We start from the raw sequence: 54483 nt of genomic DNA on the forward strand, positions 1-54483 counted from the left end.
AGCGCATGGCCACGCCCGACTTGTGCCGGGTCGAGCGCTGCACGCCCTCGAAGGCGATCTCAAGGACGAGCCCGGCCTCGCGGCCGTGGGCGACCTCGCGCACCGGACCGAAGCGCTTGGTGGTGTTGTTGCGGACGTAGCGGTCGAGCTTGGCGAGCTCGACGTCGGTGAAGCCGTGATAGGCCTTGCCCACCGGCACCAGCTCGTCGCCGCCCTCGGGGGCCTCCCGCCAGACGCCGAACGTGTAGTCCGAGTAGAAGGAGGAGCGCTTCCCGTGCCCGCGCTGGGCGTACATCATCACGGCGTCGACGATGTGCGGCTCGCGCTTCCACTTCCACCAGGGTCCCTTGGGGCGTCCCGGCAGGTAGGGGCTGTTGAGGCGCTTGAGCATCACGCCCTCGATGGCGTCGGCATCCGCGCCGGCGCCCACCGAGGCCGGGTCCGCCCGGGCGGCCGCCAGAGCCTCCCAGTCCGCGAAGGGCACGAGCGGCGAGATGTCGATCCGCGCGTGGTCGAGGCGCGTGACCAGCGCCTCCAGCTTCCGCCGCCGCTCCGCGAAGGGCTCTGCCCGAAGGTCGTCGCCCTCCAGGGTGAGGAGGTCGTAGGCCCGCACGTGGGCCGGGAACTCCTCCAGGAGCTTGCCCGTCACGGCCTTCCGGTTCAGGCGCTGCTGCAGCACGTTGAAGCTCTGCACCCGCCGCTCGCGGAGGATCAGCAGCTCGCCGTCGAGGGCGCCCGCGAAGGTGATGGCCTCGGCGAGGTCCGGGAACGCCCCGGTGATGTCCTCGCCGGTGCGCGAATAGACCTTCCCGACCTGCTGGCCGGCCCGGTCGAGACCGCCGACGAGCTGGACGCGGATGCCGTCCCACTTCCACTCTGCGGAGAACGCCCCGGCCTCCAGCTTCTCGAGGTCGGCCTCCTCCTCGATCGGGTGCGACAGCATCGGCGGCCGGAACGGCGCGGGGTTCAGGGTCTCGGGCCGCTCGGCCCGGCCCTCGACCCAGGCGAACAGGGTCTCGAAGGGTGGGGTCAGCCCGTGCCAGACCTCCTCGACGGCGTCGGCGTCGTGGTTGCCCAGCGCGCCCACCGCCGTCTTGGCGAGCCGCGCCGAGACGCCGACCCGCAGGTTGCCGGTGACCAGCTTCAGGAGCGCCCAGCGCCCGGTCTCGTCGAGGGCGTCGAGCCAGTCGGCAAGATGGCGGGGCAGATCGCGCTTGGGGATGGTCGCGAGGGTTTCCACGACCTCGGCCAGGGTCGGGACGTGCGGCGGCGGGTTGTTGTGGCCGGGGCCCGGTTCCCGCGGCGCCTCCGCCGGTCCCGGCCAGATCAGCGCCGTCGTCTCCGCGAGGTCGCCCACGTAATTGTGCGACAGCCGGAACAGCACCGGGTCGATCCGCTCCTCGACCAGTCCCCGGATCAGGGCCGGCTTGGCCTCGCGGAAGCTCAGCGTGCCGGTCATGGCACCGAGCGCGTAACCGCGCTCGGGATCGGGCGTGCGCGCGAAGTAGTCCTGGAGCATGCGCAGCTTGGCGTTGCGGCGCGGCTCGTAGGCGAGGCGGTCGAGCAGGTGGGCGAAGTCGTTCACGCCGCCGCCTCCGCCCCGGAGCCCGCCTCCGAGGTCCCCTCGACCTCGCCGTCATCGCCGTAGCCGAGCAGGTGGAGCGGCTTCGCCCGGATCCCCTGGGTCCCGCACCAGTGGACCAACGCGTCCTCCTGGCCGTGGGTCACCCAGACCTCCCCGGCGCCGGTGTCGCGGATGGTGCGGCCCAGGTCCGGCCAGTCGGAATGGTCGGAGATCACCAGCGGCAGCTCGACGCCCTTCTGGCGGGCGCGGGCGCGCACCCGCATCCAGCCCGAGGCGAAGCAGGTCACCGGGTCGGGAAACCTGCGGGACCACAAGTCCTGGATCGACGAGGGCGGGCAGAGCACGATCGCCCCGTGCAGGTCCTTCCGCTCGGCGGCCACGACCTTGGGCGTGTCGCCGAGCGGCACGCCCTCCTCCTTGTAGAGCGTCGTCAGCTTCTCCATGGCGCCGTGCAGGTGGATCGGGCGGTCCCAGCCCTCCTCGCGCAGGAGCGCCATCACCCGCTGCGCCTTGCCGAGCGCGTAGGCGCCCACGATGTGGGCGCGCTCCGGGAACAGCCGGACCGATTCGAGGAGCTTGCGGACCTCGCCCCGCGTGTCGGGATGGGTGAAGACCGGCAGTCCGAAGGTCGCCTCGGTGATGAACACGTCGCAGGGCACGACCTCGAAGGGCAGGCACGTCGGGTCCGGCGCGCGCTTGTAGTCGCCCGACACCACGACGCGGACGCCGTCCCGCTCGATGGCGATCTGCGCCGACCCGAGGACGTGGCCGGCCGGGGCGAAGCGCACGGTGACGTCGCCGACGCGGAGCGCCGCGCCGAGCTGCGCCTCCTGCCGCTGGCGGCAGAAATCCGTCCCGTAGCGGACCGCCATGATCCGCAGGGTCTCGGGCGTCGCCAGCACCTGGCCGTGGCCCGCGCGGGCGTGGTCGGCGTGCCCGTGCGTGATCAGCGCGCGCTCCACGGGCCAGGTCGGATCAACGTGGAAGCGTCCGAGGGGGCAGTAGAGACCCTCGCGGGTCAGGGTGAGGAGATCGCTGGCGCGTATCGGCATCGGGTCCGTGCTGCCGGTGGAGTCCGCCGGTGGCCCCGGTATATAGGCGCCCCCGACCCGGCAGACGCATGGCCTCGCAGCTCAGTTCCGGCGACCTCCTCGCCGATCGCCGCTACCGCTACGCCGAGGCCTGCCTCGCCGACGGCGACCACGCGGCCGCCGCCGACCTCGCCGAGCAGGTCCTGGAACGCGCCCCGCGCTACGCGCCGGCCTGGCTCCTGCTGGGCCGGGCGCGCGCGGGCCTGGCCGCCGCCGGCCCCGATCCGGCCCTGCGCGACGCCGCGGCGCAGGCCTTTTCCCGCGCCCTCGACATCGATCCCGAGGACCGGCTGGGCGTGCGCGCGCATCTCGTCCGCCTGGGCGGCGGCGACATTCTCCCGGTCCTGTCGCCGGCCTATGTCCGCACCCTGTTCGACGACTACGCGCCACGGTTCGAGCGCCACCTCGTGGACGGCCTCGGCTATGTCGGCCCGCAACTCGTCCGCGACGCCCTGCCGCGCGTTCCGGAGCGCTTCGCGGTCGCCGTCGATCTCGGCTGTGGCACGGGGCTCATGGGCGAGGTCGTGCGCGACCGGGTCGACCATCTGACCGGGATCGACCTCTCACCCGGGATGCTGGCGCTGGCGCGGGCCAAGACGGCGCGGGGTCGGCCGCTCTACGAGCGCCTCGTCGAGGGCGACATCGGCGCCGCCCTGACCGACCTGCCGGAGGCGTCGGCCGACCTCTGCCTCGCCGCGGACGTCCTGATCTACGTCGCGGACCTCGCGACGTTCCTGGCGCGGGTGGGGCGGGTCCTGCGGCCGGGCGGGCTCGGTGCCGTCACGGTGCAATCCCACGACGGCCCCGGTTCCGTCCTGGGCGAGGACGGCCGCTACGCCCACGCGGAGGCCCACATCGCGGCGACGGCAGCCGCGTCCGGATTGGAGCTGCTGACGACGAGACCGGCGGAAGTCCGTCGCGAGGGCGGACGGCCAGTGCCGGGGCGCGTCGTTGTGTTGCGGCGCACATCGGCATGAAACCGCTCCGCTATTCGTCCATTGTCAGTCGACCGCGACTAGGCGCGGCGGCTCGATCGGGGGATCAGCATGGCGGAATACGGAAGTCGGACAGGTGGTGCAGCACCGGAGCAGAAACCTGAGCCACCGGCCGACAAGTCGTTTCCCGCCGATCCGCGAACCCGCATCCCTTTCGCGATCGCCCTCGCGGCGCTCGCGGGCTGCGCCGACTCCATCGGCTTCCTGGAATTCTCGCAGCTCTTCATGTCGTTCATGTCGGGCAACACCACCCGCTTCGGCGTGGCGGTCGCCAACGCCGACTGGGAGAACGTCAGCCGCGTCGCCAGCACCATCTGCATGTTCTGCTTCGGCGCCTTCCTGGGGACGCTGATCGCCGCCTGGGTCGGGCGCTGGCGCCTCGCCGTGCTGCTGACGCTCCAGGCCCTGCTGCTCGCCGGCGGCCTGCTGATGCCCTGGGGTACCTTCGCGTACCCGCTCCACGCCTATCCGATCGTCCTGGCGCTGGGCCTCCAGAACGCGACGCTGCAGGACGAGGGCGGCCGCTCCCTGGCGCTCACCTACGTCACGGGCGCCGTGGTGCGTTTCGGCACGGGCTGCGCCAACCTGCTGCTCGGCACGGTGGCGCCGTCCTTCTGGATCCAGGCGCCGCTCTGGGCCGGGCTCAGCACCGGCGCCGTCGTCGGCGGCCTGCTCGACATGCGCTACGGCGAATCGGCCTTCCTGTTCCCGGCGGCTCTGGCCGCCATCCTGGCGATGATCGCGATCGTCCTGACCATCGCCAAGCCGGGCAGCACCCTGGTGGCGGGCTCCTCCCCGGCGCCCGACGCCAGCCCGAAGGCCGAGGTCATCGACGCGATCCACTGAGACCCGGCCGCGGCGGCGGGATCGGGGTCAGCCGTCCGAATCCCGGACGCTGCCCCGGCCCTGCTTGATCGCGGCGCGGCTCTTCTTCGCGCCGATTCGCCGCTCCTGCGAGCCCCGGGTGGGCTTCGTGGGCCGGCGGATCGGCGGCGGCGGCTTGGCCGCCTCCGCCACCAGATCGACGAGCCGCTGCAGCACGTCGGCCCGGTTGCGCTCCTGCGTCCGGTGCCGCTGCCCGGCGAGGACGAGCACGCCGTCCTTGGTCATCCGCCGCCCGGCGAGCCGCACCAGGTTGGCCCGCACCCGCTCGTCGATGGCGGGCGAGGCCAGCGCCGCCCAGCGCAGCTGGACCGCGGTCTCGACCTTGTTGACGTTCTGTCCGCCGGCCCCCGAGGCGCGCATGAAGGACAGCTCGATCTCGTCCTCGTCGATGGCGATGCGCGGCGTCACGCGCAGGGCCATGGCGCCCTCCCCGGCCGCGCGACGACGGCGCGCCGCGCCCCCGCGTCGGGTGCGCAGCCCGCGAGCGGGCGGATGCGGATCGGCGGCTCCGTCACCATATCTGTCCCGTGCCTCCCGTCCCGTACCCCGTCGGCGCGATCCCGCCCGCGTCCCCAGCGGGGCCCCGATTCAGGCCGCCTCGGCCGGCGTGCGGGCGCGGAGCGCGAGGGCGTGCAAACCCCGCTTGAACGCGTCGTCGAGCAGCGCGTTCACCAAGCGGTGCCGCTCGACGCGGCTCTTGCCCTCGAACGCCGACGCGACGATGTCGAGCCGGTAATGGGTCTCGCCCCCCGGCCGCGCTCCGGCGTGGCCGGCATGCAGATGCGACTCGTCGATCACGTCGAGCCGCGCCGGCGCGAGTTGCTCCCGCAGCCGCGCCTCCATCCAGTCCCGCAGGGTGCCGCCCGCGCCCGCACCGTCCGTCATCGTGCCCTCGCGTCGTGTCCGTGGGCGCCGTCAAGCCCGATCCCGCGCATGCGTCATCAGGCCCGGTGCCCTTGTGTCTCAGGTCCGCCCCCTCATAATCGGCCCGTCATGGATCTCAACTCGCGCCTGTTCGACAGCATCCGGATCAAGCCGACCTGCGACGAGCCGAAGCCCGCCGCGGAAGCCGGCTGCGAGAGCCCCGGCTGCACCCATCCGGGCCTGTACCGGGCGCCGAAGGGGCGGAAGGCGGAGGGCCAGTACTGGCGCTTCTGCATCGACCATGTCCGCGCCTACAACGCCACCTACAATTACTTCGATGGCATGAACGACGCCGCCGTTCAGGCCTACCAGAAGGACGCGATCATCGGTCATCGCCCAACCTGGGCGATGGGCGTGAACCGGACCGGCGAGGCCAAGCCGGCGGACGAGCCGGTTCGGGACTGGGCCTACGTCGATCCCCTCGGCATCCTGCGCGGCGAGGGCGTCGGCGACGCGCGCCGGCGTGCCCGCCAGCCCGAGGAGCCGCGCAAGCCCAAGCACTCGGCGACGGTGCGCCGCGCCCTCGACGTGATGGGCCTCGAGGAGGGCGCGGACGCGGCCGCCATCAAGGCGCAGTACAAGGTGCTGGTGAAGCGCTTCCACCCGGACGCCAACGGCGGCGACCGCTCCTTCGAGGAGCGCCTGCGCGACATCATCCGCGCCCACGACGTGCTCCGCGCGGCCGGTCTCTGCTGAGCGGCACGAACGATGCACGCCGGTTCGCACCCAGGATAGGGCAAACCGCGCGGGGCGGCCCTATATGGGATCCATGCCGGTCGGTGGCGCGCGAGCGCGCCGCCGTCTAAGGATGGCTCCGCCCCGCCGCGGAGGCCCGGCTCGACGTCCTTCCGCGCGGATGCTTCACTGTTTGGGAGTGGAGCGCCCGCGCCTCACGAGGTTCCGAATGCTCTCTGACGCTACGCCCGCCGCGCTGCCCGACCGCACCGTCTCCGTCCGCGATGTCTTCGGCATCGACCTCGACCTCAAGGTGCCGGCCTTCGCCGAGCCCGAGGAGCACGTGCCGGATGTCGACCCGGACTACATCTTCGACCGGGAGACGACGCTCGCGATCCTGGCCGGCTTCGCCCGCAACCGCCGCGTGATGGTCACCGGCTATCACGGCACCGGCAAGTCGACCCATATCGAGCAGGTCGCCGCCCGGCTGAACTGGCCGTGCATCCGGATCAACCTCGACAGCCACGTCTCGCGCATCGACCTCGTCGGCAAGGACGCCATCGTCCTGCAGGACGGCAAGCAGGTCACCGCCTTCCAGGACGGGATCCTGCCCTGGGCGCTGCAGAACAACGTCGCGCTCGTGTTCGACGAGTACGACGCCGGCCGCCCGGACGTGATGTTCGTGATCCAGCGCGTGCTGGAGCTCTCGGGCCGGCTGACGCTCCTCGACCAGAAGCGCGTGATCCGCCCGCACCCGGCCTTCCGGCTGTTCGCCACCGCCAACACGGTGGGCCTCGGCGACACGTCGGGCCTCTATCACGGCACGCAGCAGATCAATCAGGGCCAGATGGACCGCTGGTCGATCGTCACCACGCTGAACTACCTGCCGCACGACCGCGAGGTCGACATCGTGCTCTCGAAGGCGACGCATTACCGGGGCGACCAGGGCCGCGACATCGTCAACCGGATGGTGCGCGTGGCGGATCTCACCCGCAACGCCTTCATGAACGGCGACCTCTCCACCGTCATGAGCCCGCGCACGGTGATCACCTGGGCCGAGAACGCCGACATCTTCAAGGATATCGGCTTCGCCTTCCGGGTGACGTTCCTCAACAAGTGCGACGAGCTGGAGCGGACGCTGGTGGCCGAGTTCTACCAGCGCGCCTTCGGCAAGGAGCTGCCCGAGAGCGCGGTGAACGTCGCGCTGAGCTGACCCGCATGGAGGACGCGATGGCGCATCCGGCCCCGACGCGCGAGGACGCCCCGGCGACTGCGCACGCGCGGGGACGGACCCGCCACGCGGACGATCTCTACACCTGGGTTCAGGAGCAGGTGGCGCTGCTCCGCGCCGGCCGGGTGGACGCGCTCGACCTCGACAACATCGCCGAGGAGCTGAGCGACGTGGGTTCGGAGCAGTACGATAAGCTCGAGAGCGCGATCGAGGTGCTTCTCGCCCACGCCCTCAAATGGGATCACCAGCCCGAGCGGCGCAGCCGAAGCGGGTCGCTGACGATTGCGGAACAGCGCGTGCGGATCGACAGGCAGGTGCGCAAAAATCCAGGTCTCAAGCCGCGCATCGCCGAAGCCGCCAGCGAAGGCTACCGGGTCGGTCGGATCCGAGCCGCTCGCGAGATGAAGCGATCGCCCGAAACCCTGCCCGCGGACTGTCCCTACAGCTGGGACGAGATCCTGAACCGCCCCTTCGCGTTCGAGGACGACCGGTAGCGCTGATGTCCATCTCCAACCGCAAGCCCGGCGAGCGCCGCGAACCCGTGGCCGAGCCCCTGAAGCGCTCGGTGGCCGGGTGCCTGCGCGCCATCGCCCGGCGCTCCGAGGTCGAGGTCACCTACGCGACCGACCGGCCGGCGCTCACCGGCGACAAGGCCCGCCTCCCTGAGCCCCCGCGCAAGCTCTCGGCGCAGGACGTCGCGGTGCTGCGCGGCAACGCCGACGCCATGGCGCTGCGGCTGGGCTGCCACGACGTGGCCGTCCACCGCCGTCTCGCCCCCGAGAACGCACCCGCGCGCGCCGTGTACGACGCGGTCGAGCAGGCCCGGGTCGAGGCGATCGGGTCGCGCCGGATGGCGGGCGTGGCCAGCAACATCTCGGCGATGCTGGAGGACCGCTACCATCGCGGCGGCAAGTACGAGTCCATCACCGACCGGGCCGACGCTCCGATGGAGGATGCCGTCGCCCTGATGGTGCGCGAGCGCCTGACCGGCCAGAAGCCGCCCGAGGCCGCGACCAAGATCGTCGAGCTGTGGCGCGAGCATATCGAGGCCAAGGCCGGCCCGAACCTCGACGGGCTGCTCGGCTCGATCGAGGATCAGCGCAAGTTCGCCCGCTCGGTGCGCGACCTCCTCACCTCCCTCGACATGTCGGACGAGACGCCGTTCGACGCGGAGGACGACGAGAACGACGACGAGAACGACGCCCAGGACGACGAGCAGAACCCCAGCGAGGGCGATTCGGAGGAGAAGAGCCAGGGCGAGCGCGCCGAGATCGAGACCTCCGAGGAGGCCTCCGACGAGATCGAGGAGGGCGCCCAGGAATCCGCCGACGCACCGTCTGGTGAGTTGCCCGAGGAGGCCGAGGACGCGGAGTCGGAGGAGGCCTCGGAGGCCTCGCGCCCGCCGCAGCGGCAGGGCAACGAGGCGCGCGGGCCCGAGTACAAAGTGTTCAATCCGCGGTTCGACGAGGTCATCCACGCCGAGGAGCTGTGCGACGCCGACGAGCTGTCGCGCCTGCGCTCCTACCTCGACAAGCAGCTCTCGCACCTGCAGGGTGTGGTCGGCCGCCTCGCCAACCGGCTCCAGCGCCGCCTCCTCGCCCAGCAGAACCGCGCCTGGGAGTTCGACCTAGAGGAGGGGCAGCTCGACCCGGCGCGGCTCGTGCGCGTGGTCATCGACCCGTACCAGCCGCTCTCCTTCAAGCAGGAGAAGGACACCAATTTCCGCGACACGGTGGTCACGCTGCTCCTCGACAATTCGGGCTCGATGCGCGGCCGGCCGATCACCGTGGCGGCGACCTGCGCCGATATCCTGGCGCGGACACTGGAGCGCTGCGGCGTGAAGGTGGAGATCCTGGGCTTCACCACCCGCGCCTGGAAGGGCGGCCAGAGCCGCGAGGCGTGGCTCGCCGCCGGCAAGCCGCCGAATCCCGGCCGCCTGAACGACCTGCGCCACATCGTCTACAAGTCGGCCGACGCGCCCTGGCGGCGCGCGCGGAAGAACCTCGGGCTGATGATGCGCGAGGGGCTGCTCAAGGAGAACATCGACGGCGAGGCCCTGGACTGGGCGCACAAGCGCCTGCTCGGACGGCCGGAGCAGCGCAAGATCCTGATGGTGATCTCCGACGGCGCGCCGGTGGACGATTCGACCCTGTCGGTGAATGCCGGCAACTACCTGGAGCGGCACCTGCGCTGGATGATCGAGGAGATCGAGACGCGCTCGCCGGTGGAACTGCTGGCCATCGGCATCGGCCACGACGTGACCCGGTACTATCGCCGCGCCGTGACGATCATCGACGCCGAGGAGCTCGGCGGGGCGATGACCGAGAAGCTCGCCGAGCTGTTCGAGGAGGACGGCGCGGCGCCGACGGGGCGGATGCTGCGCGCAGCGGGCGGGCGGCGGTAATCACGCCGCGCGCTGCCGCGCGCAACAGACGATCCGCGTCGAGGAAGCTGGCAGATCCGAACCTCGACACGGTTCATGTTCGCAACTTGGACGGCGAAGCCCCCTCCGTCATCACGAGCGCAGCGAAGTGACCTAGGGCGGCGCGGGGCTTGTCCACGTGGCGCCGCCTGGATTGCTTCGCTCCGCTCGCAACGACGGCGCAGGGGCATCGGCCGGACATTGACGGCAGCCTGCGGCCGAGCTCTGGATTGCTTGAAGTGGCATGCCAGCCGCAAACAAGCGGAAACCGCCGCGGCCTCGACGGCCACGGCGGTTCAAACCGTCCGATAGGGGCGTGAAGCCCGACGACTCAGGCCGCGGCGGCCGGGGTCTCGGCGAGCTTCTTATGGATCTCGCGCTTCAGGAGGCGGGCAGTCTGCGACAGGTCACCCTCGCCGGCCTTGATCAGGAAGGCGTCGAGGCCGCCGCGGTGCTCCACCGAGCGCAGGGCGTGCGCCGTGACACGCAGGCGGACGCGCTTGCCCAGCGCGTCGGACTGGAGGGTGACGTTGCACAGGTTCGGCAGGAACCGGCACTTGGTCTTGCGGTTCGAGTGGCTCACGAGGTGGCCGACCTGAACGGCCTTGCCGGTGAGTTCGCAGCGGCGCGCCATGATAAAAAACGATCCCGTCTCGTTCCGCCCGGTGAAGACCCGATCGCGGCCGGCGCGATCATCGTCGCAGCGGGCGGCGCCCATTGCGTGTTCCAGGTCCGGCGGAGTCCTGTTGAAGGCGCGAGCCTATAGGCGACGAAGGCGCGGTGCGTCAAGGTGCCGGCGGGGTTCAGCATCGCGCCGGACGACCAACGGTCTGTTAACCACGATGCCGGGATATAGCCTTCTTCCACCTGCAGGAAGGCGCCTCTCCCCGCTCCGTGCGTCGCAGAGGACGTCGGCGAGCGGGTGTGTTCGAGAGGGTGCGTTCGAGCGAGTGTCTTGGCCCGCCCGCCCTGGGATGCGATCCGGATCATGAGCGCCACGCCAATCCGTCGAATGATCAAGCCGTCGAAGAAGCACGCTGCCGGGCGCCTCGCGGGCAGCCTCCTCGCGGTCGCGGTCCTCGCGGCCCCGACCGATGCCGGCGCGCGGACGTCGCGGGCCAAGCGGGCCGCGCCCGCCGCCGCGACCGTGGCGGTCGATTACGGTATCAACCTCGCCGGTCTCCCGATCGGCACGGCCCGCCTGGCCGGCTCCTTCGACCGCGACCGCTACATGATGGACGTGTCGGCCGTGCTCACCGGCCTCGTCGGCGCGATCACCGGCGGCAAGGGCTCCGCCCGGGCCTCGGGAAGCTTCTCGGCCGCGCCGCAGCCCGGCGCCTTCGCCATCGCGACCCAGACGGCGAGTTCCGGCATCGCGGTGCGCATGGCCCTGGCGCGCGGCAACGTCGTCCAGGCCGAGATCACGCCGCCGCTCGTCGACATGCAGGACCGCGTGCCGGTCACCCCGGCCAACAAGCGCGGCATCATCGACCCGGTGAGCGCGCTGCTGATGCCGACCCAGGGGCGCGGCGAGCCCCTCGACCCGGAGAACTGCAACCGGACCCTGCCGGTCTTCGACGGCGCCACCCGCTTCAACGTGGTGCTGAGCTACGCCGAGACCCGCCCGGTGCAGAAGCCCGGCTATGCGGGGCAAGTCCTCGTATGCAACGCCCGCTACCAGGCGGTCGCCGGCCACCGGCCGGACCGGCCGGGCGTCAAGTTCATGGAGGAGAACCGCGAGATGTCGGTCTGGCTCGCCCCCGTCGAGGGGACGCGCGTCCTGATCCCGCTGCGCATCTCGGTGCTCACCACGATCGGCACCAACATCATCGAGGCCACACGCTGGAGCCAGAGCGGCACGCCGACGACCACCGGCACGGCCGGCGCCGCCGGCAACAGTGTCGCGCAGGCGAGCCTGTCCGGGCAGTAGCGGCGCGTCAGGGAGCGTTTGACCGGCGGCCGGTTTCCCGGCACCTCGGCGCGGCGCGGCAGCCGCGCGGGGAGGTCAGCAGTGCCCAAGGGCTACATCATCGTCCGGATGACGGTCACCGACCCGGACACCTACAAGGACTACGCCGCCATGGCCTCCGAGGCGATGCGCAAGTACGGCTGCAAGCCGCTGGTGCGCGGCGGCCGCTGCGAGGCGCTGGAGGGCGAGGGCCGTCCGCGCAACGTCGTGCTGGAATTCGAGTCCTACGAGGCGGCGCGCACCTACTACTTCTCGCCCGAGTACCAGGCTGCCGTAGCCAAGCGCCGGCCCGCGGGCATCGGCGAGGTGGTGCTCGTCGAGGGCGTCGACTGATCGACGTACCGGTCGCAGCCGGGCTCGACGCGGCCCGCGCCATCCGCGCGCGTGCTGCGAGATGACCCAGGGAGGCGCCGGGCCGGTGGGAACCTTCACGGCGGGGACCGCGGCCGCGCGGGTGGAGGGAATCTTCACGTTCCCGGCGATAATGCCCGGATGTGCTCGCCTGCCCTCCGAATCGCCCTCGCCCTGGCCGCGCTCGCGGGGCCGGCCGCGGCGCAGTCCCTCAGTGCCGGGTCCGCCGATCCGGGGTGCGGCGGTGACGCCTTCTCGTCGGCCGAGGTCGTCGAGAACACGCCGCCCCGCCGCGGTCCCCTCGTCGCGACCCCCGACACGCTCTGCGCCGACCTGGCGCCGCAGCCGGGCACGCCGACGACGCAGATCGACGTCTACCCGATGATCACGCCGCAGATTGGACCTGGCGGCGGCGGCATCCCATATGGGGGAGGACCGTACCGGCCCTAGCGTCCCTGACGCGGTCGGCCGGTCGAACCCGCCTCCCCGCCCGCGCCGCGACGGCGCCGCGACGGCCTTCCCGCTCGAAGGAACCGCCGACCATCGACGCGCTGCTCCGCCCCACGCCCAGCCGCTCGCTGTCCCGCGAGGCCCGCGCCCGCGGCGTCACCGCGGTCCTCGGGCCGACCAACACCGGCAAGACGCATCTCGCCATCGAGCGGATGCTCGCCCACCCGACCGGCATGATCGGGCTGCCCCTGCGGCTGCTCGCCCGGGAGGTCTACCTGCGCGTCGTCGCGAAGGTGGGCCCCGAGAAGGTCGCCCTCGTCACGGGCGAGGAGAAGATCAAGCCGGACCGTCCGCGCTACTGGATCTGCACCATCGAGGCGATGCCCCGGGACCTCGACGTGGCGTACGTCGCCATCGACGAGATCCAGCTCGCCGCCGACATGGATCGCGGCCACGTCTTCACCGACCGCCTGCTCTACGTCCGCGGCCGCGAGGAGACGCTCCTGATCGGCTCATCGACCATGCTGCCGCTGGTCCAGAGCCTGATCCCCAACGTCCACACCACCACGCGGCCGCGCCTGTCGCAGCTCACCTTCGCGGGGGAGAAGCGCCTGTCGCGCCTGCCCCGGCGCACCGCGATCGTCGCGTTCTCGGCCGAGGAGGTCTACGCGATCGCCGAGCTGATCCGCCGCCAGCGCGGGGGCGCCGCCGTGGTACTCGGCGCCCTGTCGCCGCGGACCCGCAACGCCCAGGTCGAGATGTACCAAGCGGGGGACGTCGACTACCTCGTGGCCACCGACGCGGTCGGGATGGGCCTCAACCTCGACGTGGATCACGTCGCGTTCGCGGCCAACTGGAAGTACGACGGCACCCGCTTCCGCAAGCTCACCCCCGCCGAGATGGGCCAGATCGCGGGGCGCGCCGGCCGCCACCTCGCGGACGGTACCTTCGGCTCGACCGGACGCTGCCCGCCCTTCGAGGCCGAGCTGGTGGAGCGGCTGGAGAGCCACGACTTCGATCCCCTGCGCATCCTGCAGTGGCGCAATCCGGATCTCAGCTTCGGCAGCCTGGAGGGCCTGCAGGCGAGCCTCGACGAGCACCCGCGCGAATCGGGCCTGACGCGCGCGCCCATGGGGGAGGACCAGCAGGCCCTCGAGATCCTCATGAAGGAGGACGACATCCGCGACATGGCGCGGAGCGCCGCCACGGTGCGCCGCCTGTGGGACGTCTGCGGCGTGCCGGATTACCGCAAGGTCCACCCGCAGGTGCACGCCGATCTCGTAGCGCAGCTCTACCGGTTCCTCATGAAGGGCATGGCGGGCCGCATCCCCGACACGTGGTTCGCCGAGCAGGTCGCGATGATCGACCGGACCGACGGCGACATCGACACGCTGTCCCGCCGGATTGCCCAGGGACGCACCTGGACCTTCGTGGCGAACCGTCCCGACTGGCTGCGCGACCCAGAACATTGGCAGGGCGAGACGCGTCGGGTAGAGGACAGGCTGTCCGACGCCCTGCACGAACGCCTCGCGAGCCGCTTCGTCGACCGGCGCACAAGCGTCCTGATGCGGCGCCTGAGAGAGAACACGATGCTCGAAGCCCAGATCACCGCCGACGGTGACGTCACCGTCGAGGGTCAGCATGTCGGCCACCTTCACGGATTCCTGTTCGTTCCCGATGCCAGCGCCGAGGGGCACGAGGCCAAAACCCTGAGGAGCGCCGCCGAGAAGGCGCTCGCCGGGGAGATCGAGTCCCGGGCCGAGCGGTTTTCGGCAACGGCCGATTCGACCCTCGTGCTCTCGCACGACGGCACGATCCGCTGGACCGGCGCGCCCGTCGCCAAGCTCACCCCCGGCGAGAAGCTGTTCGCCCCGCAGATCCGTCTGCTGGCGGACGACAGCCTGACCGGCGCGCATCGCGAGAAGGTCGAGGCGCGCCTCGACGCGTGGTTGAAGGCCTACATCGTGCGGCTGCTCGGGCCGCTGATGGAGATCGAGACCGCGGCAGACCTCACCGGCCTCGCCAAGGGAATCGGCTACCAAGTCGTCGAGGCGCTCGGCGTGCTGGAGCGCTCGAAGGTGGCGCACGAGATGCGCAGCCTCGATCAGGAGGGCCGCGGCGCCCTCCGCCGCCACGGCGTCCGGTTCGGCGCCTACCACATCTTCCTGCCGGCGCTGCTGAAGCCGGCGCCCCGCACGCTCGCGGCCCAGCTCTGGGCCCTGCGCAACGGCGGCCTCGACCAGCGCGGCCTCGACGAGATCGCGCATCTCGCCGGCTCCGGCCGCACCTCGATCAAGGTCGACCGCGAGATCGCCAAGGGCCTCTACCGCGCGGCCGGCTTCCGGGTCAGCGGCGAGCGGGCGGTGCGGGTCGACATCCTGGAGCGGCTCGCCGACCTGATCCGCCCGGCGATCGCCTACCGGCCCGGCACCACCTCGGGCGCCCCGCCGGACGGCACCGCCGACGGCGACGGCTTCGTGGCCACCGTCGGCATGACCTCGCTGGTCGGCTGCTCGGGCGAGGATTTCGCCTCGATCCTGAAGTCGCTCGGCTACAATTCCGAGGCGCGCCCCGGCCCGGCCATCACGGTGCCGCTCGTCCCCGCTGCCGCCACCGCGCCGGCGGCGCCGACCGCCGCCGAGGCTTCCTCCGAGGAGGCTGTCGCCGCGCAGGCTGATGCCGCCGAGCCGGTCGGCGACGAGGCCCCGGCCGCCGAGGGTGTCGAGACCACCGCCGATCACGCTGACGCGGCCGAGGAAGCCCCGGCCGCCCCCGAGGCGGAGCCCGCCGAGGGCGAGACTGCGGACGAGTTGGCCGGCACGCCGGTCGACGCGGCCACCGAGGCGCTAGCGACCGAGACATCTGCGACCGAGTCGCCCCACGCCGAGGCGGAGCAGCCGGCCGAGGCGGACGCCGCGCCGGCGGCCGAAGCCATCGCCGAGGAGACCGCGCCCGACGCGGTCGCCGAGGCGGAGCCTGACGCGGCCGAGACGGCCGAGGCCGTTGGTGCCGAGGGCGAGGGCGCAGCCGAGATCCCACAGATCGAGGTCTGGCGCCTGCAGCGCCACCAGCGCCCGGCCCACCAGCGCCCGCAGAACCGTCCCCGCGGGGCCGGTCGGGGGCGCGACGGCGGCCAGCAGGGCCAGCATTCGGGACAGGGGCGTCCCGACGGTGGCCGGCCGGAGCAGCGCCGGGCCGAGGGCGACGGTGGCCCGCGCCCCGGCCGGGACCGCGGCCCGCGCCGCGACCGCTTCGAGGGCGGCCGTCCGGAACGCCGCGACGACCAGCGCGGCGCCGAGCAGCGCCATTCCGGCCCGCGGCCCGACCAGCGGCCGCCGCGGCGCGAGCGGGCGCCCGATCCGGACTCGCCCTTCGCCAAGCTCGCGGCCCTGAAGGCGCAGCTCGAGGCCGGCGACGGCGGGAAGCGCTGATCCGCGGCGGATGCGCGAGGACCGGCAGCGCCTCGACAAGTGGCTGTGGTTCGCGCGCTTCGCGCGGACCCGGTCGCTCGCGGCGCGGCTGGCCTCCGACGGCTTCGTGCGGGTGAACGGCAGCCGGACCGAGAACCCCGCGAAGGCCATCGGCATCGGTGACGTGGTCACGGTGGCGGCGCCCCACGCGACCCTGGCCGTGCGGGTCCTCGGTCTCGGCCTGCGTCGCGGCCCGGCGCCGGAGGCGCGGCTGCTCTACGACGACCTCTCTGGCGGTGCCCTGTCGGTCGAGGACGGGCCGGACGGGCCGTCCGAGTGATGAGGTCGCGCCACAGCGGCCGCGCGAGCGACCCGACGCGAACCCTTGCGGCGCCCGCACGCTTGTCAGTCCGGGAGGCAGCGTCTAGAGCCGTGGGCCTCCGGGATCCGTCCCCGTGTCGGGTCTCACCGGCGTTCCCCTCGCAGCACCCTCCGGGCGCGCGGGCCGTCTCCAGGCTCCGCCCGGGCCAAGTCGAGTTTTAGGACGAAGACATCCGATGACCTACGTCGTCACCGACAATTGCATCAAGTGCAAGTACACGGACTGCGTCGAGGTCTGTCCGGTGGACTGCTTCTACGAAGGCGAGAACATGCTCGTCATCCATCCGGACGAGTGCATCGATTGCGGCGTCTGCGAGCCGGAATGCCCCGCCGAGGCGATCAAGCCCGACACCGAGTCGAATCTCGACACGTGGCTGAAGCTGAACGCCGACTACGCCAAGTCCTGGCCCAACATCACGCAGAAGAAGGAAGCGCCGGCCGACGCCAAGGATTGGGACGGCAAGAGCGGGAAGCTCGAGGCGCATTTCTCGCCCAACCCCGGCTCGGGCGACTGACCCCGCGCCGGCCCCGCAGGTTCTGACGCCGGCCCGCGGCCCGCTTCCCAGATTGCGGGAAGATCTGTCGGGCCCCTGCCGCCGCTGAACCCCGCGGCGGGGCTGCGTCATACGAGGGCCTGATACGCGGCCAGGTCATTCCTGTCCCGCCGCACCAGTGTAAAACTCTTTGGCGCCGCGCTTGGTCCGCGCGTGCGTCTTCAGGGATGCTTTGATCTGCGCGCCGGATTGTGGTAGACAATCCGCCTGCCGTCGCTCGCGCCTGACGTGCTCCCTCCGGCTGAAACGCCTTCGCTTTTCGTGGGTTAGGAGTAGTACGCGCTCGACCGCTGGAGGCGACTTCGGCGGGCGGGCTAGGCGTTCGCACGGCCGCGCCGGGGAACGCCCGGATTCGTGCGCTCGGCGCCGGGTCCGGGAGCGGCGAGGCAGACCGGGTGTCCCGCCCGGAAGAACACGGTTTCGCGCGGCGCCGAACGCTGCGCGCCAGTGGAGGCCCTTCTCGCATGACCACAGCCAAGAAGACGACGACCGCAGGCCGGCAGGGCTTCAAGACCGGCGAGGCTGTCGTGTATCCGGCCCACGGCGTCGGTCGCATCACCGCGATCGAGGAGCAGGAGATCGCCGGCTACAAGCTTGAGCTGTTCGTCGTATCGTTCGAGAAGGACAAGATGGTCCTGCGCGTCCCCACCGCGAAGGCCAACAGCGTGGGCATGCGCAAGCTCGCCGAGCCGGAACTGGTCAAGAAGGCGCTCGACCTGCTGACCGGCCGCGCCCGGATCAAGCGCACCATGTGGTCGCGCCGCGCGCAGGAATACGAGGCCAAGATCAACTCGGGCGACCTGCTCGCCGTCACCGAGGTCGTGCGCGACCTCTTCCGGTCCGAGGCTCAGCCGGAGCAGTCCTACTCCGAGCGCCAGCTCTACGAAGCTGCCCTGGACCGGATCGTGCGCGAGATCTCGTCGGTGAACCGCATCACCGAGACCGAGGCCCTGAAGCTGATCGAGCAGAGCCTCGCCAAGTCGCCCCGTCGGGCGAAGAACGAGGCGGAGCCCGAGGCCGAGGCCGACGGTGACAGCGAGGGCGACGACATTCAGGAGGAGGCCGCCTGAGGCGCGCTCCCCCCCCGCGGACGACATCGAACCCGGCCCCTGTGGCCGGGTTTTTTGTGCCCGGACCGGTCCGAACCGGCGCGCCGGCCCGGTCGTTTCGGGACATCCGGGCTGGACGGCGCGCGGCCGGATCCCATCTGATCGGAACAGAACACGATTTCGTGGCCGCCCGGTTGTCGCATTGTGGGGCATCGGGACGGAACTTTCGCGTTTTGCCTTCCGTTGTCGGTTGCCTGGCGTCGCCTCCCGGTGGCGCCTGCGCGTCGGGCTATCGGCTCGACGCCGCAACAGCACTCGACAACAAGAGGCAGGCGGATGGCTGAGATCGCGGGAATTCGACGGCAGTTCATACGGACTGCCATGGAGGCACCCTTCCTGGCCCGGGAAGAAGAGCGCGGCCTCGCCGTCCGCTGGAAGGACGAGCGCGACGAGCGGGCCCTCCACCGTCTGATCTCCGCCCATATGCGCCTCGTCATCGCCCTGGCGGGGCGTTTTCGTCACTACGGCCTGCCCATGGCGGACCTCGTCCAGGAAGGGCATGTCGGCCTGATGGAGGCCGCGGCCCGGTTCGAGCCCGAGCGGGACGTCCGCTTCTCAACCTACGCGACGTGGTGGATCCGCGCGTCGATCCAGGATTACATCCTGCGCAACTGGTCGATCGTGCGCGGCGGCACGTCCTCCGCGCAGAAGGCCCTGTTCTTCAACCTGCGGCGGCTGCGCGCCCGGCTGATGCAATCCACCGAGGAGCATGTCGGCGACGAGATCCACCGCCGCATCGCCAGCGCCATCGGCGTGTCGCGGGACGACGTCGCCCTGATGGACGCGCGCCTGTCCGGTCCCGACATGTCACTCAACGCCCCGGTGGGCGAGGACAGCGACGCCTCCTCGGAGCGGATGGACTTCCTCGTCGACGGCGCCGACCTGCCGGATGAGACCGTGAGCGCCACGGTCGACGGCGAGCGTCGGTTGAGCTGGCTCCAGCAGGCCCTGACCGTGCTGTCGGAGCGCGAGCTGCGCATCCTGCGCGAGCGCCGCCTCGCCGAGGATCAGGCGACCCTGGAAGCCCTGGGCCAGAGGCTCGGCATCTCCAAGGAGCGCGTCCGCCAGATCGAGAACCGGGCCCTGGAGAAGCTGCGCCGCGCCCTGGCCGACCGCTTCCCCGCCGCCACCGGCAGCCCGCATATCGGCTGAGCCCACACGGTAGCGACCCCGACGCGAAGCCCGGCCCCGAGGCCGGGTTTTCGCGTTTCAGAGGGCCCCGCGTCCGGCGGCACCGCAACGCGCGGGGGCGGCCCCGATCGGGTCCTATAGCGGGTCGACGCGGGCTTCGGTCGCGCGGCCGGTTCAGGCTCCCTGAGCGGCGGTGCTCCGCCGCTCCCGCCGGCGACTGCGCCGGCCGGGCTCGGGCGTCGCGTCGAGCCAGATCACCAGCGCGAGGGCGATGAGCGCCGGCAGGCCGAGGGCCAGGAAGGCGCCGGTCCAGCCGAACATCCCGTAGGACAGGCCGCCGTACCAGCCCGACAGGGCGCCGCCGACGCCCTGGACGGCGTTGACGCTGCCGATGGCCGTCTGGGTCCGGCCGGATCCCCAGGTCAGGTCGGCGACGATGACCGGCACCGCCACCCCGACGATGCCGGAGGCGACGCCGTCCAGCACCTCGGCGGCGATCAGCCAGACCGGATCGTCGATGAGGCCGGACAGGAGTGCCCGCACCGGCAGGACCGCGAAGGCGACCATCAGCAGCTGGCGGCGGCCGCGCTTGTCGGCGAGCGATCCGGCGAACAGCGCCACCGGGACCATCACCAGCTGGGCCACCATGACGTAGCGGGCCGTCCAGGTCGTGGCGTCGGCCGCGGTCGCGACCAGCTTCTGGCCGAGCAGCGAGAGCATGCCGCCGTTCCCGAGATTGAACAGGGTCAGCGCCACGGTCAGCACCAGCAGGCGACGGTTCCCCAGGACCTGGCGGAGGCCGCTGCGCTCCGGCTCGTCCGAGTCGTCCTCCTTCCAGCCGACGGCGCGGCGGCGGCTCCACGCCTTGGCCGGCATCGTCGCCGTCGCGACGATCGCCGCCAGCGCCATGCCGCCCAGCACCCAGAAGGCGATCGCCGGGCCGAAATAGCCGGTGCCGAGGCTGATGGCGCCCGCCGCGATCAGGATACCGACGTGATTGAAGGCCTGGTTGCGCCCCTGCTGCGCGGGGAACCGGTCCTTGCCGACGATACCCAGAGTCAGCGCCGCGACGGCCGGCAGCAGCAGGGTGCCGCCGGCCGCCGCGAACAGCTGCGCGCACAGCACCGCCGGGAAGCTGCGGGCCGGCAGGAGCAGCAGCGTTCCCACCAGGATCGCCCCGCAGGCCAGCGCGATCAGCAGGCGCGGGCGCGGGAACCGATCGACCAGGGCACCGAACGGTCCGCTCAGGAACAGCGTGCCGATGCCGACCAGCGTGATGACGAACCCGACCCGCGCGGGGCTCCACGAGGCCGATTCTGCCAGCCAGGTCCCGAGAAAGGGTCCGAGGCCGCCCTGGATGTCCCCGATGAACAGGTTGATCAGGGCGAGGTTTGCGGTGGGGGCCATGCGATCCTGGAGCCGTTTCGGGCCCCGGACCTGTACTCCCCCCCCGGAACGGTCAAGCCCGGATCGCCGCCATCATCGCCGCACCGCTCCCGCGGCGGACTCGCTGCACCGGCCTCACGGCTCCCGCGGGCCGTACTGCATCAGCCCCTCCCCGAATGACCAGTTCTCCGGGTTGACCTCGACGAGGTTGATGAAGACGTCCCCCGGCGCCACGCCGGGATCGCGGGCGAGGTTGCGGGTCACGGCGGCGTAGAGGGCGCGCTTCTGCGCGGTGCCGCGCGTCGCGTTGGCGGTGATCTGGACGATCACGAGGCGGTCGCTGCGCCGGATCCCGAGATAGTCGGGACCGTAGACGAAGTCCGACGCGTCGTGCTGGTGCACCAGGGCGAACAGGTCGCCCTCCGGCACCGCGAAGGTCTCGCGCATGGCGTCGTAGACACCCGCGACGAGAGCGGCCCGGTAGGTCTCGGTCGTCCCGGCACGCAGGGAGATGCGGGTCAGAGGCATGGTCTGGCTCCTCGATGAGTGGGAAATCAGCGGCCGCGCGCCGCGGCGAGGCCCGGCGCGGCGAGATGGGCGATCGCGGTTCCGGACAGTCCGGCGGCCGCCTCGGCACGGAGGGTGAAGCGGGTGAGGCGCCATCCGTCGGGATCGAGCCCGGCCACGGTGGCGAGGACGTCGCGCCCGGCCGCGATGTCGCGCCCGCGTCCCCGCTCGTCGTCGCGCAGGGCGGCGAGATCCTCCGCGGGCCCGACGAGACGCGTCTCCTCCGAGAGGGCGCCCGCCGCGTCCCCCGGCCCGAACGCGGCTGCGACCGCCAGCCACGTCTCGATGCGCGGCCGGCCGAAGCTCGCGATCACGGCGCCGAACCCAGCCCCGGCCAGGAACGCGGCGGCGGCGCCGGCATCCTGCCAGAGATAGAGAGAGCTGTAGGCGTTGGCGGCGGCCCCGCGCGCCCGGTCCTCGACCGTGAAGGCCTTGAAGACGAGGCCGGGCACCGCGTCCCAGGCCGGCGCGCGGGCGGCGACGCGCGCGCGGATCCTGTCCATGGCGTAGTCGGCCGGCAGACGATGGCGGTAGCGGGTGATCAGCATGGGGCACTCCCGAAGAGGCCCGCAGGCTTGCACGCCGCCTCGATAACGGGGACATATCGGCGCTGATATCTACGATAAGAGTGCGTTATGGTCGCCGATCGTCCCCTCGACCTCGAAGGCGTCCTGGCCTTCGTGCGCGTGGTCGATCTCGGCAGCTTCACCCGTGCCGCCGAGGCGCTCGCCACGTCGCAGGCGGCGATCAGCCTGCGGCTGAAGCGGCTCGAGGACCGGCTCGGCACGCGCCTCCTGGACCGGACCCCGCGGCACGTGGACCTGACGCGCCAGGGCGCCCTGTTCCTGCCGGCCGCTCGGCGCCTCCTGGACGCCCATGACAGCGCCGTGGCCGACGCGGCGACGGCGCAGCCCGCCCGGCTCAGCCTCGGGATCAGCGACCACGTCGCCGGCCCCGATCTGCCGGTGCTGCTGCGGCGCCTGGGCCTGGATCGGGCCGGGCTGATCACGGAGGTGCGGATCGTCCCGTCGCGCGATCTCGCGGCCGCGTTCGGATCCTCCGGCGAGGGCGGCTACGACGCGGTGATCTTCCGGACGGAAGACGAGGCCGGCCACGGCGGCGCGGTCCTGGCGGAGGAGCGGCTGGGCTGGTTCGCCGCACCGGATTTCCCGGCGCCCCGGCCGGGCGAGACGCTGCGGCTGGCGGGACTCGCGGGCCCCTGCACGGTCCGGGGCGCGGCGACGCGGGTTCTCGACGCGGCCGGGCTCCCCTGGACCGAGGTCTTCGTCGGCGGCGGCGTGCTGGCGGTGGGGGCGGCCGTGATGGCGGGGCTGGCGGTGGCGGCCCTGGCGCCGAGCACGGCACCGGCCGGCGCCGTGGAGGTCGGCGGCCGGTTCGGGCTACCCGAACTGCCGCGCACCTTCGTGGTCCTGCGCGCCCGCCGCCTGGCCGGGCGCCCCGCCGAGGCGCTGCGCGCCCTGGCGGCGGCGTATCGCGGTCCCGGCGGCCGCTGAGCGGCCGCCGGCTCGTCCTGCCTCAGGAGGCGAGCGGGCCCTGGGCGCCCTGCTGCTCCATCACCTTCTGCCGGTAGAGGCCGACGAAATCGATCGGGTCGATGTACAGGGGCGGGAAGCCGCCGTTGCGCACCGCCTCGGCCACGATCTGGCGGGCGAAGGGGAAGAGCAGGCGCGGGCACTCGATCATCACCGCCGGATGGATCTGGTCGGCCGGGATGTTGAGGAGCCGGAAAACGCCGGCATAGGTCACCTCGAAGGCGAACAGCACCTCGTTCTGGATCTTGGCGTCGCCCTCGAGCTTCAACTCGACCTCGAAATCGGTCTCCGAGAGCTGCTGCGCGTTGACGTTCACCTGGATGTTGATCTGCGGCCCCTGGCCCTCCTTGGGCTGGAGCGAGCGCGGTGCGTTCGGATTCTCGAAGGACAGGTCCTTCGTGTACTGCGCCAGGGCGTTGATGGTCGGCGCATCGCCCTGCGGCATGCCGCCGCCGTTGCCGTTCGCTGCCGGGGAATCGGCCATGCGGATCATCCTTCTCGATCGACCGGCAGGGCCGGCGCGGGTTGTTGTCGCGGCGGGAGCGGCTGGATCACGCCGCGGAACTGCCCAAACGGCAGGGCCGCTAACACGCGGGCCGGGCCTGGACAAGCGAGCGGGCGCGGCGCTGGCGCCGGCGGCCCCCACGACCCATATCGACCGGATCGCAATTGACGCGTGGGTTCGATCGTCCGGCCGACACAACCGGCTCGCTCCCGACGCGTTGGTCGGATATGAGTCGGCCAGACCTCTGCGCGCTTAGCCGGCGCCGCACCGCGCGCGACCTGAGCAAGGGGCACAGGGTCTCGCCGCGGCCACCATCGGATCGGTGATGCAGGACAGTTTCGACGTTACGACGATCATCTTCCTCGCGCTGGCCGTCTTCGTGATCTGGCGTCTGCGCTCGGTGCTCGGTCAGAAGACGGGGGCCGAGCGCTCGCCGTTCAAACCGGTCGACCGCAGCCGGACTGAGCCCCAGGCGCGCTCCGACGGCGACAACGTCGTTCGCCTGCCCGGCGCCGACCGGGTCCAGGCCGCGCCGCAGCCCGCCGCCGCCCCGCGGGACTGGCGCGGGATCGCCGAGCCGGGATCCGAGGTCGCGCGCGGCCTGGAGGCCTGCATCCAGGCGGAGCCAAGCTTCGATCCCCGCGCTTTCATCGAGGGCGCCAAGTCGGCCTACGAAGCCATCATGATCGCCTTCGCCAAGGGTGACCGGAAGACCCTGCGCGGCCTCCTCTCGAAAGAGGTCGGCGAGGCGTTCGAGCGGGCGATCGCCGAGCGCGAGCGCAACCGGCAGACGCTCGAGACCACCTTCGTGTCGATCGACAAGGCCGAGATCGTCGCCGTCGAGGTGCGCAACCGCGTGGCGCACGTCACCGTCCGCTTCCTGTCGAACCTGATCACCGCCACCCGCGACGCCGACGGCAAGGTGGTGGACGGCAGCGCCGAGACGGTGGTCGAGGTGCCGGATGTCTGGACCTTCGCCCGCACGCTTGGCTCGCGGGACCCGAACTGGCAGCTCGTGGCCACCGAGGCCGGCGCCTGAGTCCGTGACCGGCGTTCCGTGACGATCTTGCCGTGCCGATGTCCCGCGCCCGGTCCGGAGCAGTCCCGGCCGCCCTCCTCGCGTCCCTCCTGAGTCATGCCGTGTCCGCCGCGCCGACGGCAGTCGGCGGCGCGGTGCTGACCCCCGTGGCCGCGGCGGACCTGCCGGGCTTCCCCGGCGCGGGGGCTGAGGCGGCGCTCGACGCCTTCCGCCGCGTCTGCGCGGCCCCGCCGCCCGCCCTGCCCCAGCCCGACGGCGTCGCGGGAGATCCGGCCGCCCTCGCCGAGGCCTGCGCGGCCGCCGCCGGCCCCGTGCCCGACGCCGCCGCCTTCTTCCGCGAGCGGTTCGAGGCGTTCCGCGTCGCGCGGCCCGGCGCGGACCGGCCCGGCTTCCTGACCGGCTATTTCGAGCCGGAACTCACCGGCTCCCTGGAGCCCGGCCCGGATTTCCCGACGCCGGTCCTGGCCCGCCCCGATGACCTGATCTCCCTCGGCCCCGGCGAGACCCGCCCGGGGCTCGACCCGGGCCTGCGCGCCGCCCGCGCCACCGCGGACGGCTTCGCCCCCTACCCCGACCGCGCCGCGATCGACGACGGCGCCCTGGGCGCGCGGGCGAAGCCGATCCTGTGGCTGCGCGACGCGGTCGACCTGCTGGTCCTGCAGGTCCAGGGTTCCGGGCGCGTCCGGCTGCCGGACGGGCGCGCGGTGCGGGTGCTCTACGACGGCCGCAACGGCCGCCCCTACACGGCGGTGGCCAAGCTGATCGTCCAAGAGGGCCACCTGCCCCTGGAGGGCCTGACGCTCGCCCGCTGGACCGGCTGGCTGCGCGCCCATCCCGAGACCGCCAAGCGCCTGATCCGCGCCAACGCCTCCTACATCTTCTTCCGCCTCGCTCCGGTCGCGGATCCGGCCCTCGGGCCACCGGGCGCCGCGAACGCCCCCCTCAACCCGGGCCGCAGCCTGGCGGTGGATTCGACCCTCTGGCGGTACGGCCTGCCGTTCTGGCTCGCCGGCCCCCTCCCCGGCGCGACACCAGGTGAGGCCGGGCGCCTCGTCATCGCCGCCGATACCGGCTCGGCGATCGTCGGCCCCGCCCGCGGCGACCTCTTCGTCGGTACCGGTGCGGAGGCCGGCGTGGCCGCCGGCAACCTCCGCGACGCGATCGGCTTCGTGGTCCTGCTGCCGCGCCGCGCGGCTTTGCCCGGAGCCGCGCCGTGAGGGTCCCGCGCCGCGGGCGCCGCCTCACCGCGGGAGAGACCCGCCTCTGGGACGCGATCGCCAAGCTGGTCACGCCGCTGCCAGGCCGCGCCGCCCCGGTGCCCGAGACGCCTCCGCCGCCGGGCCCGACCGCCACCATGCCGGCCCTCTCGGCGCCGATCTTGAAGCCCAGCGCGCCGCCGGCCGCCAAGAGGCCGCGGGCGAAGCACCCGCCGAAGCCGGCTCCGGAGCCGGCGCGCCCGGCCACCGCCGCTCCCTACCAGGCGCCGCCTCAGCGGCACGCGCCGAGTGCCGGGCTGGAGCGGAACGCCAAGCTCGGCCTGCGCCGGGGGCGGCTCGCGATCGAGGCGCGGATCGACCTGCACGGGATGGTGCAGGCCGAGGCCCACGCCGCGCTGACGGGCTTCCTGCTCCGAGCCCGGGCCGCCGGCCATTCCTACGTGCTGGTCGTCACCGGCAAGGGCGGCCCGGGCCCCGCGGACGCCTTCTCCGAGCGGGGCGTGCTCCGCCGCAGCGTGCCGCACTGGCTGCGGGGGCCGGATCTGCGCGGCATCGTCCTCGGCTTCGAGGAGGCCGCCCGCCACCACGGCGGCGGGGGCGCCCTCTACGTCCGCCTGCGCCGGCGGTAGGACGGGTCCGCGCGCGGGACGCGCGGCAACCCGTCCGGATCCGCGCGGTTGCGGCGAGGTCCGATACCGATGATATCCGGGGCGGCGCACGGGGCGCCGCGGACGCAGAAATCGCGAGAGAGATGCCGGAGCTTCCCGAGGTCGAGACCGTGCGGCGGGGACTGGCGCCCGCCCTGGTCGGCGCGCGCTTCAGCCGCGTCACCCTGCGCCGGCCCAACCTGCGCTTCCCGTTCCCCGAGCGCTTCGCCGCCCGCCTCGAGGGGCGGACCGTCACGGGCCTCGCGCGCCGGGCGAAGTACCTCACCGCCGCCCTCGACTCGGGCGAGACGCTGGTCATGCATCTCGGCATGAGCGGCCGGTTCGACGTGGCCCTGCCCGACGGCAGCAACCTGTCGCCGGGAGACTTCTACCTCGAAGGCGCCCAGGGCACGCCCCGGCACGACCACGTGGTCATGGCGATGAACACCGGCGCCACGGTGACCTACAACGACGCCCGCCGCTTCGGCTTCATGGATCTCGTCCCGAGCGCGGATCTCGCGGCCTGCCGCCACTTCGCCCGGATGGGCGTGGAGCCCCTCGACGGGCTGACCGGGGCTGTGATCGCGCAGCTCTTCCGCCACAAGATCGCGCCGCTGAAGGCCGCCCTGCTCGACCAGCGCCTGATCGCGGGCCTCGGCAACATCTACGTGTGCGAGGCGCTGCACCGGGCGCGCCTGCATCCGGAGGCGCCGGCCGGGAGCCTCGCCCGGCCGGACGGGCGCCCGACGCCCAAGGCCAACGCCCTGGCCAAGGCGATCGTGCAGGTTCTCGAGGAGGCCGTGAAGGCCGGCGGCTCGACCCTGCGCGACTACGCCCACACGGACGGCAGCGCGGGCGCGTTCCAGCACGCCTTCCGGGTCTACGACCGGGTCGGCCTGCCCTGCAGCCGGCCGGGATGCGCCGGTGCGATCACCCGCATCGTGCAGGCGAACCGCTCGACCTTCTACTGCGCCACCTGCCAGCCCCCGGGCTGAGCCGCCGATCGGCGCCTATCGCGCCGCGGAACGGCAATTTCGCCACAAACCCGACTAGGGTTACGCCCCTCGACGTGCGCACCCGGTTGCGGGCAGCCGATCCCGGCCCGCGACGCGTGACGGGTCGCGCGGGCCCAGACAGGATCCCGATGTTCTTCCGCCGCTCAAAGACGCCCGCGCCCGAGACCGCCGCGCAGGATCCGACGGACGAGCCCGCCCTGCCGCAGCGGCTGTCGCCGCGCTCGCCCGGCGAGGCGATCAAGCCGACCGTCGCGCCCCCGCCACCGGAGAAGCCCGAGCGCGAGCGGAGCGGCCTCGTGGGCCTGATCAGCGGCGCCCTGACCTTCGCGGTCGTCATCGCCATCGCGGCGATGATCGGGATCACGCTGTTCCAGCGGCAGGTGCGAGAGCCCGGCCCGCTCGCGGCCGACAAGGTCGTGGTCATCCCGACCCACAGCGGAACGGCCGAGATCGCCGAGACCCTGAAGCGCGAGGGCGTGATCGACCATACCGGCCTGTTCGAGTTCGCCGCCCGCTTCGGCGGCCGGCCGGCGCTGCGGGCCGGCGAGTACGTCTTCAAGGCGCACGCGAGCATCTCCGACGCGCTCGACACGATCGCCACGGGCCGGCAGGTCCAGCACGCCATCACCTTCCCGGAGGGCCTGACCTCCGAGCAGATCGTCACCCGCCTCAACGACAACGACGTGCTCGCTGGCGAGATCAACGAGATCCCCCCGGAAGGCTCGCTCCTGCCGGACACCTACAAGTTCGAGCGCGGCGCCACCCGGCAGCAGATCGTCAACCTGATGAAGGCCAAGCAGCGCGAGGTCCTGAACCAGATCTGGCTGCGGCGCAGCGCCGACGTGCCGGTGCGGACCCCGGCCGAGATGGTGACCCTCGCCTCCATCGTCGAGAAGGAGACCGGCCGCGCCGACGAGCGGCCCCGGGTGGCCGGCGTCTTCATCAACCGCCTCAACAAGCGGATGAAGCTGCAATCCGATCCCACGATCGTCTACGGGCTCGTGGGCGGGCGCGGCACCCTCGGCCGCGGGATCCTGCGCTCCGAGATCGACCGGCCGACCCCCTACAACACCTACGTGATCGAGGGCCTACCGCCGGGGCCGATCGCCAATCCCGGCCGCGCCGCCCTGGAGGCGGTGGCCAACCCCTCCCGGACCAAGGACCTGTACTTCGTCGCGGACGGCACCGGCGGCCACGCCTTCGCCGATTCCCTCGAGGCGCACCAGCGCAACGTCGCCCGCTGGCGGGCGGTCGAGAAGAGCCGTCAGGCGCCGCCGGACGCCGTCGACAAGGTCGAGCCGAGCCCGGACTCGACCACGCCGGGCCGCGCCTCGGCCTACGCGCCGGGCGGCGCCCCCGCGGGCAACGGGATCAACACCAACGCGGCCTTCGCCCTGGATACCGGCACACCGGGCACGCGCGCCTTCGACGCGTCCGAGGGCACCCGCCTCGATCCCCTCAAGAACCGCAGCTACGATCTGGGCTCGCCCAAGACGGTCCCGACCCTGAGCGAGCCGGCACCGGCGCCGCGCGGCCGCCGCTAGGCAGCGGCGCCGGTCCGCGCCGCCGGCTTCGGCGCCGTCGGGGCCGCCCTCAATGCGCCCGCGGGTTCCGCGGGCGCCGCGGCGCCTCTGGCGGCTCGCCCGACAGCGAGGCCGCGATCTGCCGTCCCAGCTCGTAGAGCAGCGCCTCGAGCAGCGGCTGCACCCGCGTCGCCTCCCCGGGCCCAAGATCGCCGACCAGCTCCCACAGGCGCATCGCGTAATCGGCCATCCGCTCGACGGCGGTCCCCGGCTCGGTCGGAGCCCCGAGAAAACCGACCGGCGGCTCGTACGGGCCGTCGACCCGGCTGTCGGTGATGTCGATCACGATGCCCCGACCGTAGATGTGCCCGTCCGCGCGGCGCTCGAACCGGCCCCGCGCCAGGACCCAGCGCACGACGCCCGGCGCGGGCACGATGCGGTGCTCCCAGGCGAAGAGACCGCCCTCCTAGCGGACGCGACGGCGCTCGCTCTGGTCCCGGGCGAGGTCCTCCGGGTGGAAGAGCGCGGAGAGCTGCTCCCAGGTGATGCCGTCCGCCGCCTCGGTCTCGGTCAGGCCGAAGATCCGCGCCATCGTCGCGTCCCCGCGCACGCATCCCGTGTGCGGCGCATCCTCCCAGATGCCGACGCCCAGCGCGGACATCCCGAACGGCGTGAGCGCGGTCCTCCCCAATACTGATCGCGGCATGCGCCATCCGAGTTCATGTGCAGACGAGCGGGATTTCGAGCACACCTTCACTGCGGAATGCAACGTCGGCCGCGCGACACGAAAGTGAAAACGTGACCACCGCGACCGCGCGGGCGACGGCGGACGGGGCCCGCGTCGCGGGCGGGCGGCCCTACCGGTCCCAACAGCGTGCCGGGTGCCGCTCGACTGCACGGCGCCGCCCGAGATGGCCGGGCGCGCGGCGCGTCCGACGCGCGCCCGACGCGCCTCGCGACGCGGCGACGGCGGCGACCGGCCTCTTCCCACCGGAGTGATCCGTGCTACAGGCCCCGATCTTCACGGGGACGGGGGTCGGCGTGGCCCAGATCGCGAGCATGACCGGTTTCGCCCGGACGGCGGGCAGTGCCGGACCGGTGCACTGGGCCTGGGAGGTCCGCAGCGTCAACGGGCGCGGCCTCGACGTGCGCACCCGCGTGCCGGCCGGCTATGACGGGCTCGGCGAGACCGCGCGCACCGCGCTCCAGAAGACACTCACCCGCGGGCAGTGCCAGTTGACGCTGACCCTCACCAAGCCGGAGACGACCGCGCGGGTGCGGATCAACGAGACCCTCCTGGCGAGCCTCGCCCAGGCGGTGGCCCGGGTGCCGGTCCCCGAGGGCGTGGCCCCCGCCACGATGGACGGGCTGCTCGGCGTGCGCGGCGTGATCGAGGTCGAGGACGAGGCGGCCGACACCGACACCCTCGCCCGGGACCTGGCCGCGGGCGTGGTCCAGCTGGTCGCGGATCTCGTCGAGGCGCGCCGCGCCGAGGGGCGCCAGCTCGAGCAGGTCGTCACCGCTCAGGTCGACCGGATCGCCGCGCTGACCCAGGCGGCCGAGGAGAACCCGGCCCGCCAGCCCGAGGCCGTGCGGGCACGGCTGGAGGCGGCCGTCGCGGCCCTCGGCGGCAGCGGCCTCGACCCGGACCGCCTGCACCAGGAGGCGATGCTGCTCGCCGGCAAGGCAGATGTCCGCGAGGAGCTGGACCGGCTCCGCGCCCACGTGGCGAGCGCCCGGGACCTGCTGGCGGCCAGTGGCGCGATCGGCCGGCGGCTGGACTTCCTGGCCCAGGAATTCGGCCGCGAGGCCAACACCCTGTGCGCCAAGGCCAACGATATCAGCCTGTCGCGGATCGGACTCGACCTGAAGGCCGTGGTCGAGCAGTTCCGCGAGCAGGTGCAGAACATCGAATGATGCCGGGCACGATGCCGGATCGGGACGTGAGGATACGGATGCGAAACGTCGGGGAGCCACGCGCATGACCGAGCCGGCCGGGAGCGTCTCCGACTCGATCGCGCGGCGCGGGTTGATCCTGATCCTCTCCTCGCCTTCGGGCGCGGGAAAGACCACCCTGACGCGGGCGATCGCGCAGGATCCGAGCTGGGCGCTCGACCTGTCGATCTCGGTGACCACGCGGGGGCGGCGGCCCTCCGAGATCGACGGGCGGCACTACCACTTCATCGAGCGCGAGGCGTTCGACGACCTGCGCGAGCGCGACGACCTGCTCGAATGGGCCGAGGTCCACGGCAACTTCTACGGCACGCCCCGGCGGCCGGTGGAGAAGGTGCTCGGCTCCGGCCGGGACATGATCTTCGACATCGACTACCAGGGCACGCGGCAGGTGCGCTCCAAGCTCGCCCAGGACGTGGTGACGGTCTTCATCCTGCCGCCCAGCATGGCCGAGCTGCGCCAGCGCCTGGAGCGCCGGGCGGAGGATTCCGCCGAGACGATCGAGAAGCGTCTCGCCAACGCCCGGACCGAGATCCAGCGCTGGGTCGAGTACGACTACGTCATCGTCAACGACGATCTGCAGAACGCCTTCCGGGCCCTCCAGGGGATCCTGGCGGCCGAGCGCCTCCGGCGGGCGCGCCGCACCGGCCTCGCCCCCTTCGTCGAGGGCCTGCTGGCCGAGACGCCGTGATCCGGCCCTGGAGCGCTCTCCGCCGAAGTGGATACCGGTCCGGCGCAAGAGAGCGTGTCAAGACAAAGGCTTGGAGCCGTGCTCGGTTGCAGCGCGATCGCGCACGGCTCTAGCGGCGGATCAGCACGACGCCGCCGATCAGGAGCGCGATCCCCAGGAGGCGCGGCAGGTCGACGGGCCGCTGCGCGAGGCCGAGCAGGCCGGCGTGGTCGAACAGCACCGAGGCGACCATCTGGCCCGTGACGAGGAGCGCGAAGAAGGTCGCGGCGCCGAGCTTCGGGACCAGCAGGATCGCGAGGCCGATGAACACCGCGCCGAACAGGCCGCCGCTCCAGGTCCACCACGGGATGCGCTCCGCCACGCCGGCCGTCGGCACCGGGTCGCGCAAGGCGGCGGCGAGGAGCGCCATGCAGGCGAGCCCGACCGCGTAGCTGGAGACGCCGGCCCAGGACGCGGAGTCGAGGCCCGCGCGGAGATTCGCGTTCAGGATCTGCTGCAAGACGAGTCCGGCGCCCGCCAGCACGGCGAGCAGGGCGGAGAGCGCGAAGGCGAGCATTGCGGGACGGGCCTCGGGGTCGGGACGGCGGGCGGCATTGACAACCGTCCCGGCCGATGCCGTCAAATGCCGCGCTGACCCGCGTCCATGCAGTTTCGGCATGATGAACCCCGCACATCTCGACCTCTTCCGCGCCGTGATGCGCCACGGCGGCATGACGCGGGCCGGCGAGGTCCTGGGCATCGGGCAGCCCCATATCAGCCGCGCCATCGCGCAGCTGGAGGCGGCCCTCGGCTTCGCGCTGTTCGTGCGCGGGCACGGCAACGCGTTCCCGACCCCGGAGGGCGAGGCCTTCGCCCAGGAGGTCGCGCAGACCTACGCGGGCCTCGATCACCTGCAGCAGGCCGCGCGCCGGATCCGCGAGCGCGGCACCGGCGGATTGCGCGTCGCCTGCCAGCCCTCCCTGGCCGCCGGATTGCTGCCGCGCGCCATTCGCCGCCTCGACGCGGAATGCCCGGATCTGCGCATCTCGGTCCACGTCCCCAGCCCAGACACGATCTGGTCGTGGACCGCCTCGGGCCAGTGTGACCTCGGCCTCGCCCGGCCGCGCTCCGGCCATGCCGGGGTGAGCGCCGAGCCGTTCCTGCGGGTCGCGGCCGTGTGCGCGCTGCCCCGCGGGCACGCCCTGGTCCGCCGGCGCGTCGTCACGGCGGCGGATCTCGCCGGGGTGCCGCTGATCGCGGCCGGGTCGAGCCCCGTGCAGGCGGCCACCGAGGCGGCCTTCGCGAGCGCCGGCGCGACGCCGCGCTTCGCCCTGATGGCCGAGTACACGGCGGCCCGCTGCGGCCTCGTCGCCGAGGGACTCGGCGCCGCCATCGTCGATCCGGTCCCGGCACGGGCGCTCGGCGGGCTGCCCATCGTGCTGCGGCCGTTCCGGCCCGAGATTCCCATCGAGACGCTGCTGCTCCGGCCGGCGGGCCGGCCACCGGGGCGGCTCGTCGAGCGGCTGATGCTCCATCTGGCGGCGGAGCGGGACGCCCTCGTCGCCGCCTGAGCGGCTCAGGCGGCGGCCGGCAGCTCCGGGACCGGGCAGAGCCACGCGCGCATCGCCGCGAAGGTCGACAAGGCCGCGCCGGTGAGCGCGGCCTCCGCGGCCGGGTCGTCGCCGAACGCGTCCAGGCGCGTGCGGAAGGCGGCCCACATCGCCCCCGCGGCGGGCCCGTGCGCCCGGTAATAGGCGAGCCCCGCGTCGGAGAAGCCGTGCAGGCCGGCGATGTGGCGGCCGATCAGCTGCCCGCCGAGGGTCGATCCCTCCAGCACGTAGAGCGCGCCCGTGGCGGCGGCCGGCCCGCGGAGAACCGGAGCGGCCGGTCTCGGGAGCGCCGCGACCGCGCCGGGCTGAAGGCCGAGATGGACGAGGTCGGCCGCGAGGAGCGCGAGTCGGCGGCGCGGCGCCAGGAACGGCTCGTCGGCGAGCCCGGACCCGATGGCCGATTCCCAGACCGCGTGGAAGCCGTAGAGGCGTCCCAGCAGCTCCCGGTAGCCGCCGAGCGTCGCCACCCGCGCCTGCCAGTCGAGGGACGCCTCCAGCGCCCGGTGGGCCGGATCGGTCGCGGCGCGCAGCCGCGCGTGCAGGCCTTCGCGGGATCTCACGCGGTGATCGTGAAGCAGGCGCCGGGAGTGTTGGCGACGGTGAGCTTGGCGTTGATCTGGTCGAGCATCGCCCGGATCAGCTTCATGCCCAGGCCGGAGCCCTTGCTCCGCGCCTTGGCGTCCGCCCAGTCGTCGGGCAGGCCGGCCCCGTCGTCGCAGACGCGCAGCTGGATCTCGCCGGGGCCGGAGGCCGAGACTCTGACCTCGACGCGGCCGATGCCCGCCGGGTTGGCCGCGTATTTGAAGGCGTTGGTGACGAGTTCCGTGGCGATCAGCGAGAGCGCCACGGCCTTGCGGTAGGGCACCATCAGTCCGGGCTCCGCCGACAGGTCGACCGCGTGCCCGTCGCCGGCCAGCCCCGCGAGGTCGTTGCACAGGCTCTCGATGGTCTGGCCGAGATCGACCTCGTCGAACCGATCCGCCTGGTACAGGCTGTCGTGCACCCGCGCGACGCTCATCACCCGCGCGGAGGTGTCGGCGAAGGCCTGCCGGGCCTCGCCGTCGGCGATCTGGCGCCGCTGCATCTGCAGGAAGGCCGAGACGATCTGCAGGGAGTTCTTGACCCGGTGGTCGATCTCCCGCGTGAGCAGGTCCTTCTGCTCGAGCAGACGCTCCTTCTCGGCGAGCAGGCCGGTGAGCTCGTCGATCTTGCGCCGCTGGCGCAGCACCACGCCCTCGACCGCCTCGGCCAGGGAGCCAGCCAGTTGGACCTGCCATTCCGCGAACGGCGCGGCGAAGCCGGTGCGCTCCTCGACCCAGCGCTCGAACGAGCGGCGGGGCAGCACCGCCACGGGACCGCTTCCGGCGAGCACGGGCTTGCGCGGGTCGCCGCCCCACGTGACCGTGCTGGGCACCTCGGGCCGGAACCAAACCAGCAAGTTCTCGCGCGAATCGTCCACGAAGGCCGCGAGCAGGCCGCTGGCGATCTCGCGATGCGGCCCGGCCTCCGGAAAATCGGCGCCGAAGCTGTCGCTGCTGTAGACGACCTCGCCCTCCGGCACGCGCGCCCGCAGCCAGCTAGCGATCGCCGCCACCATCTCGGCCTGCGGCGTCCGGCCGATCAGCGTGACCCGCTCGCCCGAGACGATGCCGGCGCCGGTGGCGCTGAACAGGTCGAGCAGCGTCGTCGTCCCGGCCGTCAGGGCGGCCACGAAGTCGTCGGATCGCGTCAGGCCGCGCACGAGGCGCCCCTCGACGTCGAGATGCGCCTGCCGCTCGGCCCAGAGGCGGCGCGACTCGATCTCCTGCACCCGCATGGCGAAGGCGTCGGTGAGCACCGTGGCGGCCGCGCGCGTCTCCGGCGTGACGTAGTGCGGGCGGCGGTGGTGGCCGATCATCAGGCCCCACAGCCGCCCCTCGACCATGATCGAGATCGACATGGACCCGTTCACGCCGAGGTTGCGCTGGTACTCCAAGTGGATCGGCGAGAGCGTGCGGTGCTGGGCGAAGGTCAGGTCGATCGGGCCGTTGCCGGCGCCAGGGGCCGAGACCAGCCCGACCGGGACGCTGTCACGGTCGATGACGAAGCGGCTCTTGGCCTTGGTGTAGAGGGCCCGGGCCTGGGCGGGAATGTCGGAGGCGGGGAAACGCAGGCCCAGCAGGCTGCGCGACCAGCCCGGCACCTTGTCCTCGGCCACGGCCTCGCCGTTCCAGTCCGGGTCGAAGCGGTAGACCAGCACCGCCTCGAAGCCGGTCAGGGCCCGGATCTCGAGAGCCGCGATCCGGGCGGCCTCGGCCAGGGTCCCGGCCTCGCGCAGGCGACCGACGGCCAGCTCGGTATCGACCTGACTTGCCGTAGCGAAATCGTCGGCCGAGTCCGGCTCGAGCTCCATCTCGACGATGACGCGGCCGGCATGGGCGTGGACGACGGCGTGATAGGCGCCGCGATCCGGGAAGGTCAGGGTCCGGCGGATGGAGGCGCCGTCCTCGAGGGTCCCGCTCGCGAGCCGCGCGCGGATCGCCGCGACGACCTCCGCCGGCAGCACGTCCGCCAGGGGCCGGCCCGCCAGCGGCGGCTCGATCGGGTCGATGATCTCGTCGACATTGGCCGAGTAGGCCGCGACCAGGAGGGTTCCGGCATCGGCCGCGAGCATCACGGCGTTGGGCTGGATCGAGCCCGGGATGTGGATCGGCTCGCGCTCGCAGAGGCTGGCATCCACCGGCTCGGCGCGCACCCGCCGGCCGATCGCCGCCATCACGGCCTCGCGCGACAGGTCGGCGCCGAGGCTCTCGACGGGATCGATGGTCAGCCACGTCACCGGGCGCGTGCCGCCGATCTGGCCGTGACGCATGTGGATCCGGGCCCGGAGCGGCTGCGGTAGCCGGCCGAAGACGTAGTCGAAGGTCTCGTCCAGGGCGCCGCGGCGCGCGCCCGCCAGGAACCGGCCGCGGAAGCTCGGCACGTTGGTGCCCGGCATCACGTCGCGGAAATAGTCGCGCCCGAGGACGGCCTCGCGCGACAGCCCGGAGATCGCGCTCGCGCCCTCGCTGAAGGCCACGACGGTGCCGGCCGCATCGAGCCCGATCACGCCCTGGTCGAGGCGGTCGAGCGCGTCCGGCGCGATGACGTCGAGATCGACGTCCGTATCGGGGGCCTGGCTGGGCGGCATCAGGAGCGAAACCGGCTCATTCAGACCGGTATGGCGACCGAAATGGCCGAGCGCAATGCTAGTGATGTCAGCAAGATCAACGCCTCAGCTTCTCTGTATGATCTTAGACATAATACTGATAAGCCCTTCTTCAACCGTAGGATGGTATACCGGGCGATCATGCACGGCCTGGGCCGTCTGCTTGTCGGCGACGGCGTACGTGAGCAGGTGCGCGAGGTGTTCCACGGCCGGCCCGAGCATCTCGCCCCCGAGCAGTCGCCCGGTCCGATCGGCCCAGATCCGCATGCCGCCGCGGTTCAGTCCCTCCACGCGGGCGCGCCCCTGGTCGGAGAAATCCAGGGCGCCGACGATCCGTCGATCGTCCTCCGGGTCGTAGGGTGCGCCGATCACCGCCGCCTGGGGATGGGTGAAGACCATCGCGAGGCTCGTCCACGGCTCCGGCGTCGCGACCGGGCGGTCCGCCGCGAGGGCGGCCGCGTTGGCGCCCGCGATCGTGCCCTGGCGGCTCGCCTCGTGCAGCACCGGTCGCCAGCCGTCGACGTCGCCGGCGATCAGGATCGGTGCCCCGGCGCAGACGAGGCTGCGCCGGTCGAAGTCCGGCACGCCCGTCTCGCCGATTCGAAGGCCGGTCGCCTCCAGCCTGAGGGGCTCCAGGTTCGGAGAACGGCCGGTGGCGGCCAGCACCCGCGCCGCCCGCGTGACCTGGTCGCGACCGTGGCGGTCGACCCAGCCGAGACGCACGCCGTCGCTGTCCGCAACGGCGTCCCGAACCTCGGCGCCGAGGTGAAGATCCATCTCCGAAGCGAAGATCGCGGCGGCCTGCCGGGCGAGGTCGGGCTCGGTCAGGCCGGCGACGGTGTCGCCCGCGTCGATGACCGTGACGGCGACGCCGAGCCGGGCCATGGCCTGGGCGATCTCGATCCCGACGGCACCGGCCCCGAGAACGGCCAGCGAGGCCGGGAGATCGGGGATCTCGAAGAGCGTGTCGGTGGTGAGGACGTCCGCGCCGAGGCCCCGCAGGGGCTCCGGGACGATCGGGCTCGAGCCCGTGGCGATGACCGCGGCCCGGAAGCGGATCCGGATCGCGTCGTCGATCAGCAGGGTGCGGTCGCTCTCGAACCGCGCCGTGCCGCCGAGGCGCTCGTCTTCGGGGAGATCGTCGAGACCTTCGAGGACGCTGCCGACGAACCGGTCGCGCTCTTCGCGGAGGCGCCGCAGCACGGCGGGCCCGTCCACCGCGACGTCCGGAACCCGGATGCCGAACAGGTCGGCGGTGCGGGCCGCGTGGGCGGCGGTGCCCGCGGCAATCAGGAGTTTTGAGGGCATGCAGCCGACCCGCGCGCAGGTCGTGCCGCCGGGGCCGCGCTCGATCAGGACCGACCGCGCCCCCGCCGCCGTCGCGGCGCGATGGGCCGCGATTCCGGCGGTCCCGGCACCGATCACCGCCACGTCGTAGTCGAGTTCACGCATCAGCATTCCGGACCGTCCGCCGGGGCCAAAGCGTCACGGCCCAGGTTCGTTCCGCCTGCGCGCTCTCGTCTCAGCCCGGCCTGGACCGGCCGGGCCCCCGCGCGCTCCGGCTGCGCGGAGCCGGCGTGTCAGGCGCTGCGGCCAGGGGCCGTGCCGCCGAGATGGAACACCCGGTGCGGGACCAGCTCGCCGCGCTCCACGTCGCCCACGGCGACCAGGATCCCGGCGCAGGTCGCGAAGGCCTTGCCCTCCACCGGGGCGTCGCGGCCCCGCAGGATGACCGACTGCCCCCGCATCAGGCGCAGGCCCAGATCGCGCGACACCGCGACCTCCGGGATGGCGTCGAGGGCCGTCTCCACCGGTCGCAGGTAGGCGAGGGCCGCCTCGGGGCTGCCGTCGGTCAGGGCCGAGACCGGGCAGGCCTCGGCTTCCGAGAACGGTCCGACGCGGGTCCGGCGCAGGGCGGCCACGTGACCGTAGCAGCCGAGCATCCGGCCGAGATCGCGGGCCAGGGCCCGCACGTAGGTGCCCTTGCCGCACTCGGCCTCGATCACGGTGCGCTCGCCGTCGTGCTCGACGATGGCGAGTCGGTCGATCTGCACCGGCCGGGCGACCAGCTCCACGGTCTCGCCCTCGCGGGCGAGGTCGTAGGCGCGCTCGCCCTGGATCTTGATGGCCGAGTAGCGCGGCGGCACCTGCTCGATCGCGCCCACGAAGGCCGGCAGCGCCGCCTCGACCGCCGCCCGGTCCGGGCGGGCGTCGCTCGTCGCGACGGGACGCCCCTCGGCATCGTCGGTGTCGGTCTCGATGCCCCACTGGACGGTGAACCGGTAGGCCTTGCGGCCGTCCATCACGAACGGGACGGTCTTGGTCGCCTCGCCGAGGGCGATCGGCAGGATGCCGGAGGCCAGCGGGTCGAGGGTGCCGGCGTGGCCGGCCTTCTTGGCGTTGAAGGCGCGCTTCACCACCGCGACCGCGTGGGTCGAGGTCATGCCGACATGCTTGTCGAGGATCACCCAGCCCGAGACGTCCCGGCGCTTCGGCCGGTCCGGACGCGGCCCGCGCTGCGGACGGCGCCCCTCCGGCCCGCGGCGCTCAGCGCTCGGCGGGGGAGCCTGGCGCTCGGCTGGCGGAAAATCTTCCATGGAAACCGTCATGTCCGCGTGTCCCCCGGGGTCGATGCCCCGTCCCTTTCTGCTTGGTATCGGGACTCAATGCCCCGTCCCGGTCTCCGGTTCGTCGTCCTCGGGCCCGGACTCGAGGTCCCGCTGGACCCGCTCGTCCCGCAGCAGCCGGTCGATGCGCGCGGCCTCGTCGAAGGTCTCGTCCCGCCGGAACCGCAGTTCCGGCGCGAATTTCAGGTTCACCCGCCGGGCCACCTCCTGGCGCAGCACCTTCCGGTGGCGCTCCAGGGCGGCGATCACCGGCGCCTCGTCGAGGCCGCCGAGCGGCATCACGTAGGCCGTGGCGAGCTTCAGGTCCGGCGACATCCGCACCTCCGGCACGGTCACGACATGCGTGCCGAGCACCGGATCCTGGATATCGCCGCGCTGGAGCACCTCGGCCAGCGCGTGCCGCACGAGTTCGGCCACGCGCTGCTGGCGCTGCGAGGGGCCGGTGGAGGTCGGTTTCTGGGCCATTCTGTCTCGGGCCGGCCCGCCGGAGCGGACGGCGCACGTCCTGAAAAAAGAAAAGACGGCCGCGGCAGGTGCCGCGGCCGCCCTGTCCGGATGAGTCCGGAGCGTCAGAGGGTGCGGCGGATCTCCTCGACCCGGTAGCACTCGATCACGTCGCCCGCGCGCATGTTCTCGAAGTTCTCGAAGGCCATGCCGCACTCCTGACCGGAGGTGACTTCCTTCGCGTCGTCCTTGAAGCGCTTGAGCGTCTTGAGCTTGCCCTCGTGGATCACGACGCTGTCGCGGATGAGGCGGACATGCGCGCCGCGCTCCACGATGCCGTCGGTGACGCGGCAACCCGCGACCTTGCCGACCTTGGAGACCTCGAAGACCTCCTGGATCGTCGCCTCGCCCAGGCGCTCCTCGCGGAGCGTCGGCGGCAGCATCCCCGACAGCGTGGCTTTGATGTCGTCCACGAGGTCGTAAATGATGTTGTAGTAGCGGATCTCGATGCCCGCCCGCTCGGCGGCCTCGCGGGCCTCCTTGTGGGCGCGCACGTTGAAGCCGATGACGACGGCCTTCGACGCCTGCGCCAGGGTGATGTCCGACTCGGTGATGCCGCCGACGCCGGCCAGGAGGATGCGGGCCGCGACCTCGTCGTTGCCGAGCTTCTCCAGGGCGCCCGAGATCGCCTCGACCGAGCCCTGCACGTCGCCCTTGATGACGACCGGCAGCTCCTTGCGGCCGGCGCCTTCCTTGAGGTCGCGCATCATGTCGACCAGCGAGCGGTTGGCACCGCCGGTCCGCGCGTTCTGGCGCTCCCGCTTCTGACGGGCGCGGTACTCGGTGACCTCGCGGGCGCGGGCCTCGTTCGGCACCACGATCACGCGGTCGCCGGCATCCGGCGTGCCGTTGAAGCCCAGCACCTCCACCGGCACCGACGGCCCGGCGTACTGCACGTTCTCGCCGAGATCGTCGATCAGGGCGCGCACGCGGCCCCACTCGGCGCCCGCGACGACGATGTCGCCGGTGAACAGGGTGCCGCGCTGGACCAGGACCGTGGCCACGGGGCCGCGGCCGCGGTCGAGCTGGGCCTCGATGACCGTGCCCTCGCCGTCGCGCTTCTCGTTCGCGCGCAGGTTCATGATCTCGGCCTGGATCTGGATGCCCTCCAGGAGCTGCGGCAGGCCGGCGCCGGTCTTGGCCGAGACCTCGAACTCGAGGGTCTCACCGCCCATCGACTCGACCTGGATGTCGTGCTGCAGCAGCTCCGTGCGGACCCGCTCCGGCTTGGCATCCGGCTTGTCGATCTTGTTGACCGCGATGATCATCGGGACACCGGCCGCCTTGGCGTGCTGGATGGCCTCGATGGTCTGGGGCATGACGCCGTCGTCGGCCGCCACCACGATCACCACGATGTCGGTGACCTTGGCGCCGCGGGCGCGCATCGACGTGAACGCCGCGTGGCCCGGGGTGTCGATGAAGGTGATCATGTCACCGGAGGGCGACGCGACCTGGTAGGCGCCGATGTGCTGGGTGATGCCGCCGGCCTCGCCCTCGACCACGTTCTCCTTGCGGATCGCGTCGAGCAGCGACGTCTTGCCGTGGTCGACGTGGCCCATGATGGTGACCACCGGCGGACGGGGATCGAGATCCTCCTCCAGATCCGGCTCGTCGGAGGAGAGGCCCTCCTCGACGTCGGACTCGGCTACGCGGCGCACCGTGTGGCCGAGTTCCTCGGCGATGAGCTGGGCGGTGTCCGAGTCGATCACGTCGGTGATCTTGTGGATCTGGCCCTGCTTCATCAGCAGCCGGATCACGTCCACGGCCCGCTCCGACATGCGGTTGGCGAGTTCCTGGATGGTGATCGTCTCGGGGATCGTCACCTCGCGGGACAGCTTCTCCTTCTGCTCCACGTGGCCGCGGCCGCTCATGCGCTGCTGGCGGCGGCGGAACGAGGCGACCGAGCGCGTGCGCTCGTCCTCGCCCGAGGTCGCGTTGGCGATGGTCAGGCGGCCGCGGTTGCGGTCGCCGCCCGGGGATTTCGGGGTCTTCGGCGGCGCGATGATCTTGAGCGGCATGCCGGGACGGCGGATCACCCGCTTGGTCTCGGACTCGTCCTCGTTGGTCTGGGCACCGCGACCGGCGGGGCGCGCCGCGGCCCCCGCGCCGGCGGGACGCGCGGCGGTCGCCGGCGTCGCGCTCTTCTCGGGCTCGGGCGCCGGAGCCGGACGGGCCATGAAGTTGAGGTCGCGCGGCTTGCGCGAGTCGGCCGTGATGGTCTTGCGCGGCTCGCCCGTGGAGGGGCGCGGCGTCAGTGGCGGGCGCGGAGCGGCCGGAGCCGCGGCGGAGGCAGCCGGGCGCGCGGCGGCCGGACGGGCCGCCTCGGGCTGACGGGCCGGCGCTGCCGCGGGGCGCGCCGGCGCCGCGGCGGCGGGATGGGCAGCGGCCGGCTGGGCCGGCTGGGCCGGCGCTTCGGCCGGACGGGCCGGTGTCGCGGCGGGGGCGTCGGCCGCCGGTGCGGGGGCGGCGGCCTGAGCCTCGGCGGCCTTGGCAGCGTCAGCCGCCGCCGCAGCGGCGGCCGCAGCCGCGGCCTTGCGCTCCTCGTCCTCGCGACGGCGGGCCTCGGCGGCCTCGCGCTCGCGGCGGGCCTGCTCCTCGGCCTCGCGACGGCGCGCCTCGGCCTCGGCCTCCACCTTGCGGCGGGCCTCGGCCTCGCGGCGCTGCGCGTCGGCGAGGGCGGCGGCGCGGGCCGCACTCTCCTGCTCGCTCAGGGTGCGCAGGACGACCCCCGAAGCGGCGCGCTGCGCCGGACGCGGGGCCGGCGCCGTCGGCGCGGGGGCCGCCGGGCGTGGAGCCGGCGCGGGTTCACGGGCAGGGGCGGCCGGCGCCGCACCGATGACGCGGCGCTTCACCGTCTCGACCACGACCTGCTTGGAGCGGCCATGGGAGAAGCTCTGACGCACGGTGCCCGCCTCGATCGGCCGCTTGAGGCCGAGCGGCTTCGGGGAAGTCCGGTTCAGAGTCTTGTCGCCCGGGTTGTTCGTATCGCTCATTCAGCCTGAACCCTGAGGGTTTCCATCGTCCCGTGAACCGACACCCGGTGGCGCCGGTCAAAATAGTCCTGCGTCGTCAACGTGAGGCTTCGTCGATCCCGCCGATTCGGGCTGGATCGGGCTCCCCGGTCGCCGCGGCGGCGCCCTCGAAGGAGCGTAGCCGACGCCAACGCGACAGGCAGCCGGCGGCTCCGGCTCCTGCGACGAGCGCAGCGTGTATCACATGATCCCGACCTAAGGCCATGTCCAATTCGTCCTCGGACAGGTCATCGATGATCGGGATCCTTGACATGGCCCCGCCGTGGCGCCTGTGCAAGGCCGACGCGATCTTCCGCCGGCCGTCCGGGCTCGCCTCGGCGGCATGAATCACCGCAATGGCGCCCGGCTGCCCGCCGATCGCGGCCTCGACCTTCGAGAAGCCCGCGACCACGCAGCCCGCCTTGTTGGCCATGGCGATGGCCTGCCGCAGGTCGTCCCGCAGCCCGGCGGCGATCCGGTCCGGCAGGTCGGGGGCGGCCGGGGTCGGCCCCTTGAACGCCCGCGAGAACAGGTTCTTCCGCACCGCGGTCGCGACAGCCTCGCGCCGGGCGCTGATCCAGGCGCCGCGGCCCGGCAGCTTGGCGCGCAGGTCGGGCACGACGCTGCCGTCCGGCCCGCGCACGAACCGGATCATCGCGTCCGGCGCCTGGACGACGCGCGTGACGATGCAGGTCCGCTCGGGCGAGCGGCGGCCGGGGCCGGCATCGAGCCCCCCGGCATCCAGCCCGTCCTCGGGCAGGGTCGTGTCGACCGCGACCATCGCGCCTCCGCCGCCGGCGCCCGCCTCAGGCCTCAACCTGCGCGGGGGCGGCCTCGTCGCCCTCGGCCGCCTCGGCACCCTCCTCGGCCTCCGGCTCCGGCAGGGCCTCGATCCAGCCGGCCTTCAGGCGGGCGGCCATGATCAGGGCCTCGGCCTCGGCGCGGGACAGGTCGAACCCGTCGAGGTAGCCGGCGTGGCGCACGGCCTCGGGACCGCGGCCCTCCGTGTAGCCGACGAGGTCGTCGGTGGCGCAGCCCGCCAGATCCTCGACGGTCTTCACGTCGTTCTCGCCGAGGGCGACCATCATGGGCGTGGTGATGCCCTCGATCTCCCGCAGCTCGTCGGCGACGCCGAGCTCGGTGCGGCGGGCGTCGTGCGCCTGCTCGATCCGGGCGAGGTGGTCCTGGGCGCGGGCCTGGATCTCGGTGCCGGTCTCCTCGTCGAGACCCTGGATGCCGGAGAGCTCCTGGATGTCGACGTAGGCGATCTCCTCGACGTTGCGGAAGCCTTCCGCGGCGAGCAGCTGGCCGACGGTCTCGTCGACGTCGAGCGCCTCCATGAAGACCTGGGTCCGCTCGGCGAACTCCTTCTGGCGGCGCTCCGATTCCTCGGCCTCGGTCAGGATGTCGATGTCCCAGCCGGTGAGCTGCGAGGCGAGGCGCACGTTCTGGCCGCGGCGGCCGATCGCCAGCGACAGCTGGTCGTCCGGCACCACCACCTCGATGCGGTCGGCCTCCTCGTCGAGCACCACCTTCACCACCTCGGCGGGCTGGAGCGCGTTGACGATGAAGGTCGCCTCGTCCTCGGACCACGGGATGATGTCGATCTTCTCGCCCTGCAGCTCGCCGACGACGGCCTGCACGCGAGATCCCCGCATACCCACGCAGGCGCCCACGGGATCGATGCTGCCGTCGCGCGAGATCACCGCGATCTTGGCGCGCGAGCCCGGATCGCGGGCCACCGCCTTCACCTCGACGATGCCGTCGTAGATCTCCGGCACTTCCTGGCCGAACAGCTTGGCCATGAACTGCGGGTGCGAGCGCGACAGGAAGATCTGCGGGCCGCGCACTTCCGAGCGCACGTCGAACAGGTAGGAGCGGATGCGGTCGCCCGGCCGGAAGGTCTCGCGCGGGATCATCTCGTCCCGGCGCACGATGCCCTCGCCGCGGCCGAGATCGACGATGACGTTGCCGTACTCGACCCGCTTCACGATGCCGTTGAGGATCTCGCCGATGCGGTCCTTGTACTCGTCGAACTGGCGGGCGCGCTCGGCGTCGCGCACCTTCTGGACGATGACCTGCTTGGCCGACTGCGCGGCCACGCGGCCGAAATCGAAGGGCGGCAGGGTGTCGGAGATGACGTCGCCGACCAGCGCGCCCGGGTTGTAGCGGCGGGCCTGGTCGAGGGTGATCTCGCGGGCGTCGTTCTCCACCTGATCGACGACCAGGAGGTGGCGCGAGAGGCGCAGCGCCCCGGTCTTCGGGTCGATCTCGGCGTGAACGTCGGTCTCGGCGCCGTAGCGCGAGCGGGCGGCCTTGGCGATCGCCTCCTCCATCGCGTCGATCACGATGGAGCGGTCGATCACCTTCTCGCGGGCGACCGCGTCGGCGATCTGGAGGAGTTCGAGCCTGTTGGCGCTGACGACGGCCATCGGTGTCGGTCCTTCTCTTCCGTCAAATCTTCGGGCCGGCCGCCGGGCGGCCGGCGCGGGGGTCTCAGTGCAGGGAGTCGCGGTCCTTGAGCCGGGACGCCTTGGTCACGACCGGCTTCTTCGGGCCGGTCCGGGCCTGTTTCTGGGGCTTGGCCGCGGGGCTGGCCTTGCGGGGGCCCTTCGGCTGGAAGGGCGCGCGCGCCGGCGGCGCGCTCTCCGCGGCGTCCTCCTCGTCCTCGGCCTCGTCGGCCTCGTCAGTGGCGGGCGGCCCGCCGCGGCGCAGCGACTCGCGGATCAGCGCGTCGGTGAGGACGAGATGGGCCTCGGCGAGGTCCTTGAGCGGCAGGTCGATGCGGCTCGGCAGCCCTTCCTTCACGTCGGGCAGGTCGATCGGGACGGTCGCGCCCGTCGGGTCCGGCGCGCCGAGGATGCCGCGGAAGCGCTTGCGCCCGTCGAGCGGCGGGCTCAGCTCGACCTTGGCCTCGTAGCCCACCCAGCGGGCGAAGTCCGAGACCCGCACCAGCGGCCGGTCGATCCCCGGCGAGGACACTTCGAGGTTGTAGGCGCCGCCCACCGGATCGTCGACGTCGAGGATCGGCGAGATCGCGCGGCTCACCGCCTCGCAATCGTCGATCGTGAAGGTGCCGTCCGGCCGCTCCGCCATGATCTGCACGGTGCAGCCGTTGACGTTGGACATCCGCACCCGGACCAGCCGGAAGCCGAGGCCCGCCAGTGGCCCCTCGATCGCCTGCGCGACGCGCGCGGCGACTCCGGCCTCGCGGACGAGGCGCTTCTCGGACAGATCCGCTTCAATCTCGGACGACATGGGTGTTCAGCGCGCAACCTTCGCGGCGTTCTGCCTGGCCGCCCGCGGCGTGGGGCCTCGTGCGGCGAGAGGGTGTGCGGCGAAAAAAAAGAGCGGACCCGGTGGGGCCCACTCCCGAACCGCAGCCTCTCGACTGCCATCAGAACTGTCGAGAGCTAGATAGCGGCCCTCGGCCCGGAGCGCAAGGTGGATCCGCCGCGCCGCGCGAGCCCGCTCGTCCCCAGCTCCGCCTCATCCTTCGATGTCGCGCTTCGCGGCCACCTCAGGATGAGGGGATCGGTCGAAGATCGGCCGCGTCTCAGCCGCTGCGCGGCACCCGCCCCTCCAGCGGATAGGCCGGATCGTTGTAGCCCGGCGTCGTCGGATGCCCCGCGGCCACGAACCCGTCGACCAGCGCCTCGTCCTCCGGGGTGAAGGCGTAGTCGAGGGCGCCGAGATATTCCTGCCACTGCGCCTCCGTCCGCGGCCCGGCGATCACGCCGGTGACGAGGCGGTTGTTCAGCACCCAGGCGGTGGCGAACTGGCCGGCCGTGATGCCGCGGGCCTCGGCGTGCTCCCTCAAGGTCCGGGCGATGCGCAGGGATTCCGGGCGCCACTCGGTCTGCATCATCCGGGCGTCCTGGCGGCCGGCCCGCGACTCGGCCGGCGGCGGCGCGTCCGGGTCGTACTTGCCGGTGAGCACGCCGCGCGCGAGCGGCGAGTACGGCACCACGCCGAGCCCGAAATGCGCGCAGGCGGGCAGGTGCTCGGTCTCCGGCATCCGGTTGAAGGCGTTGTAGTAGGGCTGGCTCACCACCGGCCGGTCGATCCCGGCCTCGTCGCAGAGCCGGCAGATCTCGGCGACCCGCCAGGAGCGGTGATTCGAGACGCCGAAATGGCGGATCTTGCCCGCCCGCACGAGGTCGGCGATCGCCCGGACCGTCTCGGCCAGCGGCGTGTCGTGGTCCTCCTTGTGGAGGTAGTAGATGTCGATGAAATCCGTGCCGAGGCGGCGCAGGCTGTCCTCGGCGGCCTTCATCACGTGGACCCGCGAGAGGCCGCGGTCGTTGACGCCCGGCCCGGTCGGGTTGGCGACCTTGGTGGCCAGGACCCAGGCGTCGCGCTCGGCCCGGATCGCCCGGCCGGTGATCTCCTCCGAGCGGCCCTCCGTGTAGACGTTGGCCGTGTCGATGAAGTTGATCCCGGCCTCCCGGGCGCTGGCGACGACGCGGCCGGCCGTGGCCTCGTCGGTGGGGCCGCCGAACATCATCGTGCCGAGGCAGATCGGCGAGACCTTGAGGCCCGAGCGGCCGAGCGTGCGATACTGCATGGGATCCCTCCAACGTCCGTCGTCTCGCTATCTCGCCGCGGGAACGGCGCGGTCAACCACAACACAGGTCAACGCCGCCCTGTAACCCGCGAACGCCCGCGGCGAACCGACCCGTGACGGCACCGATGGCCCGGGCAGCCGTTCCCGCCGGTGGCCCGGGCCATCGGCGCGGCGCCGTCGTCCACCGCGAAGCTTCCGTTCGGACCCATGATCGATCGCTCGGCCGCCGCCCTCGGCATCCCCCTCCCCTGGCTCGACCGGGCCGGCCGCCTCTCCTGGCTGAAGCTCGCGGTGTTCGCGTGCTGCGTCGCGCCCGCGCTCTACCTCGCGGCCGCCTACCGGCTCGACGCCCTCGGGGCGAAGCCGATCACCGCGCTGATCCACGCCACCGGCGAGTGGGCGGTGCGCTTCCTGCTCTTCTCGCTGGCGATCTCGCCGCTGCGCCGCCTCGCGGACTGGCCGAAGGTCCTCGTCGTGCGGCGCATGCTCGGCGTCACCGTGATGGCCTACGCGGTGGCCCATCTGACCCTCTACGCCGTCGACCAGAACCTGATCCTCACCAAGGTGATCTCCGAGATCGCGCTCCGGCTCTACCTGACGATCGGCTTCGTGGCCCTGATCGGCCTGATCGCTTTAGGGTTGACCTCCACGGACGCGGCGATCCGCAACCTCGGCCCGAACTGGAATCGCCTGCACCGCCTCACCTACACGATCGCCGTGGCGGCCCTGGTCCACTACTTCCTGCAGTCGAAGATCGATGTCACCGACCCGGTCTTCTCGGCGGGCCTGTTCCTGCTGCTGATGGGCTGGCGGGTGATGCGGCGCTTCCAGTGGCCGGAGCGGCCCTGGTCGCTCCTCTTCCTGGCGATCGTCGCCGGGCTCGCGACCGCCGGCCTGGAGGCCGCGTGGTACGGCCTCGCCAGCGGTGTGCCGGCCAACCTCGTCCTCGCCGCCAACCTGGACTTCTCCGGGCCGATCCGGCCGGCCTGGTGGGTGCTGGCCGTCGGCCTGTCGCTCCCGCTCGTTGCGCTCGTGCGCGGCCCGAAGGCCCCGGCAACGGGCAGGCGACCGGCCCAGGCGGCCCGCCGGGAGCCTATCCGGGAGCCCGTCCGGGAGCCCTTGTCGCCGTCGGCCTGATGCCGCAGAACCCGCTCCCGGTCCTCCGCCGCCGGCGGCCCCGGGCCCAGCGGAGCTTTCGAGACGCCATGCGCGGCACGCCTCTCCTGATCGCGGGCTTGCTCGCGCCGACCCTCGCCTTCGCGACGCCCCCCGCGACCCAGGCCGCGAAGCCGGCCGCCAAGGCGGCGCCCGCCGCGCCGCCGCCGGCCGCCGCCGCGCCGGCAGCCGCGGCCTGCACGCCGCCCGCGCCGCCGCCGGCCTCCGCGCGCCCGGCCAAGCCGGAGCTGCCGCCGAAGCCCGCCTGCCTCGACGCCAAGGAAGGCTGCCCGGGCTGGGAGGCCTACAGCTACAACGACGCGATCAAGGCCTATAACCTGCAGGCGCAGGCCTTCCGGCCGATCGCCGAGGCCTACCTGCAGAAGCTCAATGCCTACGTGAAGGCGAGCGCGGACTACGCCCAGTGCGAAGTGAACGCGATGCAGAAGTAGCCGGCTGAACGGCGGCCGACACCGCGGCTCGGAGGCGGTTCAGGCACCCCGTCGCATCCTCCGGCGATGATGGCCGCGATCCCCGCGCGCCCGCTCACGCCGAGGCCACCGTGCCCGCTCGTCGTCTCCTCTTACGAACCGGCTTCTGCGCCCTGCTCCTCGCCGCCGGCCCGGCCCTGGCCGCCGATTTCGACGGCCCCTACCCGCCGCACGGCTACGGCGGGCCCGCCCAGGACGACGAGCCGGAGCGCCGGCCACCGCCGCCCCCGCCCCCTCCGGGACCGCGGCCCGAACCCGAAGTCCGCGGCCCCCGCTTCACAGCGGCGCCCCCGGAAGCGTCCCCGGAGGCGTCCCCCGAGGCATGCCGGGAATTCGTGCGGCGGCGCTTCGGTCCGGACGGGGAGCCGGTGCTGCGACGGGTGCGGGTCTGCGATGAGCCGGTCGTCGACCGCGGGCCGCCGCCGCCTCCCCCGCCGCCGGAGGACATCCCGCCCCGTCGCTGGGGCGGGCCGCGCTGGTAGCGCGGGAATCCGGCTCAGATGCGGGCCGGCGCCTTCCTGAGGGCGGCCGCGAAGGCCTTGAGCTGGCGGTTCAGATCCGCCAGCTCGTTCAGCGCGATGGTCTTGTGGCCGTCGCGGACCGCGCGCTCGATATCCTCGACCTGCAGGTCGACGAGGCGGCGGATGGCGGTGGCGACTTGTTGTCGGGTCATCGATTCGAGCGTCTCGTCCGAGCGTCCTGGCGGGCCTCAACGGACGGCCGGTGCGCGGCCGTCGACACGTTTCGGTGATAGGCCGGTAGGCTTAACCGATGGTGTCCGCGGCCCCGCCGTTCACAGGCGATCCGGCCCTGGCCGAGGCCCTAGCGGCGCTCGCGCATCTCGCTGCGGCGCATCGGCATCGCGTCGATGGTGGCGAACAGCCTCTGCGGCGCGATCGGCGCCGCTTCGGTGATCTTGGCGCCTCCGTCCTTGCCGACCAGGACCGCGCGGAAGCTGTCCGCGGGCAGGCCGAGGCGCTCGCGCAGGGCCCGCGCCTCGGCCCCCGTCCCGACCGCTTCGAGCACCACGAGGTCGCGCTCGGCGACGCCGGTGCGGACCGAGGCCAGCGCCGCCCGCTGCGCCCGGAGCTGCGCGTCCCCGGCCTCGGGCGCCGACAGCACCAGCACCCGCGCCCGGTCGCGGTAGCCGTCGAGGGGACCGGCCAGGGCGGCCCCCGCCGCCAGGGCTGCCATGCCTGCTATGCCTGCCAGCCCGAATCCCAGTGCCGTCTCCCGCATGCCGCCGCTCCGCTCGCTCGAGTCGGGACAACGCGCGACTCGGCCGCGCGATCGCGGCGGCGCCTTTGCCTCGCGGGCCCGGCGCCCCAGATCGGGGCGGAAGCCCGTGTCCCGGAGTCCGCCATGACCACCGCCATGAACCGCCGCATCGTCCTGGCCTCGCGCCCGCACGGCGAGCCGCGGCCCGAGAATTTCCGCCTCGAGGAGGTGCCGGTGCCGCAGCCCGGCCCCGGCCAGGTCCTCCTGCGCACCCGCTGGCTGTCGCTGGACCCCTACATGCGCGGCCGGATGAGCGACGCGAAATCCTACGCGGCACCCGTCGAGATCGGCGCGCCGATCACCGCCGAGACGGTGGGCGAGGTGGTCGCCTCCAACCACCCGGATCACGCCGTGGGCGACCTGCTGACGGCCTTCGCGGGCTGGCAGGAGTACTTCGTCACCGACGCCAAGGGCTCGCGCAAGGTCGACCCCGATGCCGCCCCGCCCTCCACGGCGCTGGGCGTGCTCGGGATGCCGGGCATGACCGCCTATACCGGCCTCCTCAACATCGGCCGGCCGAAATTCGGCGAGACCGTCGTGGTGGCCGCCGCCGCCGGCCCCGTGGGCTCCCTGGTCGGCCAGATCGCCAAGATCCACGGCGCCCGCGCCGTCGGGATCGCGGGCGGCCCCGAGAAGTGCCGCTACCTCACCGAGGAGCTCGGCTTCGACGCCGCGATCGACCATCGCGGGTCCGACCTGCCGGGCGCGCTGGCGGCCGCCTGCCCGAAGGGCATCGACGTGTACTTCGAGAATGTCGGCGGCGCGGTCTTCGCCGCCGTGCTGCCGCTGCTCAACCCGTTCGCGCGGATCCCGGTCTGCGGCCTCGTCTCCGCCTACAACGCCACCGAGGTGCCCCCCGGCCCGGACCGCCTGCCCAGCCTGATGCGCGCGGTCCTGACCAACCGGCTGCACATCCAGGGCTTCATCGTCTGGGACTTCGCCGAGCAGGCGGACACATTCCGCAAGGAGGTCGCCGGCTGGATCCAGGACGGGCGCGTCCGCTACCGCGAGGACGTGGTCGAGGGGCTGGAGAACGCCGCCGAGGCGTTCATCGGCCTGTTGAAAGGTCGGAATTTCGGCAAGCTCGTCGTCCGCGTCGCCTGAGAGCGGCTTGCTGCCCAAACGGAACAGATATAGAACAAATCGATCCGTCGGCGCTGCGGAAAGCGGGCACAAGCCCGCCCCGCCGGTTGCCGCTCCGGAGGCCCGGGCGCATGGTTCGCGCGCCGCCGGGCAGATGCCCTGTGAGATCCGTACGACTAGGAGAGAGCGATGGCGGGCAGCGTCAACAAGGTGATTCTGGTGGGCAATCTCGGGCGCGATCCCGAGATGCGCCGCCTCGGTTCGGGCGACCCGGTCTGCAACCTCCGGCTCGCGACGTCGGAGTCGTGGAAGGACAAGGCGACCGGCGAGCGCAAGGAGAAGACCGAGTGGCACTCGGTCGTGATCTACAACGACAACCTCGCCCGGGTGGCCGAGCAGTACCTGCGCAAGGGCTCGAAGGTCTACATCGAGGGCCAGCTCCAGACCCGGAAGTGGACCGACAATTCCGGCGTCGAGAAGTACACGACCGAGGTGGTGCTCCAGCGCTTCCGCGGCGAGATGACGATCCTCGACGGGCGCGGCGGCGGCGGCGGCGACTTCGCCGGCGAGGACGAGGGCGGCGGCCAGATCAGCCGTGGCGGCGACTTCGGCGGTGGTCGGGGTGGTGATCGCGGCGGCGATTTCGGCGGCGGTCGGGCCCAGGGCGGCGAGCGGCGTCCGGCCCCGGCCTCCTCGGGTGGCGGCGGTGGCGGTGGCAGCCGCGGCGGCTACGACCTCGACGACGACATCCCCTTCTAGGACCGCCCACGATCCGGAGGCCCTGTACCGTCACCCGGGTCGGCCTGCCCGACCCGGGTGACGCGGACATCTGGGCTGCGTCAGCGCAGCCGTTTCAAGGCAGCATCCCGGGACCGCGCGGCGGTGCCCGGGATCCAGATCCGCCGGCGTACGTCTCGGGCCGCCCGCCTTCGGCGCCCCGGAGCGCCGCCGCTCAACCCTTGAGCTGCCGGTTGCAGGCCGAGTAGTAGCCGCCGCCCTTCTCGATCCACTTCATGCCGCCCAGCGTGCCGGCAGCCTTCGCGGCGTTGTAGCTGTCGAGGCAGGTGTGCATCCGGGCCTTGCCGGCCGATTCCTTGGCGTATTTCGGATCGACGGCGCGGGGGAACGTGGCCGACGCCGCGGCGGCGGACGTCGTCCCGGCGCGCGGGGCGGCCGGCGGCGCGGCCGGAGCTGTCGTCGCGGTCGGCGAGACAGGGTTCGGCGCGGTCGTCGGGGCGTTGTCGGCCGCCGCACCGCACTCGGCCTTGCGGAAGTCGTTCCACTTCTGGCCGTTGAGCGTGCCGGCCTGCTTGGCGGCCTGATACTTGACCGAGCAATCCTTCGCGGAGAGCGCGGAAGCCGGCGCGGCGCCGGCCACCAGGCCGGCGATCATCAGGGATGCAAATACATAGCGACTCATGACGAAGAATCTCCGGGACACTATGTTGCGTCCCGAAAGAGATTAATACGGCTCTATGCCGTCGTGAATATGGGTTTGTCCGTTCCAGGGGACAACGCGATGGCCGAGCACTGACCCGGCACCGGCCGGCCGCGGATCCGGATCGCGCGCGGCGGGCCGAGCTCTGGACGCGGCGACCCGAACTCGGGTCGCCGACGCGGATCACCAGCCGCCGTAGGACCGGCGCGGGCCCTCGTAGCCGCCATAGCCGCCATAGCCGCCGTAACCGCGGTCGTAGCCGCCGTAGCCGGGCCGGCCGCCGTAGGGTCCCCGCGGTCCGCCCCAGCCCCAGCCGCGATCGTTCGGCCGGCAATGGCCCCAGGGATTGGGATGGAAGCCCGGACCGCAGCCTCCGGCCACGCGCTCGATCACCGATCCGGCATCGGGCGGCCCGTAGCCGAACGGCGCCGCGTTGGCCGTCGTGGCGGTCGCGAGAGCCGCGGCGGCCACCGCGACGAGGCCGATCACCTTGGCGCGCATCATGACACGATCTCCTGAACCTGCGGCCCGGACGCGCCGGGCCGATGACAGGAGGATGCGCCGGCCGCTGTGAACCCGGACAGGCTCGGGCATTCATCGAGCCGACACTCTCGGCCGGCCGGGCCTCCGCGCGGCGGGTCGGTCAGGCGGCCTGGAGCTGGATCGGCGCCGGTGCGGGCGCCCGCGAGCGCGCGAAGAGGTCGGCGCCGACCGTCACGCCCGCAGCCCTGACCAGCGTGGCCTCGTCGCAGGAGCGCGCGACCTTCAGGCCGAGCGCCTCGAGCCGCGCGTGCTCGGCGCAGTAGGCGGCGATCCGGGCGCGGCCGTAGGCCGGCATCGGCGCGAGCAGCCGGTCGCGCTCCGCGTCGTCGGCGCGGAACAGGGCCGAGATCAGCTCGATCGGAACCGGATACCGCGCCAGGGCGCTCGGGTGGGGTCGGTTGCCGTCGCGCGCCATGGGTGCCTCTCCGCTTCGCTGTGCGGTGGAAGGTTCGGCAACCATAGTTAACGATCAGTTGTGATCGCGGCGGGAGCCTCGGTGAGCCGCCCCGCGGCGCCTCAGCGGCGGGGCGGGCTCACCCAGGTTCCGCCGGCGGCGCGATCCGACTCCGGCGCCGCGAACGGGGGTCGCGCGTCCGCCCAGCGGGCGACCGGGCCCGCGGCCGGCGCGATCGAGCCCGTCGTCTCGGGGTCGGTCCAGACGGGGGCGCCCGCGGCGACCAGCGCGGGTGACGCGGACGGATCCGGCAGGTTCCGCTCGTAGCCGGCGACGACCGCCGCGAGGGCGATCGCCACGAGGACGAACGCTAGACCGTCGACGATCATGGAGCCGAGTCTCGGCATGGTGCCCGCGCCTGTTGACCAAGCCTCCGGGCTACGGCGGCAGGGTTAACGAACCCTGTCCGAACCCGGCGGATCGGGCCGACGCGTTCAGATGTTGCGCGCGCCGCGCAGCGTCTTCAGGCCGATTCCCGTCGACTCGAAGCCGCCGTCGACGGCGAGCTGCTGACCGGTGATGTAGGAGGCGCGCTCCGAGCAGAGGAACACGATCGCCTCCGCGAGCTCCGTCTCCAGCCCGTAACGGCCGAGCGGGACGGCGTCGTGGTAATCCGCCCGGATCTCGGGGCTGTGCACCGCCTTGGCCATCGCGGTGTCCACCGGACCGGGAGCGACGGCGTTCACGCGGATCCCGTACTGCGCCAGCTCGGCGGCCTGCTGCTTGGTGAGCTGCGCGAGGCCCGCCTTGCTGGTGCCGTAGGCGGTGCGGAGCGTCGAGGCGCGCAGGCCCGAGATCGAGGTGATGTTCACGATGGCGCCGCCGCGCTCGGACAGGAGCGGGACGGCCGCCTGCGTGCACAGGAACGGGCCGGACAGGTTGACGGCGAGCACCCGCGACCAGTCGGCGAAGGTGGTCTCGGTCAGCGGCTTGAAGATCGCGATGCCGGCATTGTTGACCAGGGCGTCGAGGCGGCCGAACCGGTCGGCGACCTGCTGGATCGCCGCCGCCACCGCCTCGGGGTCGGAGACGTCGGCCGTCACCGCGAGCGTGGCTTCCGGACGGCCGAGCCGCTCGGCCGCCGCCGCCGCGCCCGGGCCGTCGATGTCGAGAAGGGCGACGTTCCAGCCGTCGGCGAGGAAGCGGGTCGCGGTGGCGAGGCCGATGCCGCGGGCGGCCCCCGTCACCAGCGCGGTCCGGGCCTGGGCGTCGCTCATGGTCGTCTCCGTCGGGATCGGCGGCGCCCGGATGGCGCGGGTCAGCGTTCGGGTCCGCGGCGGTGCCATCACCGCGCGC

The 54483-nt window shown here is 72.7% G+C and carries 57 protein-coding genes (1 of these 57 cut by a window edge); 28 read left to right on the top strand and 29 right to left on the bottom strand.

Translation table 11 applies throughout. The features are described 5' to 3' along the window. Both LXM90_RS26485 and LXM90_RS26490 read right to left on the bottom strand, forming a co-directional pair. A protein-coding gene (locus LXM90_RS26485; RefSeq protein WP_020092678.1) for a cisplatin damage response ATP-dependent DNA ligase crosses the window boundary here: on the bottom strand, positions 1-1585 show its 5' portion. 134 nt of this gene lie to the left of the window's left edge; 1585 of the gene's 1719 nt are visible here — the first part of the coding sequence; its start codon is at positions 1583-1585; its stop codon lies beyond the left edge, outside the window. Next, on the bottom strand, positions 1582-2637 hold the full coding sequence (locus LXM90_RS26490) for a ligase-associated DNA damage response exonuclease (protein ID WP_020092679.1): 1056 nt from the start codon (positions 2635-2637) through the stop codon (positions 1582-1584). Before LXM90_RS26490 ends, LXM90_RS26485 begins: the two co-directional genes overlap by 4 nt. A 68-nt stretch (positions 2638-2705) precedes the next feature. Between LXM90_RS26490 and LXM90_RS26495 the strand changes: the two genes are divergently transcribed. After that, positions 2706-3653 carry a class I SAM-dependent DNA methyltransferase gene (locus tag LXM90_RS26495; protein ID WP_020092680.1) on the top strand — a complete coding sequence of 316 codons (948 nt, stop codon included), beginning with the start codon at positions 2706-2708 and terminating at the stop codon, positions 3651-3653. A gap of 69 nt (positions 3654-3722) precedes the next feature. Beyond that, a complete protein-coding gene (locus LXM90_RS26500; RefSeq protein WP_020092681.1) occupies positions 3723-4517 on the top strand; it encodes a YoaK family protein in 795 nt (264 codons plus the stop codon). Positions 4518-4544: 27 nt separating this feature from the next. Here LXM90_RS26500 and arfB read toward each other — a convergent pair whose 3' ends face one another. After that, positions 4545-4976, bottom strand: a complete 432-nt coding sequence (gene arfB / locus LXM90_RS26505; protein WP_020092682.1) for an alternative ribosome rescue aminoacyl-tRNA hydrolase ArfB — start codon at positions 4974-4976, stop codon at positions 4545-4547. Between the two features lie 168 nt (positions 4977-5144). Next, on the bottom strand, positions 5145-5441 hold the full coding sequence (locus LXM90_RS26510) for a BolA family protein (RefSeq protein WP_020092683.1): 297 nt from the start codon (positions 5439-5441) through the stop codon (positions 5145-5147). Positions 5442-5549: 108 nt separating this feature from the next. On the opposite strand from LXM90_RS26510, the gene LXM90_RS26515 reads away from it, so the two are divergent. From LXM90_RS26515 to cobT, 4 genes are all read left to right on the top strand, one after another. Next, positions 5550-6176, top strand: a complete 627-nt coding sequence (locus LXM90_RS26515; protein ID WP_020092684.1) for a J domain-containing protein — start codon at positions 5550-5552, stop codon at positions 6174-6176. A gap of 208 nt (positions 6177-6384) precedes the next feature. Then, positions 6385-7368 (top strand): cobaltochelatase subunit CobS, encoded by a 984-nt coding sequence (gene cobS / locus LXM90_RS26520; protein ID WP_012320633.1) that lies wholly within the window; start codon positions 6385-6387, stop codon positions 7366-7368. 5 nt (positions 7369-7373) lie between these two features. Then, complete coding sequence (locus tag LXM90_RS26525; protein WP_020092685.1) at positions 7374-7880, top strand: DUF29 domain-containing protein; 507 nt, start codon at positions 7374-7376, stop codon at positions 7878-7880. A 5-nt stretch (positions 7881-7885) separates the two neighbouring features. Then, on the top strand, positions 7886-9790 hold the full coding sequence (gene cobT / locus LXM90_RS26530; RefSeq protein ID WP_020092686.1) for a cobaltochelatase subunit CobT: 1905 nt from the start codon (positions 7886-7888) through the stop codon (positions 9788-9790). A 349-nt stretch (positions 9791-10139) separates the two neighbouring features. On the opposite strand, the gene rpmB is transcribed toward cobT, so the two are convergent. After that, positions 10140-10442, bottom strand: a complete 303-nt coding sequence (rpmB, locus tag LXM90_RS26535) for a 50S ribosomal protein L28 (RefSeq protein WP_012320636.1) — start codon at positions 10440-10442, stop codon at positions 10140-10142. Positions 10443-10820: 378 nt separating this feature from the next. Between rpmB and LXM90_RS26540 the strand changes: the two genes are divergently transcribed. The 8 genes from LXM90_RS26540 (at position 10821) to LXM90_RS26575 (ending at position 19184) form a co-directional block, all read left to right on the top strand. Next, complete coding sequence (locus LXM90_RS26540; protein ID WP_020092688.1) at positions 10821-11738, top strand: DUF3108 domain-containing protein; 918 nt, start codon at positions 10821-10823, stop codon at positions 11736-11738. A gap of 81 nt (positions 11739-11819) precedes the next feature. Continuing rightward, on the top strand, positions 11820-12110 hold the full coding sequence (locus LXM90_RS26545; protein WP_020092689.1) for a DUF1330 domain-containing protein: 291 nt from the start codon (positions 11820-11822) through the stop codon (positions 12108-12110). 159 nt (positions 12111-12269) lie between these two features. Continuing rightward, entirely contained in the window at positions 12270-12578 is a 309-nt protein-coding gene (locus LXM90_RS26550; RefSeq protein ID WP_234081225.1) for a hypothetical protein, read from the top strand. Positions 12579-12679: 101 nt separating this feature from the next. Continuing rightward, positions 12680-16009 carry a helicase-related protein gene (locus LXM90_RS26555; protein WP_419149871.1) on the top strand — a complete coding sequence of 1110 codons (3330 nt, stop codon included), beginning with the start codon at positions 12680-12682 and terminating at the stop codon, positions 16007-16009. Between the two features lie 10 nt (positions 16010-16019). Next, positions 16020-16328, top strand: coding sequence for an RNA-binding S4 domain-containing protein (locus tag LXM90_RS26560; RefSeq protein ID WP_234081229.1), 309 nt, complete (start codon positions 16020-16022; stop codon positions 16326-16328). A gap of 217 nt (positions 16329-16545) precedes the next feature. After that, complete coding sequence (gene fdxA, locus LXM90_RS26565; RefSeq protein WP_020092693.1) at positions 16546-16884, top strand: ferredoxin FdxA; 339 nt, start codon at positions 16546-16548, stop codon at positions 16882-16884. Between the two features lie 503 nt (positions 16885-17387). Further along, the gene (locus LXM90_RS26570; protein WP_020092694.1) at positions 17388-17993 is read left to right on the top strand and encodes a CarD family transcriptional regulator; all 606 of its coding nucleotides are present in this window, start codon (positions 17388-17390) and stop codon (positions 17991-17993) included. A 315-nt stretch (positions 17994-18308) separates the two neighbouring features. Continuing rightward, complete coding sequence (locus LXM90_RS26575; RefSeq protein WP_012320644.1) at positions 18309-19184, top strand: RNA polymerase factor sigma-32; 876 nt, start codon at positions 18309-18311, stop codon at positions 19182-19184. A gap of 153 nt (positions 19185-19337) precedes the next feature. On the opposite strand, the gene LXM90_RS26580 is transcribed toward LXM90_RS26575, so the two are convergent. The 3 genes from LXM90_RS26580 to LXM90_RS26590 form a co-directional block, all read right to left on the bottom strand. Continuing rightward, entirely contained in the window at positions 19338-20570 is a 1233-nt protein-coding gene (locus LXM90_RS26580; protein WP_056525810.1) for an MFS transporter, read from the bottom strand. 114 nt (positions 20571-20684) lie between these two features. Continuing rightward, positions 20685-21077: a tautomerase family protein gene (locus tag LXM90_RS26585; RefSeq protein WP_020092697.1), complete on the bottom strand. Its 393-nt coding sequence runs from the start codon at positions 21075-21077 to the stop codon at positions 20685-20687. A 26-nt stretch (positions 21078-21103) separates the two neighbouring features. Then, positions 21104-21664 (bottom strand): DUF4865 family protein, encoded by a 561-nt coding sequence (locus LXM90_RS26590; RefSeq protein WP_020092698.1) that lies wholly within the window; start codon positions 21662-21664, stop codon positions 21104-21106. Positions 21665-21751: 87 nt separating this feature from the next. Here LXM90_RS26590 and LXM90_RS26595 point away from each other — a divergent pair, with 87 nt between their 5' ends. After that, positions 21752-22630, top strand: a complete 879-nt coding sequence (locus LXM90_RS26595; protein ID WP_020092699.1) for a LysR family transcriptional regulator — start codon at positions 21752-21754, stop codon at positions 22628-22630. A 22-nt stretch (positions 22631-22652) separates the two neighbouring features. Here the strand turns inward: LXM90_RS26595 and secB are convergent, their stop codons facing one another. Next, on the bottom strand, positions 22653-23153 hold the full coding sequence (gene secB / locus LXM90_RS26600; protein WP_026604852.1) for a protein-export chaperone SecB: 501 nt from the start codon (positions 23151-23153) through the stop codon (positions 22653-22655). A 346-nt stretch (positions 23154-23499) separates the two neighbouring features. Between secB and LXM90_RS26605 the strand changes: the two genes are divergently transcribed. The 5 genes from LXM90_RS26605 (at position 23500) to mltG (ending at position 28637) form a co-directional block, all read left to right on the top strand. Continuing rightward, positions 23500-24213: a Tim44/TimA family putative adaptor protein gene (locus tag LXM90_RS26605; RefSeq protein WP_020092701.1), complete on the top strand. Its 714-nt coding sequence runs from the start codon at positions 23500-23502 to the stop codon at positions 24211-24213. 38 nt (positions 24214-24251) lie between these two features. Then, entirely contained in the window at positions 24252-25430 is a 1179-nt protein-coding gene (locus LXM90_RS26610) for a murein transglycosylase A (RefSeq protein WP_234083065.1), read from the top strand. Continuing rightward, positions 25427-26059: a Smr/MutS family protein gene (locus LXM90_RS26615; protein ID WP_234081231.1), complete on the top strand. Its 633-nt coding sequence runs from the start codon at positions 25427-25429 to the stop codon at positions 26057-26059. The genes LXM90_RS26610 and LXM90_RS26615 overlap by 4 nt, the downstream gene beginning before the upstream one ends. Positions 26060-26181: 122 nt before the next feature. Further along, positions 26182-27072 (top strand): bifunctional DNA-formamidopyrimidine glycosylase/DNA-(apurinic or apyrimidinic site) lyase, encoded by an 891-nt coding sequence (gene mutM, locus LXM90_RS26620; protein WP_234081233.1) that lies wholly within the window; start codon positions 26182-26184, stop codon positions 27070-27072. A 149-nt stretch (positions 27073-27221) separates the two neighbouring features. After that, on the top strand, positions 27222-28637 hold the full coding sequence (mltG, locus tag LXM90_RS26625; protein ID WP_091976715.1) for an endolytic transglycosylase MltG: 1416 nt from the start codon (positions 27222-27224) through the stop codon (positions 28635-28637). A gap of 49 nt (positions 28638-28686) precedes the next feature. Here the strand turns inward: mltG and LXM90_RS26630 are convergent, their stop codons facing one another. Together LXM90_RS26630 and LXM90_RS26635 are read right to left on the bottom strand one after the other, a co-directional pair. After that, on the bottom strand, positions 28687-29049 hold the full coding sequence (locus LXM90_RS26630; protein ID WP_234081235.1) for a hypothetical protein: 363 nt from the start codon (positions 29047-29049) through the stop codon (positions 28687-28689). Positions 29050-29082: 33 nt separating this feature from the next. Continuing rightward, entirely contained in the window at positions 29083-29322 is a 240-nt protein-coding gene (locus LXM90_RS26635) for a hypothetical protein (protein WP_234081237.1), read from the bottom strand. Positions 29323-29675: 353 nt separating this feature from the next. Here LXM90_RS26635 and LXM90_RS26640 point away from each other — a divergent pair, with 353 nt between their 5' ends. Both LXM90_RS26640 and gmk read left to right on the top strand, forming a co-directional pair. Then, on the top strand, positions 29676-30533 hold the full coding sequence (locus LXM90_RS26640; RefSeq protein ID WP_042671436.1) for a YicC/YloC family endoribonuclease: 858 nt from the start codon (positions 29676-29678) through the stop codon (positions 30531-30533). Between the two features lie 64 nt (positions 30534-30597). After that, positions 30598-31260, top strand: a complete 663-nt coding sequence (gmk, locus tag LXM90_RS26645) for a guanylate kinase (protein ID WP_020092708.1) — start codon at positions 30598-30600, stop codon at positions 31258-31260. A gap of 109 nt (positions 31261-31369) precedes the next feature. Here gmk and LXM90_RS26650 read toward each other — a convergent pair whose 3' ends face one another. Beyond that, positions 31370-31816 carry a DMT family transporter gene (locus LXM90_RS26650; protein WP_020092709.1) on the bottom strand — a complete coding sequence of 149 codons (447 nt, stop codon included), beginning with the start codon at positions 31814-31816 and terminating at the stop codon, positions 31370-31372. 100 nt (positions 31817-31916) lie between these two features. Here LXM90_RS26650 and LXM90_RS26655 point away from each other — a divergent pair, with 100 nt between their 5' ends. Then, on the top strand, positions 31917-32810 hold the full coding sequence (locus tag LXM90_RS26655; protein ID WP_020092710.1) for a LysR family transcriptional regulator: 894 nt from the start codon (positions 31917-31919) through the stop codon (positions 32808-32810). Between the two features lie 5 nt (positions 32811-32815). On the opposite strand, the gene LXM90_RS26660 is transcribed toward LXM90_RS26655, so the two are convergent. The 10 genes from LXM90_RS26660 to LXM90_RS26705 all read right to left on the bottom strand — a co-directional run bounded on the left by LXM90_RS26660 (position 32816) and on the right by LXM90_RS26705 (position 46745). Further along, positions 32816-33409: a biliverdin-producing heme oxygenase gene (locus tag LXM90_RS26660; protein ID WP_020092711.1), complete on the bottom strand. Its 594-nt coding sequence runs from the start codon at positions 33407-33409 to the stop codon at positions 32816-32818. Beyond that, positions 33406-36018: a histidine kinase dimerization/phosphoacceptor domain -containing protein gene (locus tag LXM90_RS26665; protein WP_234081239.1), complete on the bottom strand. Its 2613-nt coding sequence runs from the start codon at positions 36016-36018 to the stop codon at positions 33406-33408. Before LXM90_RS26665 ends, LXM90_RS26660 begins: the two co-directional genes overlap by 4 nt. Before the next feature lie 84 nt (positions 36019-36102). After that, positions 36103-37488 carry a dihydrolipoyl dehydrogenase gene (locus LXM90_RS26670; RefSeq protein ID WP_234083067.1) on the bottom strand — a complete coding sequence of 462 codons (1386 nt, stop codon included), beginning with the start codon at positions 37486-37488 and terminating at the stop codon, positions 36103-36105. A 128-nt stretch (positions 37489-37616) separates the two neighbouring features. Further along, a complete protein-coding gene (truB, locus tag LXM90_RS26675; RefSeq protein WP_056525771.1) occupies positions 37617-38633 on the bottom strand; it encodes a tRNA pseudouridine(55) synthase TruB in 1017 nt (338 codons plus the stop codon). Between the two features lie 66 nt (positions 38634-38699). Beyond that, positions 38700-39128, bottom strand: coding sequence for a 30S ribosome-binding factor RbfA (gene rbfA, locus LXM90_RS26680; RefSeq protein ID WP_020092715.1), 429 nt, complete (start codon positions 39126-39128; stop codon positions 38700-38702). 104 nt (positions 39129-39232) lie between these two features. Continuing rightward, the gene (gene infB, locus LXM90_RS26685) at positions 39233-42160 is read right to left on the bottom strand and encodes a translation initiation factor IF-2 (RefSeq protein ID WP_234081241.1); all 2928 of its coding nucleotides are present in this window, start codon (positions 42158-42160) and stop codon (positions 39233-39235) included. 76 nt (positions 42161-42236) lie between these two features. After that, positions 42237-42959: an RNA-binding protein gene (locus tag LXM90_RS26690; protein WP_020092717.1), complete on the bottom strand. Its 723-nt coding sequence runs from the start codon at positions 42957-42959 to the stop codon at positions 42237-42239. Positions 42960-42984: 25 nt separating this feature from the next. Continuing rightward, the gene (nusA, locus tag LXM90_RS26695; protein WP_042671441.1) at positions 42985-44610 is read right to left on the bottom strand and encodes a transcription termination factor NusA; all 1626 of its coding nucleotides are present in this window, start codon (positions 44608-44610) and stop codon (positions 42985-42987) included. A gap of 64 nt (positions 44611-44674) precedes the next feature. Then, positions 44675-45436, bottom strand: a complete 762-nt coding sequence (rimP, locus tag LXM90_RS26700; protein ID WP_234081243.1) for a ribosome maturation factor RimP — start codon at positions 45434-45436, stop codon at positions 44675-44677. 298 nt (positions 45437-45734) lie between these two features. Continuing rightward, entirely contained in the window at positions 45735-46745 is a 1011-nt protein-coding gene (locus LXM90_RS26705) for an aldo/keto reductase (RefSeq protein ID WP_020092720.1), read from the bottom strand. A 207-nt stretch (positions 46746-46952) separates the two neighbouring features. Here LXM90_RS26705 and LXM90_RS26710 point away from each other — a divergent pair, with 207 nt between their 5' ends. The 3 genes from LXM90_RS26710 (at position 46953) to LXM90_RS26720 (ending at position 48873) form a co-directional block, all read left to right on the top strand. Continuing rightward, on the top strand, positions 46953-47882 hold the full coding sequence (locus tag LXM90_RS26710; protein WP_234081245.1) for a sulfite oxidase heme-binding subunit YedZ: 930 nt from the start codon (positions 46953-46955) through the stop codon (positions 47880-47882). Positions 47883-47950: 68 nt separating this feature from the next. Continuing rightward, a complete protein-coding gene (locus LXM90_RS26715; RefSeq protein ID WP_056525759.1) occupies positions 47951-48352 on the top strand; it encodes a hypothetical protein in 402 nt (133 codons plus the stop codon). Between the two features lie 110 nt (positions 48353-48462). Continuing rightward, positions 48463-48873, top strand: a complete 411-nt coding sequence (locus tag LXM90_RS26720) for a hypothetical protein (protein WP_234081248.1) — start codon at positions 48463-48465, stop codon at positions 48871-48873. A gap of 14 nt (positions 48874-48887) precedes the next feature. Here the strand turns inward: LXM90_RS26720 and LXM90_RS26725 are convergent, their stop codons facing one another. After that, complete coding sequence (locus tag LXM90_RS26725) at positions 48888-49064, bottom strand: hypothetical protein (protein WP_012320668.1); 177 nt, start codon at positions 49062-49064, stop codon at positions 48888-48890. Positions 49065-49213: 149 nt separating this feature from the next. Then, positions 49214-49630, bottom strand: a complete 417-nt coding sequence (locus LXM90_RS26730; RefSeq protein WP_234081250.1) for a DUF4174 domain-containing protein — start codon at positions 49628-49630, stop codon at positions 49214-49216. 123 nt (positions 49631-49753) lie between these two features. On the opposite strand from LXM90_RS26730, the gene LXM90_RS26735 reads away from it, so the two are divergent. Then, a complete protein-coding gene (locus LXM90_RS26735) occupies positions 49754-50773 on the top strand; it encodes an NADP-dependent oxidoreductase (RefSeq protein WP_020092724.1) in 1020 nt (339 codons plus the stop codon). Positions 50774-50941: 168 nt separating this feature from the next. After that, a complete protein-coding gene (gene ssb, locus LXM90_RS26740; RefSeq protein WP_020092725.1) occupies positions 50942-51511 on the top strand; it encodes a single-stranded DNA-binding protein in 570 nt (189 codons plus the stop codon). 193 nt (positions 51512-51704) lie between these two features. On the opposite strand, the gene LXM90_RS26745 is transcribed toward ssb, so the two are convergent. The 5 genes from LXM90_RS26745 to LXM90_RS26765 all read right to left on the bottom strand — a co-directional run bounded on the left by LXM90_RS26745 (position 51705) and on the right by LXM90_RS26765 (position 54404). Beyond that, a complete protein-coding gene (locus LXM90_RS26745; RefSeq protein ID WP_026604858.1) occupies positions 51705-52172 on the bottom strand; it encodes a hypothetical protein in 468 nt (155 codons plus the stop codon). A gap of 201 nt (positions 52173-52373) precedes the next feature. Continuing rightward, complete coding sequence (locus tag LXM90_RS26750; RefSeq protein WP_020092727.1) at positions 52374-52694, bottom strand: GCG_CRPN prefix-to-repeats domain-containing protein; 321 nt, start codon at positions 52692-52694, stop codon at positions 52374-52376. 139 nt (positions 52695-52833) lie between these two features. Further along, the gene (locus tag LXM90_RS26755) at positions 52834-53148 is read right to left on the bottom strand and encodes a hypothetical protein (RefSeq protein WP_020092728.1); all 315 of its coding nucleotides are present in this window, start codon (positions 53146-53148) and stop codon (positions 52834-52836) included. 101 nt (positions 53149-53249) lie between these two features. Further along, entirely contained in the window at positions 53250-53516 is a 267-nt protein-coding gene (locus tag LXM90_RS26760) for a hypothetical protein (protein WP_020092729.1), read from the bottom strand. A 105-nt stretch (positions 53517-53621) separates the two neighbouring features. Next, positions 53622-54404, bottom strand: coding sequence for an SDR family NAD(P)-dependent oxidoreductase (locus LXM90_RS26765; RefSeq protein WP_026604859.1), 783 nt, complete (start codon positions 54402-54404; stop codon positions 53622-53624). Between the last annotated feature and the right edge of the window lie 79 nt (positions 54405-54483).

This window comes from Methylobacterium oryzae (assembly GCF_021398735.1).
Classification (GTDB): domain Bacteria; phylum Pseudomonadota; class Alphaproteobacteria; order Rhizobiales; family Beijerinckiaceae; genus Methylobacterium.

Coding starts and splice junctions, on each gene's coding strand:
- LXM90_RS26760 (WP_020092729.1), bottom strand. CDS start 53,516: ATGATCGTCGACGGTCTAGCGTTCGTCCTCGTGGCGATCGCCCTCGCG.
- LXM90_RS26715 (WP_056525759.1), top strand. CDS start 47,951: ATGCGCGGCACGCCTCTCCTGATCGCGGGCTTGCTCGCGCCGACCCTC.
- LXM90_RS26655 (WP_020092710.1), top strand. CDS start 31,917: ATGATGAACCCCGCACATCTCGACCTCTTCCGCGCCGTGATGCGCCAC.
- LXM90_RS26610 (WP_234083065.1), top strand. CDS start 24,252: ATGTCCCGCGCCCGGTCCGGAGCAGTCCCGGCCGCCCTCCTCGCGTCC.
- fdxA (WP_020092693.1), top strand. CDS start 16,546: ATGACCTACGTCGTCACCGACAATTGCATCAAGTGCAAGTACACGGAC.
- LXM90_RS26490 (WP_020092679.1), bottom strand. CDS start 2,637: ATGCCGATACGCGCCAGCGATCTCCTCACCCTGACCCGCGAGGGTCTC.
- LXM90_RS26550 (WP_234081225.1), top strand. CDS start 12,270: ATGTGCTCGCCTGCCCTCCGAATCGCCCTCGCCCTGGCCGCGCTCGCG.
- rimP (WP_234081243.1), bottom strand. CDS start 45,436: ATGTCGTCCGAGATTGAAGCGGATCTGTCCGAGAAGCGCCTCGTCCGC.
- cobT (WP_020092686.1), top strand. CDS start 7,886: ATGTCCATCTCCAACCGCAAGCCCGGCGAGCGCCGCGAACCCGTGGCC.
- secB (WP_026604852.1), bottom strand. CDS start 23,153: ATGGCCGATTCCCCGGCAGCGAACGGCAACGGCGGCGGCATGCCGCAG.
- LXM90_RS26580 (WP_056525810.1), bottom strand. CDS start 20,570: ATGGCCCCCACCGCAAACCTCGCCCTGATCAACCTGTTCATCGGGGAC.
- LXM90_RS26690 (WP_020092717.1), bottom strand. CDS start 42,959: ATGGTCGCGGTCGACACGACCCTGCCCGAGGACGGGCTGGATGCCGGG.
- mutM (WP_234081233.1), top strand. CDS start 26,182: ATGCCGGAGCTTCCCGAGGTCGAGACCGTGCGGCGGGGACTGGCGCCC.
- LXM90_RS26570 (WP_020092694.1), top strand. CDS start 17,388: ATGACCACAGCCAAGAAGACGACGACCGCAGGCCGGCAGGGCTTCAAG.
- ssb (WP_020092725.1), top strand. CDS start 50,942: ATGGCGGGCAGCGTCAACAAGGTGATTCTGGTGGGCAATCTCGGGCGC.
- rbfA (WP_020092715.1), bottom strand. CDS start 39,128: ATGGCCCAGAAACCGACCTCCACCGGCCCCTCGCAGCGCCAGCAGCGC.
- LXM90_RS26510 (WP_020092683.1), bottom strand. CDS start 5,441: ATGACGGACGGTGCGGGCGCGGGCGGCACCCTGCGGGACTGGATGGAG.
- LXM90_RS26500 (WP_020092681.1), top strand. CDS start 3,723: ATGGCGGAATACGGAAGTCGGACAGGTGGTGCAGCACCGGAGCAGAAA.
- LXM90_RS26635 (WP_234081237.1), bottom strand. CDS start 29,322: ATGCCGCGATCAGTATTGGGGAGGACCGCGCTCACGCCGTTCGGGATG.
- LXM90_RS26560 (WP_234081229.1), top strand. CDS start 16,020: ATGCGCGAGGACCGGCAGCGCCTCGACAAGTGGCTGTGGTTCGCGCGC.
- gmk (WP_020092708.1), top strand. CDS start 30,598: ATGACCGAGCCGGCCGGGAGCGTCTCCGACTCGATCGCGCGGCGCGGG.
- LXM90_RS26705 (WP_020092720.1), bottom strand. CDS start 46,745: ATGCAGTATCGCACGCTCGGCCGCTCGGGCCTCAAGGTCTCGCCGATC.
- LXM90_RS26745 (WP_026604858.1), bottom strand. CDS start 52,172: ATGAGTCGCTATGTATTTGCATCCCTGATGATCGCCGGCCTGGTGGCC.
- LXM90_RS26730 (WP_234081250.1), bottom strand. CDS start 49,630: ATGCGGGAGACGGCACTGGGATTCGGGCTGGCAGGCATAGCAGGCATG.
- LXM90_RS26665 (WP_234081239.1), bottom strand. CDS start 36,018: ATGCCGCCCAGCCAGGCCCCCGATACGGACGTCGATCTCGACGTCATC.
- infB (WP_234081241.1), bottom strand. CDS start 42,160: ATGAGCGATACGAACAACCCGGGCGACAAGACTCTGAACCGGACTTCC.
- LXM90_RS26590 (WP_020092698.1), bottom strand. CDS start 21,664: ATGCTGATCACCCGCTACCGCCATCGTCTGCCGGCCGACTACGCCATG.
- cobS (WP_012320633.1), top strand. CDS start 6,385: ATGCTCTCTGACGCTACGCCCGCCGCGCTGCCCGACCGCACCGTCTCC.
- LXM90_RS26725 (WP_012320668.1), bottom strand. CDS start 49,064: ATGACCCGACAACAAGTCGCCACCGCCATCCGCCGCCTCGTCGACCTG.
- LXM90_RS26595 (WP_020092699.1), top strand. CDS start 21,752: ATGGTCGCCGATCGTCCCCTCGACCTCGAAGGCGTCCTGGCCTTCGTG.
- LXM90_RS26670 (WP_234083067.1), bottom strand. CDS start 37,488: ATGCGTGAACTCGACTACGACGTGGCGGTGATCGGTGCCGGGACCGCC.
- LXM90_RS26650 (WP_020092709.1), bottom strand. CDS start 31,816: ATGCTCGCCTTCGCGCTCTCCGCCCTGCTCGCCGTGCTGGCGGGCGCC.
- LXM90_RS26640 (WP_042671436.1), top strand. CDS start 29,676: ATGACCGGTTTCGCCCGGACGGCGGGCAGTGCCGGACCGGTGCACTGG.
- LXM90_RS26750 (WP_020092727.1), bottom strand. CDS start 52,694: ATGATGCGCGCCAAGGTGATCGGCCTCGTCGCGGTGGCCGCCGCGGCT.
- arfB (WP_020092682.1), bottom strand. CDS start 4,976: ATGGCCCTGCGCGTGACGCCGCGCATCGCCATCGACGAGGACGAGATC.
- LXM90_RS26765 (WP_026604859.1), bottom strand. CDS start 54,404: ATGAGCGACGCCCAGGCCCGGACCGCGCTGGTGACGGGGGCCGCCCGC.
- LXM90_RS26735 (WP_020092724.1), top strand. CDS start 49,754: ATGACCACCGCCATGAACCGCCGCATCGTCCTGGCCTCGCGCCCGCAC.
- nusA (WP_042671441.1), bottom strand. CDS start 44,610: ATGGCCGTCGTCAGCGCCAACAGGCTCGAACTCCTCCAGATCGCCGAC.
- LXM90_RS26515 (WP_020092684.1), top strand. CDS start 5,550: ATGGATCTCAACTCGCGCCTGTTCGACAGCATCCGGATCAAGCCGACC.
- rpmB (WP_012320636.1), bottom strand. CDS start 10,442: ATGGCGCGCCGCTGCGAACTCACCGGCAAGGCCGTTCAGGTCGGCCAC.
- mltG (WP_091976715.1), top strand. CDS start 27,222: ATGTTCTTCCGCCGCTCAAAGACGCCCGCGCCCGAGACCGCCGCGCAG.
- LXM90_RS26585 (WP_020092697.1), bottom strand. CDS start 21,077: ATGCCTCTGACCCGCATCTCCCTGCGTGCCGGGACGACCGAGACCTAC.
- LXM90_RS26710 (WP_234081245.1), top strand. CDS start 46,953: ATGATCGATCGCTCGGCCGCCGCCCTCGGCATCCCCCTCCCCTGGCTC.
- LXM90_RS26540 (WP_020092688.1), top strand. CDS start 10,821: ATGATCAAGCCGTCGAAGAAGCACGCTGCCGGGCGCCTCGCGGGCAGC.
- LXM90_RS26755 (WP_020092728.1), bottom strand. CDS start 53,148: ATGGCGCGCGACGGCAACCGACCCCACCCGAGCGCCCTGGCGCGGTAT.
- LXM90_RS26495 (WP_020092680.1), top strand. CDS start 2,706: ATGGCCTCGCAGCTCAGTTCCGGCGACCTCCTCGCCGATCGCCGCTAC.
- LXM90_RS26525 (WP_020092685.1), top strand. CDS start 7,374: ATGGAGGACGCGATGGCGCATCCGGCCCCGACGCGCGAGGACGCCCCG.
- truB (WP_056525771.1), bottom strand. CDS start 38,633: ATGGAAGATTTTCCGCCAGCCGAGCGCCAGGCTCCCCCGCCGAGCGCT.
- LXM90_RS26605 (WP_020092701.1), top strand. CDS start 23,500: ATGCAGGACAGTTTCGACGTTACGACGATCATCTTCCTCGCGCTGGCC.
- LXM90_RS26575 (WP_012320644.1), top strand. CDS start 18,309: ATGGCTGAGATCGCGGGAATTCGACGGCAGTTCATACGGACTGCCATG.